Below are 55,067 nucleotides of genomic sequence, written 5' to 3'. Positions count from 1 at the left end.
AAAAGGACTGTGGATAACCTTGGGGAAGGCGTGAGCTCGACAGTCCTGTAAAAAGTTGGGTGCAGCGTATCGAGGGGGGCAAGATTAAGGAAATACGGTTTAACAATCCAGCTCATAGGTGGTCTCTATGCCGACACACTGACGAGATGGCCGTCTTTGTTACAGTGAATGTCGATCCCGCTGCCGCGCTTTCACAGCTTATGCAAAGCCGGTAAGGTCGGCGCGTTTTCCCTTGCTCGGAGCACCCTATGCCCGCCCCTGTTCTCTCCGGCCCGCAATACCTGCGCGAAGGCCTGAAACTGGTCCTGAGTCCTGGCCTGCGCCTGTTTGTGCTGCTGCCGCTGGCGATCAACCTGGTGCTGTTCGTCGGATTGATCTATTTCGCCGGTCACCAGTTCAGCCTGTGGGTCGATTCCCTGATGCCGTCGCTCCCCGACTGGCTGAGCTTCCTGAGCTACATCCTGTGGCCGCTGTTCGTGGTGCTGGTGGCGTTGATGGTGTTCTTCACTTTCACCATGCTCGCCAACGTGATCGCCGCGCCGTTCAACGGCTTTCTCGCGGAAAAAGTCGAAGTCGTGGTGCGCGGCACCGACGATTTCCCGGCCTTCAGCTGGGGCGAACTGATTGCAATGATCCCGCGCACCCTCGCCCGGGAAATGCGCAAACTGGGCTACTTTCTGCCCCGGGCCATCGGCCTGTTCATCCTGTCGTTCATCCCGATGGTGAATATTATCGCCGCGCCGCTGTGGCTGCTGTTCGGTGTATGGATGATGGCGATCCAGTACATCGACTACCCGGCGGACAACCACAAACTGGGCTGGAACGAGATGCTCGCCTGGCTGCGCCAGAAACGCTGGCAGAGCATGAGCTTCGGCGGGGTCGTTTACCTGGCGCTGCTGATCCCGGTGGTGAACATCCTGATGATGCCGGCGGCCGTGGCCGGGGCGACCTTGTTCTGGGTGCGCGAGCGCGGTGCCGAAAACCTCGTGACACAACGCTGAACGCACGTCACAAATCCATCATCCGAACGTCACAAGCGCGACATGGCCTCAGCCGACACTGAGGCCATGACGACAGCTCTACATATCACCCTGATCAGCGAAACCTTCCCACCGGAAATCAACGGCGTGGCCAATACCCTTGGCCGCTTGTGCGACGGCTTGCGCGCGCGCGGGCATCGGGTGGAACTGGTGCGGCCGCGTCAGGGTGACGATCCGCAGCGCAGTGAAGACGATGCGCTGCTGTTGTGCCGGGGCTGGCCGCTGCCGGGTTATCCGGGGTTGCAGTGGGGTCAGTCGTCGATGCACAAGTTGCTGCGCCGCTGGACACGCCAGCGCCCGGATGTGCTGTACATCGCCACCGAAGGCCCGCTCGGGTTGTCGGCACTGCGAGCCGCACGCCGCCTGGGCATCGCCGTAGTCAGCGGCTTCCACACCAACTTCCAGCAGTACACCAATCAGTACGGTCTCGGTCTGCTGACGCGTTTGCTGACGCATTATCTGCGCTGGTTCCACAATCGTTCGGCACTGACCCTGGTGCCGAGCGTCAGCCAGCGACTGGAACTGGAACGGCGGCATTTCGATCGTCTGGCGCTGCTGTCCCGAGGCGTCGACAGCCAGTTGTTCCACCCGACCAAACGCCTGAACGCCTTGCGCGAACTATGGGGATTGAGTGAGCAGGACATTGCGGTGATTCACGTAGGACGCCTGGCGCCCGAGAAGAACCTTGGCCTGCTCAAGCGCTGCTTCGAGAAACTCGCCAGCGCTTATCCACAGCGCAACCTGAAACTGATCATCGTCGGTGACGGACCGCAGCGGGTGGCGCTGGAAAAAGAATTGCCCGAGGCGATTTTCTGCGGCTCGCAACGCGGCGAAGCATTGGCGGCGCACTATGCGTCCGGCGATCTGTTCCTGTTTCCGAGCATGACCGAGACGTTCGGCAACGTCGTGCTGGAAGCTCTGGCGTCAGGCCTTGGCGTGGTGGCCTACGATCAGGCGGCGGCTGCGCAGCATATTCGCCACGGCTACAACGGCGTGCTGGCAATGCCGGGGGATGAAGAGGCGTTTTGCGATGCAGCGCAGTGGCTGCTGGAAGAGGATGAAACCTTGCGCTGCGTCAGATTGAACGCCCGCCAGCATGCCAGTCGTCAAGGCTGGGCGGCCATCATCGAGCAGTTTGAACACCATCTGCAGGGAGCCTGCCGCGACCTGCGCGACAAGCCCCCCACTTCGATCAAACCAGCGTCATCAACGCCTCACGGCTGAACGGCAGAATGTCCTGCTCGCGGCCTTCGCGCACTTTCTGCGCCCAGTCCGGATCCACCAGCAGCGCACGGCCCACGGCCACCAGATCAAACTCATCGTTGTTCAGACGCTCCAGCAGCTTTTCCAGGCTGGCCGGTTGCGCCACCTTGTCGGTGTTGACCATGAATTGCAGGAACTCGCCATCGAGGCCGACGCTGCCGACGGTGATGGTCGGTTTGCCGGTCAGCTTGCGAGTCCAGCCCGCCAGGTTCAGTTCGGAACCGTCGAATTCCGGCTCCCAGAAACGGCGCGTCGAGCAGTGGAAAATGTCCACTCCGGCGTCGGACAGCGGCTTGAGAAACTCGCCCAGCGCCTCCGGGGTTTGCACCAGACGTGCGGTGTAGTCCTGCTGCTTCCACTGCGAGAAGCGGAAGATGATCGGGAAACCTTCGCCTACGGCAGCGCGCACGGCCTGGATCAGCTCGATGGCGAAACGCGAACGGTTGGCCAGGCTGCCGCCGTATTCGTCGGTGCGCTGGTTGCTGCCTTCCCAGAAAAACTGGTCGATCAGGTAACCGTGGGCGCCGTGGATCTCCACGCCGTCCATGCCGATGCTCTGGGCATCTTTGGCAGCCTGGGCGAAGGCCGCGATCACGTCCTGGATGTCCTGTTTGGTCATGCCGTGCACCACGACCTGACCGTCCTTGAGTTTCTCGGTCGGGCCATAACCCGGCACGCTGGCATCCGGCTCGGTACCGATACGACGAACACTACCGACGTGCCACAGTTGCGGGACGATCTTGCCGCCCTCGGCGTGCACCGCGTCGACGACTTTCTTCCAGCCGGCCAGTGCCGCTTCGCCGAAGAACTGCGGCACATTCGGGTAGCCGTTGGAGGCTTGGTGGCCGACGGTGGTGCCCTCGGTGATGATCAGGCCGACACCGGCCGCCGCGCGACGACGGTAGTACTCGATCACTTTGGAATTGGGGACGCCACCCGGAGAGAACGAACGGGTCATCGGCGCCATGACTACGCGGGTCGGCAGTTCGAGGGCACCGAGCTGGAACGGTTTGAACAAGGCTTGAACAGGCATGGGAGGCTCCACGAAAAATTGATCGACGGGCATTGAACTCATATGACGGCGATAATATGCGGAGTTCCAACAGTGTCATAGCACTATTGATCTGAATGATTAAGGGTCAAAAGGCAGGCAAAAAAAATCGCAGCTCGATGGCTGCGATTTTCGCGTTTCAGCTCAGGGCTTTTTCAATTGCCGTGATCACCGAAGGATCATCCGGCGCAGTGCGCGGCGAGAAACGCGCCAGTACGCGACCGTCCTTGCCGAGCAGGAATTTCTCGAAATTCCAGGTGATGTCGCCGGGAAATTCGGCGCCCTCGCCCGCCAGCAGACGGTAGAGCTGATGGCGATCGTGGCCGTTGACTTCGAGCTTCTTCGACAACGGAAAACTCACGCCATAGTTAAGGCTGCAGAATTCCTGAATCTCCTGCTCGCTGCCCGGTTCCTGGCCGGCAAACTGGTTGCACGGCAGGCCCAGCACGCTGAAGCCTTTGCCCTTGTATTGCTGATAGAGGTTTTCCAGCGCCGCGTACTGTGGGGTCAAGCCGCATTTGGAGGCGACGTTGACCACCAGCACGACTTGGCCCTTGAAGGGTGCCAGCGGTAGCTCCTGACCATCCAGGGCTGTCAACTTAAGGTCGTGAAAAGCACTCATGACGAACTCCAGATTCCCGTGTTCTACTCGAAACAGCCACTTGGCGAGACTACCAAGGACAGCCGCGGACTAAAAAGGCGCCCTCGGGCGCCTCTCCAGTTCTCTGAGCTTAGCGCAGAAAATCAGTGGTGATGGCCACCTTCGCCATGGACGTGACCATGAGCGACTTCTTCCTGGCTGGCGTCACGGATAGCAACGACCTTCACTTTGAAGTTCAGGCGCTGACCGGCCAGCGGGTGGTTGCCGTCGACGGTCACGTCGTCGCCGTCCAGATCACGGATGGTGACGATCTGCATCTGGCCGTCCGGCGCCGAAGCGTGGAACTGCATGCCGACTTCCAGCTCGTCGACACCTTCGAACATGCTGCGGCTCAGGGTGCTGACCAGTTCGGCCGAGTACTCGCCGTAGGCATCTTCCGGCTCAACGGAAACTTCCAGCTCGTTGCCGACTTCCTTGCCTTCCAGGGCTTTTTCCAGGCCCGGGATGATGTTGCCTGCGCCATGCAGGTAAACCAGCGGAGCGCCGCCGGCGGAGCTGTCGATGACCTCACCAGCGTCGTTGGTCAGGGTATAGTCGATGGAGACAGCCTTATTGGCGGCGATCAGCATGGGGCGAGACCTTTTGCATAAGAATATAGAAAGGCCAAGTTTAGCGAAGCAATCGCTCGAAAGCGAACACAACCCTGACAAACGGGATTCGACGATCACAGGCTTCCATCAGGACGAAGACGGTCACTGGGTGGCCGAGCTTTCCTGCGGCCACACCCAGCACCTGCGTCACCAACCGCCGTGGCAGTCGCGGGCATGGGTGCTGGACGCAACGCAACGTATTGAAAAAATAGGCCAACCCTTTGCTTGCGGTTGGTGCGCTCAAGGCGCGGTTAGCGCTAACCTTGACGCCTGAAAAACCGGTGGAAGGCCAGCCATAGGCCCACGCCCTTGCCATGCACCCTTAGAGAATCCGCATGCAAACTTTTTTTATCGCGCCCACCGATTTTGGTGTGGGTCTGACCTCCATCAGCCTCGGGCTGGTGCGTACGCTGGAACGGGCCGGGCTGAAAGTCGGCTTCTTCAAACCGATTGCCCAGCCACATCCGGGCGACACCGGCCCAGAGCGTTCCACCGAACTGGTGGCCCGCACCCACGGCCTGAAACCGCCACAGCCGCTGGGCCTGGCCCATGTCGAGCGGATGCTTGGCGACGGTCAGCTCGACGAGTTGCTCGAAGAAATCATCGCGCTCTACCAGCATGCTGCCGTCGGCAAGGACGTGCTGGTCGTCGAAGGCATGGTGCCGACCCGCAGCGCCAGCTATGCCGCGCGGGTCAACCTGCACCTGGCCAAGAGCCTGGACGCCGAAGTGATTCTGGTCTCGGCGCCGGAAAACGAAGTGCTCACCGAACTGTCCGGCCGCGTCGAGTTGCAGGCGCAACTGTTCGGCGGGCCGAAAGACCCGAAAGTCCTCGGCGTGATCCTCAACAAGGTCAAGACCGACGAGAGCATGGATGCCTTCGCCGCGCGCCTGAAAGAACATTCGCCGTTGCTGCGCAGCGGTGATTTCCGCCTGCTGGGCTGCATTCCGTTCCAGCCGGAACTCAACGCCCCGCGCACCCGCGACGTCGCCGACCTGATGGGCGCCCAGGTGCTCAACGCCGGCGACTACGAAACCCGGCGCATGACCAGGACCATCATTTGTGCACGCACCATGCGCAACACCGTGGACCTGCTCAAACCCGGCGTGCTGGTGGTAACTCCGGGCGATCGCGACGACATCATCCTCGCCGTCAGCCTCGCCGCCATCAATGGCGTACCGCTGGCCGGCCTGTTGCTGACCAGCGACACCCTGCCGGATCCGCGCATCATGGACCTGTGCCGTGGCGCGCTGCAGGCTGGTTTGCCGGTGTTGTCGGTGAGCACCGGCTCCTACGACACCGCCAACCTGCTCAACGGCCTGAACAAGGAAATCCCCGTCGATGACCGCGAACGCGCGGAGATCATCACCGATTTCGTCGCCAGTCATCTGGATGCCAAGTGGCTGCATCAGCGCTGCGGTACGCCGCGAGAAATGCGCCTGTCTCCAGCGGTGTTCCGCTATCAATTGATACAACGCGCCCAGGCTGCGAACAAACGCATCGTGCTGCCCGAAGGCAGCGAGCCGTTCACCGTGCAAGCGGCGGCGATCTGTCAGGAGCGTGGCATTGCCCGTTGCGTGTTGCTGGCCAAACCGGCGGACGTCGAAGCCGTCGCCCGGGCGCAGGGCATCGTGTTGCCGCCGGGGCTGGAAATCCTCGATCCGGATCTGATCCGCGAGCGCTACGTCGAACCGATGGTCGCCCTGCGCAAGAGCAAAAGCCTCAACGCGCCGATGGCCGAGCAGCAGCTGGAAGACACCGTTGTGATCGGTACCATGATGCTGGCGCTGGATGAGGTCGACGGACTGGTTTCCGGCGTCATCAACACCACCGCCAACACCATCCGCCCGGCACTGCAACTGATCAAGACGGCGCCGGGCTGCACGCTGGTGTCGTCGGTGTTCTTCATGCTGTTCCCCGAAGAAGTGCTGGTCTACGGTGACTGCGTGATGAACCCTCACCCGAGCGCCAGCGAACTGGCGGAGATTGCCCTGCAAAGCGCCGACTCGGCCGCCGCGTTCGGCATCACTCCGCGCGTGGCGATGATCAGCTACTCCAGTGGCGAATCCGCCACCGGCGAGGAAGTCGAGAAAGTCCGCGAAGCCACCCTGCTCGCCCACGAACAACAGCACTCGCTGCTGATCGATGGACCGCTGCAATACGACGCCGCCGCCAACGAAACCGTGGCCCGGCAACTGGCGCCGAACAGCCAGGTGGCCGGTCGCGCCACGGTGTTCGTGTTCCCCGACCTGAACACCGGAAACACCACCCACAAAGCCGTGCAGCGCAGCGCCGACTGCGTGAGCCTCGGCCCGATGTTGCAAGGCCTGCGCAAACCGGTGAACGATCTGCCGCGCGGCGCGCAGGTCGACGACATCGTCTACACCATCGCCCTGACTGCGATTCAGGCTGCCAACCGACCTCTGGATATCTGACCCGATGCTGGCTTTTCTCCCTGCCACCCTGCGCGGCGTGATCGCCGCGCTGCTGTTGGCGCTGAACACGATCCTGCTGTGCTCGTTCCTGTTTCTCGTGGCGCTGATCAAAGTGCTGCCGTTCGACCTCGCACGCCGCGCTTCGCGCTGGCTGATGAGCCACACCCACGAAGCCTGGATCAGCAACAACAAAGGCTGGATGAACCTGGTGCGCCGCACCCGCTGGCACCTCAGCGGCCTGCAAGGCCTGGACTATCAACACTCGTACCTGATCACCAGCAACCACCAAAGCTGGGTCGATATTTTGGTGCTGCAATACGTGCTCAACCGTCGTATCCAGCCGCTGAAATTCTTCCTCAAACAGGAACTGATCTGGGTGCCGATCATCGGCCTGGCGTGGTGGACGCTGGGCTTTCCGTTCATGAAACGCTACTCGAAAGCCTATCTGGAAAAACACCCGGAAAAGAAAGGCAAAGACCTGGAAACCACCCGCAAGACCTGCGCGAAATTCCGCGACAACCCGGTGGGCATCTTCAACTTCGTCGAAGGCACACGCTTCACCGAAGGCAAGCACGCGCAGCAGCAGTCACCGTTCAAATACCTGCTCAAACCCAAAGCCGGCGGCATTGCCTTCGTGCTGGATGCAATGGGCGAACAGCTGGAATCGATCGTCAACGTGACCATCCACTATCCGGGCGGACGTCCAGGCTTCTGGGACCTGCTGTGCGGCAACGTGCGGGACGTGGTGGTGCACTTTGAAGAACTGAAAATCCCGCCGCAGTTCATCGGCAAGAACTACGACCAGGACGGCGAATACCGCCTGCAATTCCAGGGCTGGATCAACCAGCTGTGGCAGGACAAGGATGCGCTGCTGGAGCAAATGCATCGCGAGTATCCGAACCAACGCTGATTACCCTGAGGGAGCCCCGACAGAACAGGCCGGCTGTCAGGCCGCCATCGCCAGCAGGCTGACTCCCACAGAAAAGCAGTTCGCTATTGGCTTTTCGCTTCCCACCACTCAACACGATGAGCGTTAGCTCGAGTACCGCTTTTGACGTGCCGGCCCCTTCGGCAGGCTGAGTGGAGGGATTCATCCGGGGGTGGGAGCGCAGCGACCGTGCGGCGAAGCCGCATGCATCGAGAGGAGGTGCAGCGAAGCAAACCGTAGGCGATGCCCCCGGATGAATCCAGGAACGAAGGAACCCCGAGCCCCAGCGAGGGGCCGAACGCCGGGGCCAAGCCTTTTGGTTCCTTTTTGGCGTTTGAAAAAGGGACTCGCCGTAAGGGCGAAACCGCCAGCCGCAACCCCCGAAGAAACGGATATACACCCAAAACCCCAAGAGCATGGCCGGCCCAAAGGCCGCCACCGCCAGCAGGCCAACCACAAAAAAAAAGCCCGCCGATGATCACTCATCGACGGGCTTTTTATTGGCAGCTAACGCTTAAATCGCACCACGCTTGCGCAGCAGATCCAGCACTTGCTTGACACCCTCTTCCAGCGACAGCGACTGGGTATCGATCACCAGATCAGCATCCAGCGGCACGTCATACGGGAACGACTCACCCGGAATGTTATCGCCACCCGCCGCGTACAAACCTTGCGGATCACGCTCGGCGCAAACAGTCGGCGAAGCCTGGACATAGACCGTCAGCAAACGCTCCTTGCCAATCAGATCCTTGGCCTGCTCACGACCTTCAGCACTCGGCGCCACAAACGCAGCAAGCGTCAGCAGACCCGCTTCGTTGAACTGACGCGCCACATGCGCGGCACGACGCCAGTTCTCGGTGCGACCGGCGCGATCCTGCGGCAGACCTTTGTTGAGGTCGTGACGCAGATTCTGACCATCGAGTACAAACACCGCACGCCCCATGTCGAACAGCTTGCGCTCGACCGCGTAGGCCAGCGTGCTCTTGCCCGCGCCCGACAGGCCGCTGAACAGCACGGTGGCCGGTTGCTGACCGAAACGCTGGGCGCGCTCGGTGGTCGCGACATGGGCCAGTTTGCCGTGATGGGTGGCCGTGCCATGAGCCAGCGGCTGGGCGACGATCATGCCGGCGCCGACGGTGCCGTTGGTCAAACGATCGATGACGATGAACGCGCCGGTGGTGCGGTTGCTGTCGTAACCGTCGAGGGCGATCGGCGCATCGAGCGCGATCTTCACCTTGCCGATTTCGTTGAGCTGCAACGCGCTCGCCGGGCCTTCTTCGAGGGTGTTGACGTCGACCTTGTTGACGATGCTGGCGATGGAGCCCGGCACGTAACTGGTGGCACGCTTGATGTCGTATTTCTTGCCCGGCAGCATCGGCTCTTCAGCCATCCACACCAGCATCGCTTCGAAGCTGTCGGTCACCGGCGGAACGTTGTCGGCGTGTACCAGCAGGTCGCCACGGGAGATGTCGATCTCGTCTTCCATGGTCAGCGTCACCGCCTGACCCGGGCCGGCATGTTCCAGCTCACCTTCGAAAGTGACGATGGATTTCACGCGGCTGCTCTTGCCCGACGGCAGGACCACGACTTCGTCGCCCTTCTTGACGATGCCGCTGGCCAGGGTGCCGGCGAAACCGCGGAAGTTCAGGTTCGGACGGTTGACGTACTGCACCGGGAAACGCAGATCGGTGAAGTTGCGATCGCCCGCCACTTCCACGGTCTCGAGGATTTCCATCAGCGACTGACCGGTGTACCACGGCGAACGCTCGGACTTGTTCACCACGTTGTCGCCCTTCAGGGCGGACATCGGCACGAAGTGCATGCTCGTCGGCTTCATCTTCAAGCCTTCGGCGAACTTCAGGTAGTCGGCCTTGATCGACTCGAACACGCCCTGATCGAAGCCCTTCAGGTCCATCTTGTTGATGGCGACAACGATGTGCTTGATGCCCAGCAGCGAGGCGATGAAACTGTGGCGACGGGTCTGGGTCTGCACGCCGTAACGGGCGTCGACCAGGATGATCGCCAAGTCACAGGTGGAGGCACCGGTGGCCATGTTGCGGGTGTACTGCTCATGGCCGGGGGTGTCGGCGATGATGAATTTGCGCTTGGCGGTGGAGAAATAGCGGTAGGCGACATCGATGGTGATGCCCTGCTCGCGCTCGGCCTGCAGGCCGTCGACCAGCAACGCCAGGTCAATGTCGTCACCGGTGGTGCCGACTTTCTTCGAATCGCGGGTAATGGCTTCGAGGTGATCTTCGTAGATCATCTTCGAGTCGTGCAGCAGGCGCCCGATCAGGGTGCTCTTGCCGTCATCGACGTTACCGCAGGTCAAAAAGCGCAGCAGCTCTTTACGTTCGTGCTGGCCCAGGTAGGCGAGGATGTCCTCGCTGATCAAATCAGATGCGTGCGACATGACAGCCCCTTAGAAATAGCCTTGACGTTTCTTGTCTTCCATCGAGCCTGCGCCATCGTGGTCGATGACACGGCCCTGGCGCTCGGAAGTTCGCGTCAGGAGCATTTCCTGAATGATGTCCGTCAGGCTTTCGGCCTCGGACTCCACCGCGCCCGTCAACGGGTAGCAGCCAAGGGTACGGAAACGCACTTTCTTTTTGACGATGCGCGCCTTGTCCTCGTCGGACAGGTGCTCGAGGATGCGCTCGTCGTCGATCATGATCAGCGTGCCGTTCTTCTCGATCACTTCGCGTTCGGCGGCGAAGTACAGCGGAACGATCGGGATGCCTTCGAGGTAGATGTATTGCCAGATGTCCAGCTCGGTCCAGTTCGACAACGGGAATACGCGGATGGATTCGCCCTTGTTGACCTTGCCGTTGTAGACGTTCCACAGCTCCGGACGCTGGTTCTTCGGATCCCAGCGGTGTTTGCTGTCACGGAACGAGTAGACGCGCTCCTTGGCGCGGGACTTCTCTTCATCGCGACGGGCACCGCCGAACGCGGCGTCGAAACCATGCTTGTCGAGTGCCTGCTTCAGGCCCTCGGTCTTCATGATGTCGGTGTGTTTGGCGCTGCCGTGGGTGAACGGGTTGATGCCCTGCGCAACGCCATCCGGGTTGACGTGGGTGATCAGGTCCAGGCCCAGCTCTTCGACCATCTTGTCGCGGAACTTGTACATCTCCTGGAATTTCCAGCGGGTGTCGACGTGCATCACCGGAAACGGCAGTTTGCCCGGGAAGAACGCCTTGCGTGCCAGATGCAGCATCACGGCGGAGTCTTTACCGATGGAGTACAGCATCACCGGGTTGTCGAACTCGGCGGCCACCTCGCGGATGATGTGGATGCTTTCCGCCTCCAGCTGTTTCAGATGCGTCAGTTTGTCGACCATGGCTACTCACGAAAGCTTTCTTATGAACGGCCAGCGGGCCGTGTTCGAGCGGGGAATCCTAGCACAGCGCCCTTCTTCTAATCAGGGCGCGGACTAGAACGAAAGAGCATATGAATATGCCCGCCCGTTCGGGCGATGAAAGCCAATGTGGGAGCGAGCTTGCTCGCGAAAGCGGCCTGCCATTCAACAATGATGGAGACTGATACGGCCTCTTCGCGAGCAAGCTCGCTCCCACAGGGTTGGTGAATTCAGATTGGATTCGGGCAGTCGATGAAGATGTGTTCCAGGGCGAACCGCTTCGCCAGATAATCGCCCAGCGCCTGCACACCGTAGCGTTCGGTGGCGTGGTGGCCGGCAGCGATGAAGCTGATGTCGTTTTCCCGGGCACTGTGGAACGTCTGTTCGGATGCCTCGCCACTGATGAACAGATCGACGCCGGCGGCAATGGCGTTGTCGATATAGCCCTGCCCCCCGCCGGTGCACCAGCCGACCCGGCGAATCATCGCGCTGCCCTCGATCAGCAGCGGCTCGCGGCCCATGCGTTCCTGCACGCGACGGGCGAAGTCGCGGGCGGTCACCGGTTCATCCAGCGAACCGACCAGCCCGACGATCTTCAGGTTATCCGGGTCCAGCGGCCCTTCGACAGTGATGTCGAGCTGCCGGGCCAGTTGCACGTTGTTGCCGACGTCCGGGTGCAGGTCCAGTGGCAGGTGATAGGCCAGCAGACTGATGTCGTGCTTGAGCAGCGTCTTCAAGCGGCGCTGCTTCATGCCGGTGATGCACGGATTCTCGCCCTTCCAGAAGTAACCGTGATGCACCAGCACCAGATCGGCCTCGGCTTCGACGGCGGCATTGAGCAATGCCTGGCTGGCGGTGACGCCGCTGACGATGCGCATCACCTGCGGACGGCCCTCGACCTGCAGGCCGTTGGGGCAATAATCGGCAATTTTCGCACTGCCGAGGTAGCGGTCGGCTTCTTCGACCAGGGTACTGAGGGCAACGGCCATGAAAGACTCCTGAAAATCCCGTTCAGAGGCACGCGCGGCCTCGTATAATGCGCGACATTATGGGCGGTCTGACCCCGCCTGCAACTTTTCCAGGACGTGCTTAATGCTCAAGGCGCTGCGTTTTTTCGGCTGGCCGCTGTTGGCCGGTGTGCTTATCGCTCTGTTGATTATTCAGCGTTACCCGCAGTGGGTCGGGCTTCCGAGCCTCGACGTCAACCTGCAACAGGCTCCGCAGACCACCAGCGTGCAACAGGGGCCGGTGTCCTACGCCGACGCGGTGGTGATTGCCGCGCCGTCGGTGGTCAACCTCTACACCACCAAAGTCATCAACAAACCGGCGCATCCGCTGTTCGAGGATCCGCAGTTCCGCCGCTTCTTCGGTGACAACTCGCCGAAACAGAAGCGCATGGAGTCGAGCCTCGGTTCCGGCGTGATCATGAGCCCGGAAGGCTACATCCTGACCAACAACCACGTCACCACCGGTGCCGACCAGATCGTCGTGGCGCTCAAGGATGGCCGTGAAACCCTGGCCCGGGTGATCGGCAGCGACCCGGAAACTGATCTGGCAGTCCTGAAGATCGACCTGAAGAACCTGCCGGCGATCACCGTCGGTCGCTCAGACAATATCCGCATCGGCGACGTTGCACTGGCCATCGGCAACCCGTTCGGGGTCGGCCAGACCGTGACCATGGGCATCATCAGCGCCACCGGCCGTAACCAGCTGGGCCTGAACAACTACGAAGACTTCATCCAGACCGACGCAGCGATCAACCCGGGCAACTCCGGCGGCGCACTGGTGGACGCCAACGGCAACCTGACCGGCATCAACACGGCGATCTTCTCCAAGTCCGGCGGCTCCCAGGGCATCGGCTTCGCGATCCCGGTGAAGCTGGCAATGGAAGTGATGAAATCGATCATCGAGCACGGTCAGGTGATTCGTGGCTGGCTGGGGATCGAGGTGCAACCGCTGACCCAGGAACTGGCGGAGTCGTTTGGCCTGTCGGGGCGTCCGGGGATCGTGGTAGCGGGGATTTTCCGCGACGGCCCGGCACAGAAGGCCGGCCTGCAACTGGGCGACGTGATCCTCAGCATCGACGGCGAACCGGCCGGCGATGGCCGCAAATCGATGAACCAGGTGGCGCGGATCAAGCCGACCGACAAGGTCACGATTCAGGTGATGCGCAATGGCAAGGAATTGAAGCTGACCGCCGAGATCGGTCTGCGTCCGCCACCGGCGCCAGTCAAAGAAGAAGAGTAAGTACAAAAAAAGACGGGAGCGAATTCGCTCCCGTCTTTTTATCGGCAAGTCAGAGTTCGCGGAGGCCGTCGATCAACGCCTGATTCTGCTCCGGCGTACCGATCGAAATCCGCAGGAACTGGGCAATCCACTCCTGCTTGAAATGTCGCCAGCTCACGGCACAACGCCTTCAAGACGCAGAAAAATCAAAAGTGCGTGGACTTATAAATAGCCGAACAACCTTATAGCCATCAAATATCAGGCTTATTACAAAGCCATCTTAACAACTGTCATTTATGACAGTAGCCATGAACCTTTATCCACTTTAACGTCCTGAACAACCGGAGCGGGTGCTCTGGCTATTAACTTAATTGCTCGGGGTTTTAATAATGCTAGTTCATGAACGCGACGAGCTGGATACGTCCAAAAGCAAAACTACCGGACTTATCCTTGCCGAAATTCCAGGTGAACGTCCCTTTTCCACCACCGACGTCTTCTTACATTTTGGAGGAGGCGGTGAACCAAATGGATTTATTATCGGAAAATTAGAAAACCGTGTAATTAACATTGGGTTCCCTAAAGGAATAGGCAACACCGAAAATTACGTCATCAAACAGTACCCAGAAGATTTTTCAACAGGAGATCTACGATGGGACTATCGGCCACAGGCGGGGGAAACAGTCATTGCAGACAAAGGGTCGATCAAATTAAAGGTGAGCCACACCAATAAAAGCACGGAAGGTACATTCGAGTTCTCTACCAAAGAAACCCCTCCTAGAAAAATCACGGGAGAATTTAACTTAAAAAATCCTTAAAAAGTTAGTTCATCTTAATAATCGACTGTAGTCACTACGCAGTGACTACAGCCACTTCCATTTTTAACTCAACAAACCTTCAATGTCGCCCAGGCCGTCGATCAACGCCTGATTCTGTTCCGGCGTACCGATCGAGATCCGCAGGAACTGGGCAATCCGTTCCTGCTTGAAGTGGCGCACGATCACACCCTGCTCACGCAGTTTGGCCGCCAGCCCCGCCGCATCGTGTTGCGGATGCCGGGCGAAGATGAAGTTGGCTGCTGACGGCAGCACTTCAAAACCCTTGGCCTGCAACTGGGCAACCACCCACTCACGACTCTCGATGACCAGTGCGCAGGTCTTGTCGAAGTATTCGCGATCCTCGAACGCTGCCGCTGCACCGACATTGGCCATGCGATCGATCGGATAGGAGTTGAAGCTGTTCTTGACCCGCTCCAGCGCCTCGATCAGGTCCGGATGGCCGACCGCCAGACCGACCCGCAGGCCCGCCAGCGAACGGGACTTGGACAGGGTCTGGGTCACCAGCAGGTTCGGATAACGGTCCACCAGACTGATCGCGGTTTCACCGCCGAAGTCGATGTAGGCCTCGTCGACCACCACCACCGAATCCGGGCTGGCCTTGAGGATTTGCTCGACCGCTTCCAGCGCCAGCAGGCAACCGGTCGGCGCGTTCGGGTTGGGGAAGATGATCCCGCCGTTCGGTTTGGCGTAGTCCGCCGGGTTGATACGGAACTGTGCATCCAGCGGCACCGCATCGAACTTGATGCCGTACAGGCCGCAGTAGACCGGATAGAAGCTGTAGCTGATATCCGGGAACAGCAGCGGCTGATCGTGTTGCAGCAGGCCGTGGAAGATGTGCGCCAGCACTTCGTCCGAACCGTTGCCGAGGAACACCTGACTACTCTGAACGCCGTAGTAGTTGGCGACGGTGTTTTTCAGCAGATCGCTGTTCGGATCCGGGTACAGACGCAGGTTGTCATTGAGTTCGGTCTGCATCGCCGCCAGGGCTTTTGGCGACGGGCCGTACGGGTTTTCGTTGGTGTTGAGTTTGACCAGACGGGTCAGCTTCGGCTGCTCGCCCGGCACGTAAGGCACCAGATCCTTGACGAACGGGCTCCAGAATTTACTCATGTTCAGTTCCCCTTCACTTCGTCTTTGATGCGGTATTCGGCGCTGCGCGCGTGGGCGCTCAGGGATTCGCCACGGGCCAGGATCGAGGCGGTCTTGCCAAGTTCCGAAGCACCGGCCTCGGAGCAGAAGATGATCGACGAACGTTTCTGGAAGTCGTACACACCCAGCGGCGACGAGAAACGCGCAGTGCCGGAAGTCGGCAGCACGTGGTTCGGGCCAGCGCAGTAGTCGCCCAGCGCTTCGGAAGTGTGACGGCCCATGAAGATCGCACCGGCGTGGCGAATCTGCGGCAGCCAGGCCTGCGGATCGGCGACCGACAGCTCAAGGTGTTCCGGCGCGATGCGGTTGGCGACTTCGATGGCCTGAGCCATGTCACGCACGTGAATCAGGGCGCCACGGCCATTGATCGAAGTTTCGATGATGGTCGCGCGATCCATGGTCGGCAGCAGTTTGTCGATGCTGGCGGCGACCTTGTCGAGGAACTCGGCGTCCGGGCTGACCAGAATCGCCTGGGCGTCTTCGTCGTGCTCGGCCTGGGAGAACAGGTCCATGGCGATCCAGTCCGGATCGGTCTGGCCGTCGCACACCACGAGGATTTCCGACGGGCCGGCGATCATGTCGATACCGACCTGGCCGAACACGTGGCGCTTGGCAGTCGCCACATAGATGTTGCCCGGGCCGACGACCTTGTCCACCTGCGGCACACTTTCAGTACCGTAGGCCAGCGCTGCAACCGCTTGCGCACCACCGATGGTGAACACCCGGTCGACACCGGCAATGCACGCCGCCGCCAGTACCAATTCGTTGACCTCGCCACGCGGGGTCGGCACCACCATCACCACTTCGGTGACGCCCGCGACCTTGGCCGGAATCGCGTTCATCAAGACCGACGACGGGTACGACGCCTTGCCGCCTGGCACGTACAGGCCGGCGCGATCCAGTGGCGTGACTTTCTGGCCCAGCACCGTGCCGTCGGCTTCGGTGTAGCTCCAGGAGTCCTGCTTCTGTTTTTCGTGGTAGCTGCGCACCCGGGCGGCGGCTTTTTCCAGCGCTTCGCGTTGCGCCACAGTGATGCGGGTCAGGGCCAGTTCCAGGCGCTCGCGCGGCAGGATCAGGTCCGCCATCGAAGCGACTTCGAGACCGTCGAACTTCTGGGTGAACTCGACCAGCGCCGCGTCACCGCGTTCGCGCACAGCCTTGATGATGTCCAGCACTCGCTGATTGACCGAGTCGTCAGACACACTTTCCCAGCTCAGCAGATGATCCAGATGATGCGCGAAATCCGGGTCAGCAGCGTTGAGTCGGCGAATTGCAGTCGGTGCGGTCATAGCGAGAGCCTCATAGGAATGGCAAAAACTCAGGCGCCCTAACTTAGCAGTCGTTTCCGCTTGGGCACCTGAGATTCTGGCTATGAGGCGGATAGACGGGCGCGACTTAACGTCGCGCAGGTACATCAGCCGCGGTGTCGAGACTCCACTGCCTTGCGCAGTGTGTCGATCAACGCCTGGATTCGGGCGTGTTGCATTTTCATCGAAGCTTTATTGACCACCAGACGCGAGCTGATCGTGGCGATCAGTTCCTGGGGTTCGAGACCGTTGGCACGCAGGGTGTTGCCGGTGTCGACCACGTCGATGATCTTGTCGGCCAGACCGATCAGTGGCGCCAGTTCCATCGAGCCGTACAGCTTGATGATGTCGACCTGACGGCCCTGTTCGGCGTAGTAACGCTTGGCAACGTTGACGAATTTGGTGGCGACGCGCAGACGACCCTTGGGCTCGACGGCACCGACCTTGCCGGCGGTCATCAGCTTGCACTGGGCAATCTGCAGGTCCAGCGGTTCGTACAGGCCTTGACCCGTGTATTCCATCAGCACGTCTTTACCGGCAACGCCGAGGTCGGCCGCACCATGCTCGACATAGGTCGGCACGTCGGTGGCGCGCACGATCAACAGGCGAACGTCTTCCTGGGTCGTGGGAATGATCAGCTTGCGGCTTTTGTCCGGATTCTCGGTCGGCACGATGCCCGCTTCGGCGAGAAGCGGCAGGGTGTCGTCAAGGATGCGGCCCTTGGACAGTGCGATGGTCAACATGGGAAACGTCAGTCCTTATCAAGGTACTCATGTCCGGTCGCAATCGGCGCCGGACATACATCGAGGGCGTTACCACCCCCGATCAAAACGAATTCAACGGACACTTCCCTGTGTCCCGATGCAGCGACTAGCCCGGAACGCGACGGATTTTGGCGCCCAGCATCTGCAGTTTTTCCTCGATGCACTCGTAACCACGGTCGATGTGGTAGATGCGGTCGATCAGGGTATCGCCTTCGGCCATCAGGGCCGAGATCACCAGGCTGGCAGAAGCCCGCAGGTCGGTTGCCATCACTGGCGCACCCTTGAGGATTTCAGTGCCGGTGACGATGGCGGTGTTGCCTTCGACCTGGATCTTGGCGCCCATGCGGTGCAGTTCGTAGACGTGCATGAACCGGTTTTCGAAGATCGTCTCGATCACGGCACCAGTGCCTTCGGCAATGGCGTTGAGCGAGATGAACTGCGCCTGCATGTCGGTCGGGAACGCCGGGTACGGCGCGGTGCGCACGTTGACAGCCTTCGGACGCTTGCCGTGCATGTCCAGCTCGATCCAGTCTTCGCCGCTGGTGATTTCGGCACCGGCTTCACGGAGCTTTTCCAGAACGGCTTCGAGGATGGTCGGATCAGTGTCCTTGACCTTCACGCGACCGCCGGTGACCGCAGCGGCCACCAGGTAGGTGCCGGTTTCGATACGGTCAGGCATGACCTTGTAGAAGGCCGAACCCAGACGCTCGACGCCATCGATGGTGATGGTGTCGGTACCGGCGCCGGAAACCTTGGCACCCATGGCGTTCAGGAAGTTCGCCAGGTCGACCACTTCAGGTTCGCGGGCGGCGTTCTGCAACACGCTGCGGCCCTTGGCCAGAGCAGCGGCCATCATGATGTTCTCGGTACCGGTCACGCTGACGGTATCGAAGAAGAAGTGCGCACCGCGCAGGCCGCCTTCAGGCGCCTTGGCCTTGATGTAGCCGCCTTCGACGTCGATGATCGCACCCATGGCTTCGAGGCCGCGGATGTGCAGGTCAACCGGACGCGAACCGATGGCGCAACCGCCAGGCAGGGCGACTTCGGCTTCACCGAAACGGGCAACCATCGGGCCGAGCACCAGGATCGACGCACGCATGGTTTTCACCAGCTCGTACGGGGCGACCAGGGTCTTGATGGTGCGCGGGTCGATTTCGACGCTGAGCTTCTCGTCGATCACAGGCTCGATGCCCATGCGACCGAACAGCTCGATCATGGTGGTGATGTCGTGCAGGTGCGGCAGGTTGCCGACGGTGACCGGACCATCGCACAGCAGAGTGGCGGCCAGGATCGGCAGGGCGGAGTTCTTCGCCCCGGAAATGCGGATCTCGCCATCAAGACGAGCGCCACCGGTAATAATCAATTTATCCATAACAATCTCGACGCCCTAGGGCTCAGGTGCGCTCGGCCCAGGCCGCGCTGCTGAAAAATTTCATAGTGACCGCGTGGATGCTGCCATCGGCGATCCAAGGGTTCAAATGGGCATAGATGCTTTGCTGACGCTTGACCGGGCTCAACGCCGCCAGTTCATCGCTAATCACGTTCAGCTGAAAGTTGCAGCCTTCGCCTTCGACTTCCACCTGCGTTCCTGGCAGCTTTCCTTCAAGGAAGCTCTTCACTTCTACGGCCTGCATGCTCAACCTCAATCGGCGCCCTGTGCGCACGGGTCGGACATCATACAAAAAAGCCCCGCGCCTGCGAACCCCGCTGCGCAGGACTCTGACGGGGGGCTTCTTTATAGATGCGGGTTCAGGGTTGCGCCAACAGCTCGGTCAGCTCGCTGACCTGAGCAATTTCACGCATGTCTTCCGGCATCCCGCGGATGCTGACCGCCTTACCGGCGGCTTTCGCATCGCGAATGAAGCACAGCAGCAACGACAGGCCGACGCTGCTGGACTTTTCCACCGCCGAACAATCGATCACCAATGCCGGGGCATTGCACGACTTGATCAGCGCCCGGCCCTGTTCCCGAAGGCCAGGACCGGTGCGGTAATCCAGCACACCGGTGAGCTGAAGCTGACTGGCTTCGTCCAGACGAATGGCCGACTCGGTCATTGGGCAGGCTTCTCTTGTTTCTCGGCGGTCTGCTTGGCCTTGGCCACTTCGCCGGCCCAGCCGTTGATGGTCTTGTCCAGGTCGTTGCCGTTGCGCTGCATCGCGTCGGCGAACTGGTCACGGAACAGCTTGCCGATGTTGATGCCGTTGATGATCACGTTGCGCAGCTTCCACTCGCCGTTGATCTTCTCCAGCGTGTACTGAACCGGATAGATCGCGCCGTTGTTGCCCTTGACGGTCATGCCGACGCTGGTGCGGTCGCCCGACTCATCCTTCGGCGCATCAACGGTGATGCCCTGGTTGTTGTATTCCAGCAAGGCGTTGCCATAGAACTGGAACAGGCCACGCTTGAAGTTTTCCTGGAAGGTCTGCATCTGCGCCGGGGTGGCCTTGCGCGAGTACTTGACCGTCATGATGCTTTTGGAAATGCCTTCGGCATCCACCACCGGACCCACGATGGTATTCAGCGCGGTGTAGAAGTCTTGCGGGTCCTGCTTGTACTTCTCTTTATTGGCCGCCAGATCGGCGAGCATCCGGTTGGTGGTGTCCTGGACCAGATCGTGCGCCGACTGCCCGGGCGCAGCGTTTGCCAGCAGTGGCAGTGTCGCAAGCAACACCAACAGGCCACGTCGCAAGGTAGAGATCATTCAAAAGCTCCTCATTTGGCGTCTTTGCTAACGGTATTGAGCAGGAATTTACCGATCAGGTCTTCCAGCACCAGAGACGACTGGGTGTCGTGAATGGTTCCACCATCCTTGAGCCGGGTTTCTTCCCCGCCCACGCTGATGCCGATGTACTTCTCGCCCAACAGGCCAGCGGTCAGGATAGACGCTGTGGAGTCGGTCGGCAGGTTGTCGACCTTTTTATCCACCAGCAGGGTCACCCGGCCGGTAAAGCTGTCGCGGTCCAGATCGATCGCCGTGACCTTGCCGATGGTCACACCGGCCATGGTCACTTTGGCTCTGACCGTCAGACCGGCGATATTGTCGAAGTAGGCATACAGCTTGTAGGTATCAGTAGTCGAAGTCGGAGACAGGCCACTGACCCGCAGGGCAAGCAGCAACAAGGCCAGGATCCCTGCCAGCAGGAACAGGCCGACACCGATTTCCAGGGTGCGGTTTTGCATCAGAAATCTCCAAACATCAAAGCGGTCAGAATAAAGTCCAGGCCGAGCACTGCCAGCGAGGCGAATACTACGGTCTTGGTGGTGGCACGACTGATTCCCTCGGAAGTGGGTTCACAGTCATAGCCTTGGAATACGGCGATCCAGGTCACGACAAAGGCGAAAACGATACTTTTGATCACGCCGTTGAGCACGTCGCTGGAGAAGTTGACGCTGTTCTGCATGTTCGCCCAGTAGGAGCCTTCATAGACGCCCAGCCAGTCGACCGCGACCCAGGAACCGCCCCAGATGCCGACCACGCTGAAAATCATCGCCAGCACCGGCAGGGAAATGAAACCGGCCCACAGACGCGGAGCGATGATGTACTTGAGCGGATCGACACCGATCATTTCCAGGCTGGACAACTGTTCGGTGGACTTCATGTTGCCGATTTCCGCCGTCAGCGCCGAACCGGCGCGACCGGCGAACAGCAGCGCCGTCACCACCGGGCCCAGCTCACGCAGCAAGGTCAAGGCAACCATCTGCCCCACCGCCTGCTCCGAGCCATAGCTCGACAGGATGTTGAACCCCTGCAGCGCCAGCACCATGCCGATGAAAATCCCGGAAACGACGATAATCACCAGCGACATCACGCCGACCGAATGCAGCTGTTTGACCAGCAGGCCGAAACCGCCGCCTATGCCACCACGCCCCAGCAAGGCATGAAACAGGAACAGCGTCGCCCGTCCGAATACCCCGACGGCATCGATAGCCGATTCGCCGAACCGACGTACGCGTTCTATTAATGAGATTCTGCGCATCAACGTTTCCCCAGAAGATCTGCGCGGTAATCCGTCGCTGGAAAGTGATACGGAACCGGACCATCGGGATCGCCGGTCATGAACTGACGGATACGCGGTTCATCCGAGTTCATCAACTCGTCCGGCGTACCCTGCCCCAGCACCTGACCATCGCCCACCACATAGATGTAATCGGCAATGCTCGCGGTTTCGGCGAGATCGTGGGATACCACGATACTGGTGATTCCCAACGCGTCGTTGAGCAGGCGGATCAGGCGCACCAGAACGCCCATGGCGATCGGGTCCTGGCCGACGAACGGTTCGTCATACATGAGAATCTGCGGATCAAGCGCAATCGCCCGGGCCAGAGCCACGCGGCGTTTCATGCCACCGGACAGCTCATCGGGCATCAACTCGATGGCGCCCCGCAGACCGACCGCCTGCAATTTGAGCAGCACGATGTCGCGGATCATCTCTTCCGGCAACTGGGTATGAACGCGCAGGGGAAAGGCGACGTTCTCGAACACATCGAGATCGGTGAACAGCGCGCCGCTCTGAAACAGCACGCCCATGTGCTTGCGCGCATCAAACAGATCGCTGCGCGACAGCTTCGGCAGGTTCTGGCCGTTGACCCAGACCTCGCCCTGCGATGGCCGCAACTGGGCACCCATCAGGCGCAGCAGCGTGGTCTTGCCACACCCGGAAGGCCCCATGATGCCGGTGACCTTGCCGCGCGGGATGCGGATATCGACGTTATTGAAAATGCTCCGCGCACCGCGCTTGAAGGAGACTCCCTTCAGCTCGACCGCGTAGGCGTTATCGGCACTCATCTAAACTCCTTGCGATGCAGCCTCTCACTCGGACGCCTGGCTTTCTGGAGAAAGCCCTTACATCCCGGGCAGGCCGAACTGGCGGCGAACTATATCACTGCAAAGGGCAAGCGCCCAAGGCCTCTCCCCGGCCACGTTCAGCGATATGACAGGCCCGAGGCTTCTATAAAAGGGATTTAGTAACCGGGAATGACAAAGCACGACGAACTTGCGTGAGGCTTTTCAACATAACCGCTATAATCGCCGCCTTTTCATCGGGCTATACGATTTCTGACATGAGCCAAACCAGCGACCTGATTCAATCGGCACAACGCACCATCCGCCTCGAAGTGGAAGCCGTACAAGGCTTGTTGCCCCATATCGACGCCGATTTCGTACGCGCTTGCGAGATGATTCTGGCCAGCAAGGGCCGTGTAGTGGTGGTCGGCATGGGCAAGTCCGGGCACATCGGCAACAAGATTGCCGCGACCCTGGCCAGCACCGGCACCCCGGCGTTCTTCGTACATCCGGCCGAAGCCAGTCATGGCGACATGGGCATGATCACCCGTGACGACGTGATCCTGGCCCTGTCGAATTCCGGTTCCACCAACGAAATCGTCACCCTGCTGCCGTTGATCAAGCGCCTGGGCATCCAGTTGATCAGCGTGACCGGCAACCCGCAATCACCGCTGGCAAAGGCGGCGGAGGTCAATCTCAACGTTCACGTCGAGCACGAAGCCTGCCCGCTGAACCTGGCGCCGACTTCCTCGACCACTGCGGCACTGGTCATGGGCGACGCCCTGGCCGTGGCGCTGCTGGAAGCCCGCGGTTTCACCGCCGAAGATTTCGCCTTTTCCCACCCGGGTGGCGCACTCGGCCGACGCTTGCTGCTGAAAGTGGAAAACGTCATGCACGCAGGTCAGGAGCTGCCGCAGGTACAACGCGGCACCCTGCTCAAGGACGCACTGATGGAAATGACCCGCAAGGGTCTGGGAATGACCGTCATTCTCGAGGCCGATGGCAAGCTTGCCGGGATCTTCACCGACGGCGACCTGCGCCGCACACTGGATCGCAGCATCGATATCCACAGCGCGACCATCGATCAGGTGATGACCGTGCATGGCAAGACCGCACGCGCCGAGATGCTGGCCGCCGAGGCCCTGAAAATCATGGAAGACCATCGAATCAACGCGCTTGTCGTCGTGGATGAGGACGATCGCCCGATCGGCGCCTTCAACCTCTCCGACCTGCTGCGCGCAGGAGTGATGTAAATGAGCACCGATCTGCTGCAACGCGGCAAAGCCATCAAACTGGCGGTTTTCGACGTCGACGGCGTCCTTACCGACGGACGCCTGTACTTCCTTGAAGACGGTAGCGAGTTCAAGACTTTCAATACACTCGACGGCCAGGGCATCAAGATGCTGATGAACGCGGGCGTACAGACTGCCATCATCAGCGGTCGCAAGACCCCGGTGGTCGAGCGTCGGGCAAAAAACCTCGGTATTCCGCACCTGTTTCAGGGCCGCGAAGACAAACTCGTCGTCCTCGACGGCCTTCTCGAGCAACTGGGCCTAAGCTATGAACAGGTCGCCTATCTCGGTGACGACCTGCCCGACCTGCCGGTGATCCGCCGGGTGGGACTTGGCATGGCGGTGGCCAACGCGGCGACCTTTGTGCGCGAGCATGCCCATGGCGTTACCCAGGCCCGTGGTGGCGAGGGTGCCGCCCGTGAATTCTGCGAACTGATCCTGCGCGCCCAGGGCAGCCTCGATGCCGCCAACAACGCGTACCTGTGAGTCAAACCATGTTTAGCAAAAAGTTTCGCAACATCCTGCTGTTCGGTTGCATCGCCGCCATTTTCGGCGCGGTCGGCTACTGGAACATCAGCCCGGAACGTTTCCTCGACAAGCCTCCTGTCTCGGCAGAAGAGAGCCCGATCGACTGGTACGCGACCAACACCCACACCTTGCAATACCTGGAAGACGGCAAGGTGCAGTACGAAATGACCTCCGACAAGGCCGAGCACGTCAAGGCGACCGACATTACACTGGTCACCAAACCCGACCTGAACATGTATCGCGGCACAGACTTCCCGTGGCACGTGACCAGCGAGCGCGGTGAAGTGAATTCCGGCGGCACCGAAGTCGAGCTGATCGACTCGGTTCGCGTCAAGCGCACCGATGAAAAGAACCGCGACACCCTGATCACCAGCACCCGAATGACGGTGTTCCCTCAGCAGCAATATGCGCAGACCCAGCAACCCGTTAGAATCGACGGCGCTGGCGGTGTATCGACCGGCGTGGGAATGAAAGCGTATTTGAAGGAAAGCAGGATACACCTGCTATCGAACGTAAGAGGACAGTATGAGGCTCGTTAAAACCCTCCCTATTTTGCTCAGTCTGGGCGCAGCACTGGGAAGCGTGAGCGCCTGGGCTCTGCCGAACGATCAGGAGCAGCCAATCCGCATTCAGGCCGACGATGCCCAGCTGGACGACAAGAATGGCGTTGCCACTTACAAAGGCGCGGTGATCATCACCCAGGGTTCGATGATCGTCAAAGGCGACACCGTAACGCTGACACGCAACCCGGCCGGCGAGATCGACGTGGTGACTTCGGTAGGCAACCTGGCCTATTTCGAACAACTGCAGACCGCTGGCGACAAGAAGCCCGTCCAGGGCTGGGGCGTGACCATTCAGTACCACGCGCAGCAAAACCGCGTCGTGCTGATCGACAAGGCCAAGGTCGTCGACAAGGACAACAACACCACTCAGGGCGAGAAGATCGTCTATGACACGGTGAAGAAACTCGCCAGCGCCGGTCGCGCTACCGGCAACAAGGTCACCGAAGCGCGTCCGCGCATCGACATGGTGATCCAGCCGAAGAAGAAAACCGACGAGAAAACCCAGTAATGGCAACCCTGAAAGCTCAGCACCTGGCCAAGGCCTATAAAAGCCGCCAGGTCGTGCGTGACGTCAGCCTGTCGATCGACAGCGGTCAGATCGTCGGTCTGCTCGGCCCCAACGGCGCCGGCAAGACCACCTGCTTCTACATGATTGTCGGCCTGGTGCAGGCCGATCAGGGCCGCGTCCTGATCGACGACCTGGACGTCAGCCACCAGCCGATGCACGGCCGCGCCAAGGCCGGTATCGGCTATCTGCCGCAGGAAGCCTCGATCTTCCGCAAGCTGTCGGTGGCCGACAACATCATGGCCATCCTCGAGACCCGGCAGGAGCTCGACAAGGCCGGCCGTCGCAAGGAGCTGGAAAGCCTGCTGCAGGAATTCCACATCAGCCATATCCGCGACAACCTCGGCATGAGCCTGTCCGGTGGCGAGCGTCGCCGGGTGGAAATCGCCCGCGCACTGGCCACCGCACCGAAATTCATCCTGCTCGACGAACCGTTCGCCGGTGTCGACCCGATCTCCGTGGGCGACATCAAGCAGATCATCCACCACCTCAAGGCCAAGGGCATCGGTGTACTGATCACCGACCACAACGTCCGCGAGACGCTGGATATCTGCGAAACGGCCTACATCGTCAATGACGGCCAGCTGATCGCCGAAGGCGACTCCGCGACCATCCTCGCCAACGATCTGGTGAAGGAAGTGTATCTGGGTCACGAGTTCCGCCTGTAAGCGCGACAGCATTCGACCAGCCGTCCGGGTGCTGTAACGTTGAAGCGCATTTTTATACGCTTTTATTGTTACAGCGCTCTAGGCAAACACGACAGTTTCAGGCATATAATTTGCTTAAGTTTGGCGCCTCGGCGCCCTGTAGTGGATGGCGCATAGCGCCGGCGAATAAGGTGTTAAGCCCCTGCCATGAAACCATCGCTAGTCTTGAGAATGGGCCAGCAGCTGACGATGACACCGCAGCTGCAACAGGCCATCCGCCTGCTCCAATTGTCGACCCTGGATCTGCAACAGGAAATTCAGGAGGCTCTGGAATCCAACCCGATGCTCGAACGCCAGGAAGACGGCGACGACTTCGACAATTCCGACCCGCTGGCCGACAACGCCGAACAGAAGCCCAATACCGAGATCCAGGAACCTTCCTACCAGGAAACCGCGCCGACGGTCGACAATCTCGAGGACGGCGAATGGAACGAGCGAATCCCCAACGAACTGCCTGTCGACACCGCCTGGGAAGACGTCTACCAGACCAGCGCCAGCAGCCTGCCGAGCAGCGATGACGACGAGTGGGACTTCACCACCCGCACCTCCGCCGGCGAAAGCCTGCAAAGCCACCTGCTGTGGCAGTTGAACCTGGCGCCGATGTCCGACACCGATCGCCTGATCGCCGTGACCCTGATCGATTGCATCAACAATCAGGGCTACCTCGACGAAACCCTCGAAGAAATCCTCGACGCCTTCGATCCGGAGCTCGATATCGAGCTGGACGAGATCGAAGCCGTCCTGCACCGCATCCAGCAATTCGAACCCGCCGGCATTGGCGCACGCAACCTGGGCGAATGTCTGTTGCTGCAATTGCGCCAGCTGTCGGCCAAGACCCCTTGGCTGGCCGAAGCCAAGCGACTGGTCACCGATTACATCGACCTGCTCGGCAGCCGCGACTACAGCCAGCTGATGCGCCGCATGAAGCTCAAGGAAGATGAACTGCGCCAGGTCATCGAACTGGTCCAGAGCCTCAACCCGCGCCCCGGCTCGCAGATCGAATCCACCGAAGCCGAATACGTGGTCCCTGACGTGATCGTGCGCAAGGACAACGAGCGCTGGCTGGTCGAGCTGAACCAGGAGTCGGTGCCGCGCCTGCGGGTCAACGCTCAATACGCCGGTTTCGTCCGTCGCGCCGACACCAGCGCCGACAACACCTTCATGCGCAATCAGTTGCAGGAGGCCCGCTGGTTCATCAAGAGCCTGCAGAGCCGCAACGAAACCCTGATGAAGGTTGCCACCCAGATCGTCGAGCATCAGCGCGGCTTCCTGGAATACGGCGACGAAGCGATGAAGCCACTCGTGCTGCATGACATCGCCGAGGCAGTCGGCATGCATGAGTCGACGATTTCCCGGGTGACCACGCAGAAATTCATGCATACCCCCCGGGGCATATATGAACTGAAATACTTTTTCTCCAGCCACGTCAGCACCTCCGAAGGCGGCGAATGCTCGTCCACGGCGATCCGCGCGATCATCAAGAAACTGGTCGCCGCGGAAAATCAGAAAAAGCCGTTGAGTGACAGCAAGATCGCTGGTTTACTGGAGGCACAAGGCATTCAGGTGGCTCGCCGCACCGTCGCCAAGTACCGCGAATCCCTCGGGATCGCGCCTTCGAGCGAACGCAAGCGGTTGATGTAAGCCACGTTACAGCGTTCCAGTGGCAGGCTTTTCGGCCTGCCGCTTTATGCACTGGCAACGAAGGAGAAGCTGTATGCAAGTCAACATCAGTGGACACCAACTGGAAGTTACCCAACCTCTCCGTGAATACGTTGAGCAAAAGCTCAAGAGGCTTGAGGGACATTTCGACAAGATCACCAACGTGCAAGTCACGATGTGCGTCGAAAAGCTGAAGCAGAAAATCGAAGCCACGCTGCATATTCCCGGCAACGAGGTCGTCGCAAACGCGGAACATACCGACATGTACGCAGCGATCGACGCGCTGACCGACAAGCTTGATAAACAACTCAAAAAGCATAAGGAAAAGACCCAGAGCCTGCTTCAGGGCGCTACCGGTCGATAACCCCCACCCCCATGATCCGACTTGAAAGCATCCTGACCCCCGGCCGTTCCCTGGTGAACGTGCCGGGCGGCAGTAAAAAGAAAGCCCTCGAACAAATTGCCAACCTGATCGCCCGGGAAAAACCGGATCTGGAGATGCAAGATGTCTTCGAGGCGCTGATTGCCCGTGAAAAACTCGGTTCGACCGGTTTTGGCAACGGCATTGCCATTCCCCATTGCCGCCTCAAGGGTTGTGAGTCGCCCATCAGCGCCTTGATGCACCTGGAAGCCCCTATCGATTTCGATGCCATCGATGGCGCACCGGTCGACCTGCTGTTCGTGCTGCTGGTCCCGGAAGCCGCCACCGATGCACACCTGGAATTGCTGCGCCAGATCGCCAGCATGCTCGATCGCAAGGAAGTACGCGAAAAGCTGCGTCGCGCCACCACCAACGAAGCCTTGTATCAGGTTGTCCTGGACGAGCAAAACGGGCACTAAACATGCGCTTGATCATCGTCAGTGGCCGCTCCGGCTCGGGCAAAAGCACGGCCCTGGATGTCCTTGAGGACAACGGCTACTACTGCATCGACAATCTGCCGGCGGGCCTGCTGCCGGAACTGGCAGAACGCGCCCTGATTCATACGGAACTGTCTCAGCCACTGGTCGCGGTATCGATCGATGCGCGCAACCTGCCAAGCCACCTTTCGCGTTTTCCGGAGTTGCTCGAGGAAGTCCGCAACCGGCACATCCAGTGCGACGTTCTGTATCTGGATGCCGATGAAGAAACCCTTCTCAAGCGTTTCTCGGAAACCCGACGCCGTCACCCGCTGAGCAGTGCCAACCGCTCGCTGGCTGAAGCCATCAACGATGAAACCGCCCTGCTGGGCCCGATCGCCGATCTGGCCGACCTGAAGGTCAATACCACCAATCTGAACCTGTATCAGTTGCGCGACACCATCAAGCTGCGGCTGCTGAACCAGCCGGAGCCCGGTACGGCGTTTCTGGTGGAGTCGTTCGGTTTCAAACGCGGCATGCCGGTGGATGCGGATCTGGTGTTCGATGTACGCTGCCTGCCCAACCCGTACTGGAAACCGGAACTACGTGCGCAATCCGGACTCGATGAGCCGGTAGCCGAATATCTGGCGGCACAGCCGGAAGTCGAAGAGATGTTCCAGGACATCTATGCGTATCTGTTCAAATGGTTGCCGCGCTTCGCTGCGAGCAACCGTGCCTACGTGACCATTGCCATTGGCTGCACCGGCGGACATCACCGTTCCGTCTACCTGACCGAACGCCTGGGTCAGGCCCTGCAGAAAACCCTGAAGAACGTCCAGGTTCGCCACCGCGACCTCAGCTAAAGGATTCACACCGCGATGCCTGCTCTGGAAATCGAAATCATCAACAAGCTGGGCCTGCATGCCCGGGCGTCGGCAAAGTTCGTGGGCGTGGCGGGTCAGTATCCCGACTGCACGATCAGAGTGGGTCGCACCCCGGAAACCACGGTAGATGGCAAAAGCATCATGGCGATGATGATGCTTGCTGCCGGCAAGGGCACAAAGATCCACCTGAGCACCGAAGGCCATCAGGAACAGGAAGCCATGGATGCTCTGGTGGCACTGATCAACAACTACTTCGACGAAGGCGGTTGAAAGTCCTTTGTGGCGAGAGATGCGCCTCTCGCCACGCTTATCCCAGCGCGGTATCCATCACCATCATCAGGCAGAAGCCGATCAATAATCCCAGGCTCGCCAGCTTGTCGTGACCATTGCGTCGCGATTCCGGGATCACTTCGTGTGTCACCACCAGCAACATCGCCCCGGCCGCCAGCGCCAATCCGAGGGGCAACAACAATTCCGCCAGACTGACCAGCCACGCACACAGCAGCGCGAACACCGGCTCGACCAGACCTGACGCCGCCCCGATCAGAAACGCCTTGACCCGCGACATCCCCGCCCCGGCCAACACCAGCGCAATCACCAACCCTTCCGGCACGTCCTGCAAGGCGATGCCCATCGCCAGGCTGTCCGCGTCCGGCATGCCGCCGCCAGCGGAGACGCCAACGGCCATGCCTTCCGGGATGTTATGGGCAATGATGGCAAACACGAACAGCCAGATTCGCGGCGGAATAACCGGATGCTCGACGGTGCCGATGAGCATTTCCGGTGAAGCGCCGGACAACCTGCGGTCGACCAGATACAGCGCGAAAGCACCGAGCATGATGCCGAAACAGATCAGGCCACTGGCGCCCCAAGGACTCAGCCCAAGGCTTTCGGCGGCGGCAATCCCCGGCACGATCAACGAAAACGCGGTCGCCGCCAGCATCACGCCGGCACCAAAACCCAGCAGCGTGTCGCCCAATGCCTGAGGCATGTTGCGGATCACCAGCACCGGAACCGCTCCCAGTGCCGTGCCGAGCGCGCAGATCGCACCGCCCTGCAATGCCCGGGACAGTTTCGGCTCCAGGTTCAGCCATTCCAGTCCGTGAGCCACCAGCAAGGTCATGCCCGCCAACAGCAGCAGCGACCCGAATGCGTAACGAAACATTCGTCCGCTTCCGATCGCCAGTGTTTCAGTGCCCATAGTCAGCCCTGGATTGTTTTTATAGGAGACTTAAACCAGTGCAGCCTGATAACGCGCAGCGACTTCAGGCCAGTTGATCACGTTGTAGAACGCGCTGATGTATTCCGGGCGGCGGTTCTGATAACGCAGGTAGTAGGCGTGTTCCCACACGTCGAGTCCGAGAATCGGCGTATTGCCGTTCATCAGCGGGCTGTCCTGGTTGCCGCTGCTTTCCACCACCAGTTTCTTGTCGGGGGTGACACTGAGCCACGCCCAGCCGCTGCCGAAGCGGGTCAGCGCAGCCTTGGTGAAGGCTTCCTTGAAGCTGTCGAGGCCGCCGAGCTGCTCATCGATCGCCCTGGCCAGCGCGCCGTCCGGCTTGCCGCCACCACCTGGCACCATCACTTCCCAGAACAGCGAATGGTTGGCATGACCGCCGCCCTGATTGATCACCGCCGCACGCAGTTTTTCCGGCAGTTGCTGGACGCTGGCGACGAGTTTTTCCACCGGCCACTCGGCGTATTCCGTGCCCTCGACCGCGGCGTTCAGGTTGTTGATGTAGGTCTGGTGATGCTTGGTGTAGTGAATCTCCATGGTCTGCGCATCGATGTGCGGCTCCAGTGCGTCGTAGGCGTAAGGCAGGGCTGGCAGGGTAAAAGCCATTTCAGTGGACTCCATGGTGATGTTGGGCAGGCACGCGGCGCGCATTGCCGGTATCCGGGTGCAGCAAGCGCTGGGTGCGCGGGTATTCGCCGTGTTCGCTGATGAAATTGAGCAGCTCGACATAGGTCTTGCTGCTCTGACGCAGCGCCGCTTCGCGCAGGGCCGGGCGCAGGCGCTCGTCCTGCATGGTCTGCAACAGGCGTTGATGGATCGCGCAGAGGTACTCGGCGCTCTCCTCCGGCTGGTTCAGACGCAGATGCAGATCGGCCAGGTTGTGATGGGAGATGACGCAGGCCGCCACCGCTTCGTCGGCATCGGCCCAGCGCTCGAACAGCACTTGCGCCAAAGCGAGGGCCTGCAGATAGGCCTCGCGGGCGTCGATCAACTCGCCCAGCATGAAGCAGCGATTGGCCCGTTCGATCGTACGTTTCCAGTGCTCCATGATGAGCCTCCAAAGCGGTTGCGGTGTTTACACGCCGCCGGCGGTGAGTTTCTCGGGATTGAGCAACTCTTCCAGCTGGCTGCGCGACAGATCGGTGTGTTCCAGCGCGACGTCGATCACCGGACGGCCCTGTTTGTAGGCCTGCTTGGCGATTTCGGCGGCCTTCTGGTAACCGATGATCGGGTTGAGCGCGGTGACCAGAATCGGGTTGCGCGACAGCGCTTCCTTGAGCCGCGACTCGTTGACCTTGAAGCTGGCAATCGCCTTGTCACCCAGCAGACGACTGGAGTTGGCCAGCAACTCGATGCTGCTCAACAGGTTCTGGGCGATGATCGGCAGCATCACGTTCAGTTCGAAATTGCCCGACTGACCGGCGATGGTGATCACCGAGTCGTTACCGATGACTTGCGCCGCCACCATCGCAGTGGCTTCCGGAATCACCGGATTGACCTTGCCCGGCATGATCGACGAGCCCGGTTGCAGGCCTTCCAGTTCGATTTCACCGAGGCCGGCGAGCGGACCGGAGTTCATCCAGCGCAGGTCGTTGGCGATTTTCATCAACGACACGGCGGTAGCCTTGAGCTGGCCCGACACGGCCACGGCGGTGTCCTGCGAACCGATCAGTGCGAACAGGTCCTTGCCCGGGGTGAATTGCACGTTGGTCAGTTGGCTCAACTGACGGCTGAAACGCGCAGCGAATTCCGGATGCGCATTGATCCCGGTGCCGACCGCCGTACCGCCCTGGGCCAGGGATTGCAGGCTTGGCAGCAAGTCCTGCAGATGACCGATATTGGCCTTGAGCTGTTGCGCCCAACCGTTGAGTACCTGGCTCATGCGCACCGGCATGGCGTCCATCAAGTGAGTACGGCCGGTCTTGACGTGGTGATGCACCTGCTTGGCTTTGCCCTCGATCACTTGCACCAGATGCAGCAGCGCCGGCAGCAACTGTTCGTGCAGGGCCAGCGCGGCGCTGACGTGGATGGTGGTCGGGATGATGTCGTTGCTGCTCTGCCCGCAGTTGACGTGATCGTTGGCATTCACCGGCTCGTCGAGCAGGCGGCTGGCCAGGGTGGCGATCACTTCGTTGGCGTTCATGTTGGAGCTGGTGCCGGAACCGGTCTGGAAGATATCCACCGGGAAATGCTGCATGAAATCGCCTTCAAGCAGCCCCTGGGCCGCGTCGCTGATGGCCTTGCCTTGCGCGGCGCTGAGCTGATTGAGTTCGACGTTGGCCCGGGCGGCGGCAGCTTTTGCCAGGATCAGCGCGCGGATGAACTGGGTCGGCATCGGCTTGCCGCTGATCGGGAAGTTATCCACTGCACGCTGGGTCTGCGCGCCGTAGAGAGCGTCCACCGGCACCTGCAGTTCGCCCATGCTGTCGCGCTCAATACGTGTCTTGGTCATCTGAAAATCCTTGCACCAGTTCAATAAGAGGAATGGAGGGTTGCAACTCGCAGGTGGCGAGCTGCCAGGTGTAGCTCTGCCAGCGTTTGAGCCGACATTTGCACAGCGACAGGCGTTCCATCTCACGCAGCGGGCGCCAGGCCTGATCGAGGCAGAGGCTGCGCCAGTGCCACGGCAATGCGATATCGGTGGCCGTGTCGAGCAGCAGACGGAAAGAGGTTTCAGCGACAGTCCAGGGCGAGGTCGCCGTGCAACAGGCGAGGTACCGGCCTTCGGCCAGGTAGTGTTCGATCAGACGCGGTTCGTCGGGATCCATGGCGCAACGGATCTGGCGACTCATCCAGCGCCAGCTTTCGAGGTACGGCTGCTCGTGCAAGGCAGAACTCATGATCCTGGGCTCATCCGATAATGAGATTTATTATTAGATGATAATGAGAACCAAAACAAGAGTGGCTTTTTTAGCTGCCCCGACCCGCTCAAACAATTTTCGGACACAAAAAAAGGCGCGCCACCCAATCGGGTGGCGCGCCTTTTTGTATTGGCCCGGGCTTAGCTGCCCGCGACAGTCATCCGCTCGATCAACACCGAACCGGTGCGAATGTTGCTGCGCAGCTCCAGATCGTTACCCACTGCGACGATCTGCTTGAACATGTCACGCATGTTGCCGGCAATGGTCACTTCCTGCACCGCGAACTGGATTTCACCGTTCTCGACCCAGAAACCCGCCGCACCGCGTGAGTAATCACCGGTGACCATGTTCAGACCATGGCCCATCAACTCGGTGACCAGCAGGCCACGCCCCATGCGCCGCAGCAAAGCCGCCTGATCTTCATCACCATGGGTGACGAACAGGTTGTGCACGCCGCCAGCGTTGGCGGTGCTCGGCATGCCGAGTTTGCGACCGGAGTAGGTGCCGAGGATGTATGACACCAACTCGCCCTTCTCGACGAACGGTTTGGCATAAGTCGCCAGACCGTCACCGTCATACGACGCACTGCCCATGGCACGCATCAGGTGCGGGCGCTCGTCAATGGTCAGCCACTCCGGAAACAGCTTCTGCCCCAACGTGCCTTCAAGGAACGACGACTTGCGATACAGACTGCCACCGGAAATCGCCGACAGGAAGCTGCCAAACAACCCACCCGCCAGTTCGGCGGAAAACAGCACCGGCACTTCGCAGGTCGGCACCGGGCGAGCGCCCAGACGGCTCGCGGCACGCTGTGCGGCACGCTGACCGATGCTCACCGGGTCGGCGAGCAAGCTGCCCTGACGGTTCACGTCGTACCAGTAATCACGCTGCATCTGGCCATCGGCCTCGGCGATCATCACGCAGCTCAAGCTGTGCCGGGTCGACGCGTAACCACCGATGAAACCGTGGCTGTTGCCGTACACGCGGCAGCCCTGATGAGTGCTCAACGTGGTGCCATCGGCGTTCTTGATGCGTGCATCGGCGTCGAACGCGGCGGCTTCGCAGAGCAATGCTTTCTCGATGGCCTGCTCCGGGGAGATGTCCCATTGGTGGAACAGGTCGAAATCCTGAATATCCCTGGCCATCAGCGCGGCATCGGCCAGTCCCGAGGCTTCGTCTTCGGAGGTGTGTTTGGCAATCGCCAGCGCCGCAGCGACGGTTTCGCGAATCGCATCCGGCCCGGTCGCGGAGGTGCTGGCCGAGCCCTTGCGCTGGCCGACATACAAGGTGATGCCAAAACCCTGATCGCGGTTGAACTCGACCGTTTCGACTTCACGCTGACGCACGGAGGTCGACAGGCCCTGCTCCAGCGACACCGCCACTTCGCAGGCACTGGCGCCCTGACGCTTGGCTTCGGCGATGATCTGCTCGACCTGTTCCTGCAGTGCCGGCAATGCCTGTGGGCCGACGCTTTCAACTGCACTCATGCTCATCTCCACTCAAATTCTGCTTTCGGCTGGGGCCTTCGAGCGACCGGGCCGGACAAGCGGCCCCCGACTGGTTATCATGGCGGCGTTTCTTTGCGGACTGCCACCATGGTTGATTCTTACGACGACTCCCTCGATACGGGAGAAAAAAGCAAATCCCAGGTCAAACGCGAGCTGCATGCTCTGGTTGACCTTGGCGAGCGCCTTACAACGCTCAAGCCCGACTTGCAGGCGAAACTGCCATTGACCGACGCTTTGCGCCGGGCCCTGGCCGATGCGCCCAAGCACACCGCGAACATCGCGCGTAAACGGCACTTGCAGTTCATCGGCAAACTGATGCGCGATCAGGACACTGACGCGATTCTCACCTTGCTCGATCAACTCGATGCCTCTACCCGTCAGTACAACGAGCGTTTCCACAACCTCGAACGCTGGCGCGACCGCTTGATCAGCGGTGACGATGCCGTACTGGAGAAATTCGTCGTCGAGTACCCGGACGCCGATCGCCAGCAACTGCGTTCCCTGATCCGTCAGGCCCAGCACGAGGTTGCGCATAACAAGCCTCCTGCCTCGAGCCGTAAAATCTTCAAGTACATCCGTGAGCTGGACGAGACTCAACGCGGTCTGCGTTGATATTCGCCACCGGGTGGCCGCACTGCGCGCCACCCGAAGCTCCATCCCTTCTTACGCGCCCGTGCCACCCACGGTGATCGCATCGATTTTCAGCGTCGGCTGACCCACGCCCACCGGCACCGATTGCCCGTCCTTGCCGCATGTGCCCACACCGCTGTCCAGCGCCAGATCGTTACCGACCATCGACACCCGGCTCATCGCTTCCGGGCCGTTGCCGATCAACGTCGCGCCTTTGACCGGCGCGGTGATCTTTCCGTCCTCGATCAGGTAAGCCTCGCTGGTGGAGAACACGAACTTGCCGCTGGTGATGTCGACCTGACCGCCACCGAGGTTGGCGCAGTAGATGCCTTTCTTCACCGACGCGATGATTTCCGCCGGATCGCTCTGGCCGCCAAGCATGTAGGTGTTGGTCATCCGTGGCATCGGCAGGTGTGCGTAGGATTCGCGACGACCGTTGCCGGTGCGGGCCACGCCCATCAGACGCGCATTGAGCTTGTCCTGCATATAGCCCTTGAGGACGCCATTTTCGATCAGCGTGGTGCACTCGGTCGGCGTGCCTTCGTCGTCGACGCTCAGGGAGCCGCGACGACCGGCCAACGTGCCGTCATCGACGATGGTGCAGAGTTTCGAGGCAACCATCTCGCCCATGCGCCCGCTGTAGGCCGAACTGCCCTTGCGGTTGAAGTCACCTTCCAGACCGTGGCCGACCGCTTCGTGCAGCAGCACGCCGGACCAGCCCGAGCCCAGAACGACCGGCAAGGTGCCAGCCGGTGCCGGAATCGCTTCCAGGTTCACCAGTGCCTGACGCAGCGCCTCGCGGGCGTAACCCATGGCACGGTCTTCGGCGAGGAAATAACGGTAGTCGGTACGCCCGCCGCCGCCGTGACCGCCGCGCTCGCGACGGCCGTTCTGTTCGACGATCACGCTGACGTTGAAGCGCACAAGCGGACGCACGTCGGCCGCCAGGCCGCCGTCGGTCGAAGCTACCAGAATCCGCTCCCAGACCCCGGCCATGCTCACACTGACCTGCTGGATACGCGGGTCGAGGGCGCGGGTCGCGACGTCGATGCGTTTGAGCAGTTCGACTTTTTCAGCGCGGCTCAGCACTTCCAGCGGGTTGTCCGGCGCATACAACTGAGCGACGTCCTGGGTGCTGAACGCCTGCACCGTACCGTTCTGCCCGGCGCGGGAAATCGAACGGGCTGCACGGGCCGCCGCGCCGAGGGCTTCAAGGGTGATCGCGTTGCTGTAGGCAAAACCGGTTTTTTCCCCGGACTGTGCACGCACGCCGACACCCTGGTCGAGGTTGAAACTGCCTTCCTTGACGATGCCGTCTTCCAGCGACCAGGACTCGGAAATCTGCCCCTGGAAATACAGGTCGGCCGCATCGATGCCTGGACCCGCCAGATCACCGAGCACGCCTTGCAGGCTCTCGATCGTCACGCCGCCGGGCGCCAACAGGTGATCACTGACTGAGGACAACAACTCGCTCATAGGTTTTACGCCTTAAATTCGTGTTCTGAAGCAGGTCGCTGTGCGCCCTGCGAAAAAAACCGCCGATGACCTGTCACCGGCATTCGCGCCCGGATGGACGCCTGTTCGTTGCTGTCGCGCTCGGCCAGCAACACGGCTTCGCCTTGCTCCTGCTGCGCCAGCACGCGTCCCCACGGATCGATAATCGCCCCGTGGCCAAAGGTTTCCCGTGGACCCGGATGCGTCCCGCCCTGGGCTGCCGCCAGCACGTAGCACTGGGTTTCAATCGCCCGTGCCCGGATCAACACGTCCCAGTGCGCCGCCCCCGTCACCGCGGTGAAGGCCGACGGTGCGGTAATCAATTCAGCCCCGGCCGCGCGCAATTCGCTGTACAGCTCCGGGAAGCGCAGGTCATAACACACCGTCAGGCCGAGCCGGCCGACCGGTGTGTCCGCCACGACCACGTTACTGCCATAAGCATAGTCATCGGATTCGCGGTAACGCCCACGATTGTCCGCCACGTCCACATCGAACAGATGCAACTTGTCATAGCGGGCAACGATTTCACCTTGATCGTCCACCAGCAACGAGCAGGCATTTGATTTCGCTTCGGGTTGCCCCGCCGGCGGCAACGGCAAGGTGCCGGCCACTATCCATAACTTGAGGTCGCGGGCGGTCTGTTTCAACCACGGCAGGATCGGGCCCTCACCGAGTGCTTCGGCGCGGCCGATATCGGCGATGTCGCGACGCCCCATGGCGGCGAAGTTTTCCGGCAGCACCGCCAGCTTCGCGCCAGCGCTGGCCGCTTGTTCGAGCAAACGCCGGGCATCGCGCAGATTGGCCAGCACGTCGCTCTGGCTGACCATTTGAATCACCGCAAAAGACATGGCGAACTCCGCAAGAGGTAGGCAGCCATGCTACTCCATCGGTTTGCGGCCTGGCTGATCAAAAAGGCTTGTCGAAGGTGATTTTCGGCTCTTTCCACGGGCCTTTTACGGTGTATTTGACGCTGGCGAACCGCGCCACGCGGTCACCGATCAGTTTGTCGATCAGGAACAGTGCGCCTCCGACCGCCGGTGCACCGACGATCAACGCGGCGATCGGCAAATTGTTGGTCACCGGCAGGGTCACCAGCAATTTGGCGTCGACCTGATCGCCGACCAGATCCAGCGTGCCGTTCAGTTCAATATTGCTCGACGGCCCGGTCAGTTTGATCGGCTCCTGCGTCACATACACGCCGTTGTTCGCCACCAGCAATCCCTTGACCCGGTCATAGCTCAAGCCTTTGCCGAACAGGTCGGAGAAGTCGAGGCGCAGGCGGCGGCCGATGGAGTTGAAGTTGAGCAGACCGAACACCCGCAGCGCCTGGGCGCCGCCCTCGACCTCGACGAACTGGCCCTTGTTCAGCGACGCATCGAGCGTGCCGGAGAAGCGCTTGGTCGCCAGCCATGCCGGCGAGCCCGGCCAGCGGCCATCGACATCCATATGGAATTCTTCGCTGGTCACGCTCGGCGCAAAGCCCCAGCCCTTGAGCACATCGGCGAGATTCTTGCCGCCGATCCGGCCCTTGTACCAACTGCTGGTGGCACCGGGCGTCCCCTCCCAGCCACCGCTGCCCTGCAACAGAATGCCTTTGAGGCCCATGTCCAGATTGTTCAGGGCGATACCTTTGGCCGTCGGCCGGACTTTCAGCGACCAGCCACCGACCAGATCCTGGCCCTGGAACAGCTGATTGATCGTGATATCGAGCGCCGGGATTTTGGTCGGATCGACCGAGGCCAGTGGGTCAGGTGCGTTCTCGTCGGCCTGCACCGTCGGGTCCGGCGCCGGCAGACGCACATATTGCAGGTTCACCACAATCGGCGCGGCCTTGGCGTCTGGAATGGCTGCGGTGCCTTTGGCCTGCTGACTGTCGAGGGCCAGGGCCCAGGCGCCGGGCTTGCGATCCAGTTGCACCGCTGCCTGATCCAGCGTAGTGCCGAAGGCCGTCAGTTTGCCGACCTTGAAGTCCGCGCTGCTGAGCAATTGCTTGGCGCTGCCGCCCGGATCCTGACCGGCGTACTTGTCCACCAGATCCTGCCAGGGTTTGACATCCAGCTCCGACAACACACCGCGTATGCGCAAGCCTTTGTTGCCCGGCAATACCGCTTCGCCAGCGCCGAGGAACAACTCGCCACGACCATCGGCGAAATTGCTCGGCGGCGCGGCGAACGTAAAGTTGGCCAGTTGATCGTAATTGACCCAGTAACGCCGCTCCTGCCCTTGCAGGGTCATGCGGAACACCGTGTCACGCCCGACATCGGCGGCCATGCCGAACGGCGCAGGCAGATCCACCGCCACGCCCTTCATACTGGAGCTGACCATCAATTGACTGTCGGCACCGTCCAGATTCACTTGCAACTGGTAAGGAATCGTCCCGGACACTGGCAATGGCTGAGTCACGCCGAGCCAGTCAGTGAGTTTCTTGACTTCGACCTGCCCCGACGCCGCCACCCGAGTCTTGAGCTTGCCGGGGCCGCCGTCTGCAAATATCTGCGCAGTGACCGGTTTGTCGAAGGCCCGGGCGCTGATGTTCTGCCCGCTCAAACCCTTGGCGCTGTCAAAACGGAAATCCCCCTTGAGCTGGCTCAATTCCAGCTTGGGCTCGGCCAGCTTCAATCGCGCATTGGCGGTCTTGAAGTCCACGAGGATCTTCGGTTGATCGCCCTTGGCCAACGGCACATCCAGTTTGAGTTTGCCTTGCAGATCCCCCTCACCTTCCCAGCCGGCGAAGGTGTCGGCGGTGCCGATCGGCGCTTCCTGGAGAATTTTCAAGCCGTCGCCCAGGCCGCCGGCAAATGCGCCGTCGAGGAACATATGGCTGTGCTCGCCACTCGGCACATGGGGAATATTGACGAAGACGTCGCTGACCTGGGTGTCGAGCAACTGCCCCTTGCTGGCGACAATCCGTACACCGCTGTCCTCGATGAACACATCGCCGCTGACCTTGCTCACATGCGGCCAGCCTGGCTGGAACGCCAGTTCGGCGTCGTGCACCTTGAAGAACAGGCTGATGCTGCGATCCGCATCTGCGGCGCCTTTGTTCAGTGAGCCCTGGTACTGGAAGAACCCTTGATCCACTGCGCCTTTGAGAATCGCCGTGCGCAGCCATTCGTCGAGGGCCGGGCTCAGGACTTCCGGCAGGTATTTGGCGGTGTAGCGACCGTCGCCATCCACCAGGCCGACCCGCAGGTCCATGTAGTCTTCCTGGTTGTGGTCGAAATGCAGGCGGATCAGGAAGTCGCCGGCAATCTTGCCCTCTTCGCCGAGCACCTTCAGGTACGGCGCGATCAGAGTGAAGCCTTCTTTATCGAGCTTCCAGGTCAACCGGGCGTTGGCCTGAATGTATTGCCAGGGTTTGGCGAAGATCGGATCGAGGTGCAGGACGAAGTCCTTGCTGTCCATGCGCAGCTCACCGCCGCCGAGGTTGCCGGTCAGGCTGCCGCTGACATTTCGTGCAGCCGGCGCGCCGTGATAGGCGTCGAAACCGACCTGATCGAGGTTGGCGGCGAAACTGAATTTGCTGTCGTCGGTGGCGTTCGGGCGGAAATCCAGCAGTACGTTGCGCAAGCCACCGGTCACTTTCAAATGCTCGACCACGGTGGCAAAGCCTTGTGGCAGCGGGCCCAGTGCATTGAGTAACGGCGTGATCGGCGTCAGATCGAGGCGATCGGCCTGCAGGTGCCAGAGCTCGTCGACCTTGTCGGTGGCGGCGGTCTGCTTGACCTGGACATGTGACTCCCAACGGGTTTCGCCAAAATTCATCGCCAGCGAATCGAGGGTGACGGTCGCGCCCTCGGCACTGCGCTGGAAGTAACCGTTGAGAGCCAGGTTGTTGATCCGGATCGGCTTGCGCTCGCCGTAGGCACCGTTGAGTTGCGGAGCGTTGAGGCGGATGGCGGCGCTTTGCAGCGCGCCCTCGCTCCAGTTGACCCACAGCTCGCCGCCGGCCTTGATCTCGGAGAAATTCCATTGCTGGGTCAGGCGCTCGGGCAACCATTTCGCCCAGTCGCTTTGCGGCAGGCTGACATAGCCTTCGACCGCGCTGTCCTGCAACTGGCTCGCACGAATCCGCGTGCGCAGGCTCAGTGCAACGGGTTGTCCGTCGGGCAAGGTCAACCGCGCGTCGAGGCGCTGGCGATTGAGGCCGGTCTTGAGGTTGAGCCCGACATAGGTAAGGGTCAGCGGCGCCTGTTCCAGCGGCTGCAACGTCACCTGACTGTCGAGCACCGACAATTGCTGGACCATTTGCATGCGGCTGAACAGTTGCTCGGGATCCATGGGCTGATCCTTCTGCACCGGCAAGCCTTCGAGTGCCCATTGGCCGTCTTCACCCTCCTTGAGGCTGATCTTCAGACCATTGAGTTCAAGATGCGCGATACGCACTTCACGAGCCAGTAGACTGGCCCAAAGATCCGGCACGGCACGCACCCGATCCAGACGCAAGGCATTGGCGCCGTCGCCGACCATCACGTCGTGAGCCAGCAGGATCGGCGCGAAGCCGCTCCAGTTGCCTTCCAGCTCACCGATCTGCAACGGCATGCCCAAGGCCGCGCTGGCCTTGTCTTCAATGTCGGCGCGATATTCGGCCACCAGTGGCGTGAGTTCCCGGCCGAGGCTGACGTACAACGCCATCAACACCAGAACCAACGCGCACAGGCCCAGACCCCAGCGAGTCAGTGCAGCCAAAATGCGTGTCAGACGTTCCATGTCAGTTGGCTCCCATGGCAAAAATACTGCAAAAAGCTGAGGCCAGCCGTTTCAGGAAAAAGGTGACGCAGGGGATCAGAGCAGCACCACGTCATATTGTTCCTGGGAATACATGGTTTCCACCTGGAAGCGTATGGTGCGCCCGATAAACCCTTCAAGCTCGGCAACGTTACCGGACTCTTCATCGAGCAGCCGGTCGACGACTTTCTGGTTCGCCAATACGCGATAACCCTCGGCCTGATAGGCCCGGGCTTCACGCAGGATCTCGCGGAAAATCTCGTAGCAAATGGTTTCCGGCGTCTTCAGCTTGCCGCGCCCCTGACAACTGCTGCAAGGCTCGCACAGCACCTGCTCCAGGCTTTCGCGAGTCCGTTTGCGGGTCATCTGCACCAGACCCAGCTCGGTGATGCCGATGATGTTGGTCTTGGCGTGATCGCGCTCCAGCTGTTTTTCCAGGGTTCGCAGAACCTGACGCTGGTGCTCTTCATCTTCCATGTCGATGAAGTCGATGATGATGATCCCGCCCAGATTGCGCAGGCGCATCTGCCGGGCAATCGCGGTGGCGGCTTCGAGGTTGGTCTTGAAGATGGTTTCTTCGAGGTTGCGATGCCCGACGAACGCCCCGGTGTTGACGTCGATGGTAGTCATGGCTTCTGCCGGATCCACCACCAGATAACCGCCGGACTTCAGCGGCACCTTGCGTTCGAGGGCTTTCTGGATTTCGTCTTCGACGCCGTACAGGTCGAAAATCGGCCGTTCACCCGGGTAGTGTTCCAGACGATCGGCGATTTCGGGCATCAGTTCGGCGACGAACTGCGTGGTTTTCTGGAAGGTTTCCCGGGAGTCGATGCGGATCTTCTCGATTTTCGGGCTGACCAGATCACGCAATGTACGCAGGGCCAGACCGAGGTCTTCGTAGATCACACTGGGCGCGCCGATGGTCTTGATCTGTTCGTTGATCTGATCCCACAGGCGTCGCAGGTAGCGGATGTCCATCAGGATTTCATCGGCCCCGGCGCCTTCGGCGGCGGTGCGCAGAATGAAGCCGCCGGCCTCCTTGATGCCTTCTTTGGCCACGCAATCGCTGACCACCTGCTTGAGGCGTTCGCGCTCGGCTTCGTCTTCGATCTTCAGGGAAATGCCGACGTGGGCGGTGCGCGGCATGTACACCAGATAACGCGAAGGGATCGACAGCTGAGTGGTCAGCCGCGCCCCTTTGGAGCCGATCGGGTCCTTGGTGACTTGCACCACCAGGCTCTGGCCTTCATGCACCAGCGCGCTGATGCTTTCCACGGCCGGGCCTTCGCGCAGGGAAATTTCCGAAGCGTGGATGAATGCCGCACGGTCCAGGCCGATGTCGACGAAGGCCGCCTGCATGCCCGGCAGTACCCGCACGACCTTGCCTTTATAGATGTTGCCGACGATCCCGCGTTTTTGCGTGCGCTCGACGTGCACTTCTTGCAGCACACCGTTTTCGACCACCGCCACGCGCGATTCCATCGGCGTGATGTTGATCAGAATCTCTTCACTCATGGCAGGGTCTCGTTCAGGCATGTTCACGATAATGGCCGCATCTTGTTCCGTTCGACGCTTACTGCGCACTCAGGTTTTGCCAACAGGGTATGCCGAAATGGCCGAGCAGTTCTGCGCTTTCGCACACCGGCAAACCGACCACAGCTGAATAGCTGCCGTTGAGACCGGCGACAAACACCGCGCCCAGTCCCTGAATGCCGTAACCGCCGGCCTTGTCCCGAGGCTCGCCGCTGGCCCAGTAGGCGGCAGCTTCTTCGCGGCTGATCGCCCGGAACCGTACCAGACTGCGCACCACTTGCGACTCGCAGCGCTCACCGTCAAGCACGGCGATCGCAGTCAGCACTTCGTGCTCCTTGCCGGACAACATCATCAGCATGGCGCATGCGTCGGCTTCGTCCACCGGTTTGCCGAGAATTTTGCCGTCCAGCACCACAGCGGTATCGGCGCCCAACACGCAAAACGGTTTATCGCTGACGACAGAGCGCTGCCCGGCCTCGGCCTTGCCGCGCGCCAGGCGCTCGACATAGGCCGATGGGGATTCATTGGCGAAAGGGGTTTCATCGATATCCGCACTGATGGCGGTGAACGGAACGCCGATCTGCGTGAGCAATTCACGCCGACGCGGCGATCCGGAGGCGAGGTAAAGCGGCTTCATCCAAACATCTCCCTGTTGAGTGCCCTGCCTCATGGCACCGGTGGGGGCCCATGCCTGACCGAATCAGTTGATTTTGTAGCGCCGGCGCAATCCACGCAAAGCGAAGCTGACCCACGGCCAGAGCAAGGCGCTGACCAGTGCCGGCAAAACCAGCGCCAGGGTCGGCTGACGGTTGCCGGTCAGGGCGCTGAGCCACAATTGCACAAGCTGCGCGAGGCCGAAGATCACCAGGATCACCAGGCACTGCTGCCACATCGGGAACATCCGCAGGCGTTGCTGCAACGACAGCACCAGGAAGGTGATCAACGTCAGGATCAACGCGTTCTGTCCCAGCAGCGTGCCGTACAGCACGTCTTCAGCGAGCCCGAGGCAAAACGCGGTGACCATGCCGACCTTTTGCGGCAGGGCCAATGCCCAGAATGCCAGGAGCAGGGCCAGCCACAGCGGGCGCAGGATTTCCATGAATTGCGGCAATGGCGACACGCTGAGCAGCATGCCGATCAGAAACGTCAGCCAGACGATCCAGCCGTTTCGGGAGGCTTTGACACCGACCATTATTCTCGTCCCCCAGTGGTGGCCGGCGCAGTGACAGGCGGTTTGGCGGCCGGCCGTGCACTGGCTGGCTGAGTGGCCGGCGGCTTGCTGGCGGCCGGCGTCGCTGCGGGTGGTTTCGCTGGCGGTTTGCTCGCGGCGGGTTTGGCCGGCGTAGCTGCAGCAGGTGCAGCGGCGGGCGTGCCCGACGCAGCAGGAGCCTGAGCCGGCGTATTCACCGTTTTCGGCACCGTGGCCGGAATGATCGGGCCACCACCAAACGCATCAAGATTTTCCTGAGCCTGCGCGGCATCGTTCGCACGTTCTTCAGCCGTACGGTTGTCGCTGAACACCAGCAACAGGTAGCGGCTGCGGTTCAGCGCGGCGGTCGGCACGGCGCGGACAATGGCGAATGGCTGGCCGGAATCGTGGATCACTTCCTTGACCGTCGCCACCGGGTAACCAGCCGGGAAGCGCTGACCCAGGCCGGAGCTGACCAGCAGATCACCTTCCTTGACGTCGGCGGTGTCGGCCACATGGCGCAGCTCCAGACGCTCAGGGTTACCGGTGCCGCTGGCAATCGCCCGCAGACCGTTACGGTTCACCTGCACAGGAATACTGTGGGTCGAGTCGGTCAGCAGCAGGACACGGGAGGTATACGGCATCAATTCGACCACCTGCCCCATCAGGCCGCGCGCATCGAGCACCGGCTGACCGAGCACCACGCCGTCGCGCTCACCCTTATTGATGATGATGCGATGGGTGAAGGGATTGGGGTCCATGCCGATCAACTCGGCCACTTCGACCTTTTCATTGACCAGCGCAGAGGAATTGAGCAACTCGCGCAGACGGACGTTCTGCTCGGTGAGGGCGGCAAGTTTCTGCATGCGGCCCTGCAACAGCAGGTTCTCGGTCTTGAGTTTTTCGTTTTCGGCGACAAGCTCGGTGCGGCTGCCGAACTGACTGGCGACACCTTCCCACAGCCTGCCGGGCAGGTCAGTGATCCAGTAAGCGTCCATCAGCACCAGCGACATCTGGCTGCGGGCAGGCTTGAGCAGGCTGAAACGGGCATCGACCACCATCAGCGCGACCGACAGCACGGCCAGCACCAACAAGCGCACGCCCAGTGAGGGGCCCTTGGCGAAAAGCGGTTTAATAGGCCGCTCCTCCCAGGCAAATGTTCTGTTTATTCATACGGCATCAAACCGGCCTGGATGAAGACTGACAGAAGATAAACGCCAACAGGCAGCACTGCAAAGTGCTGCCTGCGCGCTCACCCACGTATTGCACCCGGCGACTTATTCGCTGGAGAGCAGGTCCATGGTGTGCTTGTCCATCATTTCCAGTGCACGGCCACCGCCGCGAGCCACGCAGGTCAGCGGATCTTCGGCAACGATCACCGGCAGACCGGTTTCCTGGGCCAGCAACTTGTCGAGGTCACGCAGCAGCGCGCCACCACCGGTCAGCACCAGGCCACGCTCGGCGATGTCGGAAGCCAGTTCCGGCGGCGATTGCTCCAGGGCGCTTTTCACGGCCTGAACGATGGTGGCCAGGGACTCTTGCAGAGCTTCCAGCACTTCGTTGGAGTTCAGGGTGAATGCGCGTGGAACGCCTTCGGCCAGGTTGCGACCGCGAACGTCGACTTCGCGAACTTCGCCGCCCGGATAGGCCGTGCCGATTTCCTGCTTGATGCGCTCTGCAGTCGACTCGCCGATCAGGCTGCCGTAGTTGCGGCGCACGTAGGTGATGATCGCTTCGTCGAAGCGGTCGCCGCCAACACGTACGGATTCGGCATAGACCACACCGTTCAGGGAGATCAGCGCGATTTCGGTGGTACCACCACCGATATCCACGACCATCGAGCCGCGAGCTTCTTCTACCGGCAGGCCGGCACCGATCGCAGCAGCCATCGGCTCTTCGATCAGGAACACTTCACGGGCACCGGCGCCAAGGGCCGATTCACGGATGGCGCGACGCTCAACCTGGGTGGACTTGCATGGAACGCAGATCAGCACACGTGGGCTGGGCTGCAGGAAGCTGTTTTCGTGAACCTTGTTGATAAAGTATTGCAGCATCTTTTCGCAGACGCTGAAGTCGGCGATCACGCCGTCCTTCATCGGACGAATGGCAGCAATGTTGCCCGGCGTACGGCCAAGCATGCGCTTCGCTTCGGTGCCGACAGCAACGACACTTTTCTGGTTACCGTGTGTCCGAATGGCCACAACCGATGGCTCATTCAGGACGATACCGCGCTCGCGCACGTAAATAAGGGTGTTGGCAGTGCCCAGGTCAATGGAAAGATCGCTGGAAAACATGCCACGCAGTTTCTTGAACATGGGAAAGGGACCCTAGGCAACGCGTGGGTAAAAAAGTGCGGCAAACTCTAACAACGACAGGGATTTTGGGCAAGGCGCCAATATGTTAAATTGGCCGCTTTTCTGTGCACCAAGCCCCACAATCGCGGCCTTATGACCGTAGAAGTGCGGTAGTGTTCCGACAATCTAACACACGGACGCCGTCCGTCCTGTTTTCCACTGGAGAAACCCGATGGCGCTAGAACGCTCCGACGTGGAAAAAATCGCTCATCTGGCCAGCCTTGGCCTGAATGACGCCGATCTTCCACACATCACTTCGGCCCTCAACAGCATTCTCGGGCTGGTCGACGAAATGCAGGCGGTCAATACCGACGGTATCGAGCCGCTGGCCCACCCGCTGGAAGCCAGTCAGCGCCTGCGCGCCGACGTCGTGACCGAAAGCAATAACCGCGAGGCTTATCAGTCCATCGCACCAGCGGTCGAAAACGGCCTGTATCTGGTTCCGAAAGTCATCGACTAAAGGGAAAGAGCCTGCAATGCATCAAATGACTCTGGCCGAGATCGCCCGCGGTCTCGCCGATAAAAAGTTTTCCTCCGAAGAGCTGACCAAGGTCCTGCTGGCGCGCATTTCCCAGCTCGATCCGCAGCTCAACAGCTTCATCAGCCTCACCGAAGAGCTGGCCCTCGAGCAGGCGAAAGCCGCCGACGTGCGCCGGGCCAACGGTGAGAGCGGCGCCCTGCTCGGCGCGCCGATCGCCCACAAAGACCTGTTCTGCACCCAGGGCATCCGCACCAGCTGCGGCTCGAAGATGCTCGACAACTTCAAGGCCCCGTACGACGCCACCGTGGTTTCGAAGCTGGCTGCCGCCGGCACCGTGACCCTGGGCAAGACCAACATGGACGAATTCGCCATGGGTTCGGCCAACGAGTCGAGCTGGTACGGCGCGGTGAAAAACCCGTGGAACCTGGAACACGTACCGGGCGGTTCGTCCGGTGGTTCGGCGGCGGCGGTTGCCGCTCGTCTGTTGCCGGCCGCTACGGCCACCGACACCGGCGGTTCGATCCGCCAGCCGGCCGCGTTCACCAACCTCACCGGCCTGAAACCGACCTACGGTCGTGTTTCGCGCTGGGGCATGATCGCTTACGCCTCCAGCCTCGATCAGGGCGGCCCATTGGCTCGCACAGCCGAAGACTGCGCGATTTTGTTGCAAGGTATGGCTGGCTTCGACCCGAACGACTCCACCAGCATCGATGAACCGGTGCCGGACTACGCCGCCGGTCTGAATGGCTCGCTGCAAGGCCTGCGCATCGGCGTGCCGAAGGAATACTTCGGTGCCGGTCTCGACCCGCGCATCGCCGACCTGATCCAGAACAGCATTAAAGAGCTGCAGAAGCTCGGTGCCGTGATCAAGGAAATCAGCCTGCCGAACATGCAGCACGCGATTCCTGCGTACTACGTGATCGCCCCGGCAGAAGCCTCTTCCAACCTGTCGCGTTTCGACGGCGTGCGCTTCGGCCATCGCTGCGAAGATCCGAAGAACCTGGAAGACCTGTACAAGCGCTCCCGTGGCGAAGGCTTCGGGCCTGAAGTGCAGCGCCGGATCATGGTCGGTGCCTACGCGCTGTCTGCCGGTTACTACGACGCCTACTACCTGAAAGCGCAGAAGATCCGTCGCCTGGTGAAGAACGACTTCATGGCTGCCTTTAATGAAGTCGACATCATCCTCGGCCCGACCACGCCGAACCCGGCCTGGAAACTCGGCGCCAAGAACAGCGACCCGGTCGCTGCCTACCTGGAAGACGTCTACACCATCACCGCCAACCTCGCGGGCCTGCCGGGCCTGTCGATGCCGGCCGGTTTCGTCGACGGTCTGCCGGTCGGCGTGCAACTGCTCGCTCCGTATTTCCAGGAAGGCCGTTTGCTCAATGTTGCGCACCAGTATCAGTTGAACACTGACTGGCACACTCGCACCCCAACCGGCTTCTGAGGAGACACACATGCAATGGGAAGTCGTGATCGGGCTGGAGATTCACACCCAGCTCACCACCCGGTCGAAAATCTTTTCCGGTAGTTCCACCCAGTTCGGTTCCGAGCCGAACACCCAGGCCAGCCTGATCGACCTGGGCATGCCCGGCGTGCTGCCGGTGCTCAACCAGGAAGCGGTGCGGATGGCGGTGATGTTCGGTCTGGCGATTGACGCCGAGATCGGTCAGCACAACGTGTTCGCCCGTAAAAACTATTTCTACCCTGACCTGCCGAAGGGCTACCAGATCAGCCAGATGGAATTGCCGATCGTCGGCAAGGGCCACCTGGACATCGCCCTGGAAGACGGCACGGTCAAACGCGTCGGCATCACCCGCGCGCACCTGGAAGAAGACGCCGGCAAGAGCCTGCACGAAGAATTCAGCGGCGCCACCGGCATCGACCTGAACCGTGCCGGCACGCCGCTGCTGGAAATCGTTTCCGAGCCTGACATGCGCAGCGCCAAGGAAGCCGTGGCCTACGTCAAGGCGATCCACGCGCTGGTGCGTTACCTGGGCATCTGCGACGGCAACATGGCCGAAGGCTCGCTGCGTTGCGACTGCAACGTGTCGGTGCGTCCGAAAGGCCAGGTCGAGTTCGGCACCCGCTGCGAGATCAAGAACGTCAACTCGTTCCGCTTCATCGAGAAGGCGATCAACTCCGAGATCCAGCGTCAGATCGACCTGATCGAAGACGGCGGCAAAGTGATCCAGCAGACGCGTCTGTACGATCCGAACAAGGACGAAACCCGTCCGATGCGCAGCAAGGAAGAAGCCAACGACTACCGTTACTTCCCCGATCCGGACCTGCTGCCGGTGGTCATCGAGGACTCGTTCCTCAATGACGTGCGCGCCACCCTGCCGGAACTGCCACCGCAGAAGCGCGAGCGCTTCCAGAGTGCCTTCGGTCTGTCGGCCTACGACGCCAACGTGCTGGCCACCAGCCGTGAGCAGGCGGACTACTTCGAGAAAGTCGCAAGCATTGGCGGCGACGCCAAACTGGCGGCGAACTGGGTGATGGTCGAGTTGGGCAGCCTGCTCAACAAACAGAACCTGGACATCGAGGATTCGCCGGTTTCCGCCGAGCAACTGGGCGGCATGCTGCAGCGCATCAAGGACAACACCATCTCCGGCAAGATCGCCAAGGTGGTGTTCGAAGCGATGGCCAACGGCGAAGGCAGCGCAGACGAGATCATCGAAAAGCGCGGCCTGAAGCAAGTCACCGACACCGGCGCGATTTCGGCGGTGCTGGACGAAATGCTCGCGGCCAACGCCGAGCAGGTCGAGCAATACCGTGCGGCAGACGAAGCCAAGCGCGGCAAGATGTTCGGCTTCTTCGTCGGTCAGGCCATGAAAGCCTCCAAGGGCAAGGCCAACCCGCAGCAAGTGAACGAACTGCTGAAAAGCAAGCTCGAAGGCTGACCACAATGGAGCCAGATTTCAAACCTGGCTCTGATCCCTGTGGGAGCGAGCTTGCTCGCGATAGCGCAATTTCAGACACAGCAAGAGTGACTGTCAGATCGCCATCGCGAGCAAGCTCGCTCCCACAATGGTTTCTGGAAACCTTTGAATGAAGCGTCTATTCATCAGCTGCGCCCTGCTTTCCCTGCTGGCCGGTTGCGCCAGCACCGATGTCATCGACCCGCACGGTTACGACCAGACCGGCGTCGCCTCCTATTACGGAGCCAAACACCACGGTAAACGCACCGCCAGCGGCGAAGCGTTCAACCAGAATTCCCTGACCGCCGCCCATCGCCAGTTGCCGTTCGGCACGCGGGTGAAGGTCACCAACCTGAAAAACGACAAATCCTGCGTGGTGCGTATCAACGACCGCGGGCCGCACACCCGTGGGCGCATCATCGATGTGTCACGGGAAGCCGCCGAACGCCTCGGCATGATTGGCAGTGGCACGGCGCGGGTTCGCGTGCAGGCCCTCGACGACTGATGGAGCGCCCGCCATTTTCGGATTGACCGATTTACCGCTGATCAACGTGATCGAACTGCTCTGCGGATTGTTCCTGCTGATCGCCGGTGCCGAACTGATGGTGCGCGCCGCCGTGCGCCTGGCCGCGCGCCTGCATGTACGGCCGCTGATCATCGGTCTGACCATCGTCGCCCTCGGCAGCAGCGCCCCGCAAATGGCGGTCAGCCTGCAAGCGACCCTGACGCACAACTCCGACATCGCGGTCGGCAGCGTGATCGGCAGCAGCATTTTCAACATCCTCGTGACCCTCGGCCTGTCGGCGCTGATCATCCCATTGCGCGTCTCACGGCAACTGGTGCGCCTGGACATCCCGCTGATGATCGGCGCCAGCCTGCTGGTGTTCGTGCTGGCCTGGAACGAAGAGATCGGCCGTTTCGACGGCATCCTGCTGCTGGCCGCACTGGGGCTGTATCTCGGTTTGCTGTTGCGCCAGTCACGCCACTCGGCCCGGCCACATTCCGATCATCCTCAGACTCAACCCGCCCCCTGGTTCACCAGCCTGCTGATGATCGTCGCCGGTCTCGCCATGCTGGTGTTCGCCGGACATTTGTTGCTGGGTGCCGCTGTCGCAGTAGCCACCGATCTCGGATTCTCCGAACGGGTGATCGGCCTGACCGTGGTCGCGGTCGGTACTTCGCTGCCGGAACTCGCCACTTCGTTGATCGCCGCATTGCGCGGTCAGCGGGACATTGCCGTGGGCAACGTGATCGGCGCCAACCTGTTCAACCTGCTCGGGGTCCTGGGCATCACGGCACTGATTGCACCGACGCCACTGTCGGTGTCGCCCAACGCGCTGGATTTCGACCTGCCGGTGATGCTCGGCGTCGCCACGCTATGCCTGCCGGTATTCTATTCCGGCTATCGCGTGACCCGGGCCGAAGGCTTGCTGCTGCTCGGCTTGTACCTGGCATACGGGCTGCACGTGGTTTCGTTCACCACCGGCATGCCGCTGGCCGGCAAGCTCGAACGGTTGATGCTGTTTTATGTCCTGCCGACGCTGCTGACGTTTCTGTTTTTCACGTCGGTGCGCGCCTGGCGCCGCCAACACCACAAGAGGGATGTGCCATGACCGAATCGAAGAAATCCGGGGTCGAAATCCGCCGCCAGGTAATGGGCGATGCATTCGTCGACCGCGCCCTGGGCAATGCCACCGAATTCACTCAACCGCTGCAGGACTTCGTCAACGAACATGCCTGGGGCGGTGTGTGGAATCGCGAAGGCCTGCCGCTGAAAACCCGCAGCCTGATCACCCTCGCCGCGCTGACCGCGTTGAAGTGCCCGCAGGAATTGAAGGGCCACGTGCGCGGCGCGTTGAACAATGGCTGCACGGTCGACGAGATCCGCGAGGCGCTGCTGCATTGCGCGGTGTATGCCGGAGTGCCGGCGGCGATCGATGCGTTTCGGGCAGCGCAGGAAGTGATCGACAGTTACCAGAAACCTGAGTAACAGCCAGCCTCAGATCCACCCGCCCCACTGCAACAGAAAGATCCCGACGTTGGTGGTCACCGCCGCCATCAACGTGGTCAACACGATGATCGCCGCCGCCAGTTCATGATTGCCCTGGGCCGCCCGGGCCATGACAAAACTGGCGGCCGCCGTCGGGCTGCCGAAGTACAGAAACAGAATCCCCAGCTCCGCCCCGCGAAAGCCCCATAGCCAGGCACCCAGCGTGGCGAACACCGGCAGGCCGATCATCTTCACCAGACTGGAACTGAGCGCCATGCTGCCGCTCTTGCGCAGCGCCGCCAGCGACAAAGTCCCACCAATGCAGATCAGCGCCAGTGGCAGTGTGGTTTGCGCCAGGTACTGGCCGGACGTCTCCAGCCAGCCCGGCAGACCGATCTTGAACCAGGCAAACGGCGCCGCCGCAATCACGCTGATGATCAGCGGATTGCTGAACACGCTTTTGCAGATGCTCCACGGATCGGACTTGATCACCGGACTGTAGACCGCCAGCACAATGGTCGACAGGGTGTTGTAGAAGAGGATCACCAGCGCCGCGAGAATCGCTCCGAGGGAAATCCCGTAGTCACCATACATGCTTGCCGCCAGCGCCAGACCGATCACCCCGTTGTTGCCGCGAAACGCGCCTTGCGTGTAGATGCCGCGATCCTCGCGCGGGCAGCGGAGAATCGCCCAGCCCCAGGCCAGGGCGAAACTGGCCAGGGTGGCGACGGCGAAGTAGATCAGCAGCGCCGGTTGCAGCGCGGCGTGCAGGTCGGCATGCAGGATGCCGAGAAACAGCAGCGCCGGCATGCTGACGTTGAACACCAGCGACGAGGCTGTGTGGATGAAGTTGTCGTTGATCCAGTCGATGCGCTTGAGCAACACCCCGAGAAACAGCATGGCAAACACCGGCGCGGTGATGTTCAGGGTTTCGAGGAAGATAGCCAGCATGCCGGAGAGCCTTGAAGGTGAGCGTCGTTAGGGGGCTAATGATAAGCCACAAGTTCTCCCGCGTCTGGTAGGCCGCTATCGCGAGCAAGCGCGCTCCCACACTGATCCTCAGTGCTTACACAATTTGTGTATCAATGGAGACTCCTGTGGGAGCGAGCTTGCTCGCGATGCAGGCGACTCAGTCTCAGGTGATAGGCGCCGGATTGAACAACGTAATGTCGTTATGCAGCTTGTGCTTCTCGGCCCACGTCTGCTGCTTGCCGCTCGCCACATCCAGATAGTAGTGGAATAACTCCCAACCCAATTCCTCGATGCTCGCACGACCGGTAGCAATCCGCCCGGCATCGATGTCGATCAGATCCGGCCAGCGCTGCGCCAGTTCGGTCCGGGTCGACACCTTCACCACCGGCGCCATGGCCAGGCCATAAGGCGTGCCGCGTCCGGTGGTGAACACATGCAGGTTCATCCCCGCCGCCAGTTGCAACGTACCGCAGACAAAATCACTCGCCGGCGTCGCACAGAAAATCAAACCTTTCTGCTTGAAGCGCTCCCCCGGACCCAGCACGCCGCTGATCGCGCTGCTGCCGGATTTGACGATCGAGCCCAAGGACTTCTCGACAATGTTCGACAACCCGCCCTTCTTGTTGCCCGGCGTGGTGTTGGCGCTGCGATCCGCCTCGCCCTTGGCCAGGTAACGGTCGTACCAGTCCATCTCGCGCACCAGTTCCTCGGCAACGGTTTTGCTCTGGGCCCGAGAGGTCAGCAGGTAAATCGCGTCGCGCACTTCGGTGACTTCGGAAAACATCACCGTCGCCCCTGCTCGCAGCAGCAAGTCCGAGGCATAACCCAGCGCCGGGTTGGCAGTGATCCCGGAAAACGCATCGCTGCCGCCGCACTGCATGCCGAGGATCAACTCGGACGCCGGCACGGTTTCCCGGCGGCGCTGGTCGAGTTTCTTCAGGCGAACTTCGGCCAGTTCCATGATCTGCTCGATCATCTCGGTGAAACCGTGACTGGAATCCTGCAAGCGATACAGCCACGGCTCGCTCAGATCCACCGACGCATCGTCCTCGTGCATCACCTGCCCGGCCTGCAACTTCTCGCAACCCAGACTGATCACCAGCGCCTCGCCACCGAGGTTCGGGTTGCGCGCCAGATTGCGCACGGTGCGGATCGGGATGTAGGCGTCGGTCGCCGTGATGGCCACGCCGCAACCGTAACTGTGGGTCAGCGCCACCACGTCATCGACGTGGGGGTACTTCGGCAACAGTTCATCCTTGATGCGTTTGACCGCGTGATCCAGCACCCCGGTGACGCACTGCACGGTGGTGGTGATCCCGAGGATGTTGCGCGTGCCGACGGTGCCGTCGGCATTGCGATAACCCTCGAATGTGAAGCCCTCCAGCGGCGCCTGGGCATCCGGCACTTCGGTGGACAGCGGCAGGCTGTCCAGCGGTGGCGCGGTCGGCATGCGCAGTTGATCTTCCTTGACCCAACTGCCACGGGGAATCGGCTGCAATGCATAGCCGATGATCTGGCCGTAGCGAATCACCGTGCCGCCCTCGGGGATGTCCACGAGGCTGACCTTGTGGCTTTGCGGCACAAAATCCACCGTCACCAGGCCATCGGCAAAGGCGGTGCCGGCCGGAACGCCTTGGTCATTGACCACGACCACTACGTTGTCCCGCTCGTGCAGGCGGATGTAGCGCGGCGAGTCGGAATGTTCAATCAACTGCATGGCGCCGCTCCTCAGGAATGCGCTT

The 55,067-nt window shown here is 60.9% G+C and carries 57 protein-coding genes and 1 pseudogene (1 of these 58 cut by a window edge); 24 read left to right on the top strand and 34 right to left on the bottom strand.

Translation table 11 applies throughout. From position 1 onward, the window contains the following. Positions 1-248 precede the first annotated feature (248 nt). On the top strand, positions 249-1,001 hold the full coding sequence (gene cysZ, locus CAG02_RS20715; RefSeq protein WP_085711763.1) for a sulfate transporter CysZ: 753 nt from the start codon (positions 249-251) through the stop codon (positions 999-1,001). A gap of 42 nt (positions 1,002-1,043) precedes the next feature. Further along, positions 1,044-2,264 carry a glycosyltransferase family 1 protein gene (locus CAG02_RS20710; RefSeq protein WP_085711764.1) on the top strand — a complete coding sequence of 407 codons (1,221 nt, stop codon included), beginning with the start codon at positions 1,044-1,046 and terminating at the stop codon, positions 2,262-2,264. Here the strand turns inward: CAG02_RS20710 and CAG02_RS20705 are convergent. The 3 genes from CAG02_RS20705 to CAG02_RS20695 form a co-directional block, all read right to left on the bottom strand. Next, positions 2,233-3,336, bottom strand: a complete 1,104-nt coding sequence (locus CAG02_RS20705) for an NADH:flavin oxidoreductase (protein ID WP_085711765.1) — start codon at positions 3,334-3,336, stop codon at positions 2,233-2,235. The two genes, CAG02_RS20710 and CAG02_RS20705, sit on opposite strands and share 32 nt — an antisense overlap. A 157-nt stretch (positions 3,337-3,493) precedes the next feature. Then, positions 3,494-3,976, bottom strand: coding sequence for a glutathione peroxidase (locus CAG02_RS20700; RefSeq protein WP_007959082.1), 483 nt, complete (start codon positions 3,974-3,976; stop codon positions 3,494-3,496). Between the two features lie 122 nt (positions 3,977-4,098). Beyond that, a complete protein-coding gene (locus CAG02_RS20695; RefSeq protein ID WP_085711766.1) occupies positions 4,099-4,584 on the bottom strand; it encodes a peptidylprolyl isomerase in 486 nt (161 codons plus the stop codon). On the opposite strand from CAG02_RS20695, the gene CAG02_RS20690 reads away from it, so the two are divergent. From CAG02_RS20690 to CAG02_RS20680, 3 genes are all read left to right on the top strand, one after another. Beyond that, positions 4,553-4,879 carry a DUF3565 domain-containing protein gene (locus tag CAG02_RS20690; RefSeq protein ID WP_085711877.1) on the top strand — a complete coding sequence of 109 codons (327 nt, stop codon included), beginning with the start codon at positions 4,553-4,555 and terminating at the stop codon, positions 4,877-4,879. The two genes, CAG02_RS20695 and CAG02_RS20690, sit on opposite strands and share 32 nt — an antisense overlap. A gap of 61 nt (positions 4,880-4,940) precedes the next feature. Then, positions 4,941-7,040 (top strand): phosphate acetyltransferase, encoded by a 2,100-nt coding sequence (pta, locus tag CAG02_RS20685; protein ID WP_085711767.1) that lies wholly within the window; start codon positions 4,941-4,943, stop codon positions 7,038-7,040. 4 nt (positions 7,041-7,044) lie between these two features. Further along, positions 7,045-7,950: an acyltransferase gene (locus CAG02_RS20680; protein ID WP_085711768.1), complete on the top strand. Its 906-nt coding sequence runs from the start codon at positions 7,045-7,047 to the stop codon at positions 7,948-7,950. A 532-nt stretch (positions 7,951-8,482) separates the two neighbouring features. On the opposite strand, the gene cysN is transcribed toward CAG02_RS20680, so the two are convergent. The 3 genes from cysN to CAG02_RS20665 all read right to left on the bottom strand — a co-directional run bounded on the left by cysN (position 8,483) and on the right by CAG02_RS20665 (position 12,315). Further along, positions 8,483-10,381: a sulfate adenylyltransferase subunit CysN gene (gene cysN / locus CAG02_RS20675; protein ID WP_085711769.1), complete on the bottom strand. Its 1,899-nt coding sequence runs from the start codon at positions 10,379-10,381 to the stop codon at positions 8,483-8,485. Positions 10,382-10,390: 9 nt separating this feature from the next. Then, positions 10,391-11,308 (bottom strand): sulfate adenylyltransferase subunit CysD, encoded by a 918-nt coding sequence (gene cysD, locus CAG02_RS20670; RefSeq protein WP_007953546.1) that lies wholly within the window; start codon positions 11,306-11,308, stop codon positions 10,391-10,393. Between the two features lie 248 nt (positions 11,309-11,556). Beyond that, the gene (locus CAG02_RS20665) at positions 11,557-12,315 is read right to left on the bottom strand and encodes a Nif3-like dinuclear metal center hexameric protein (protein WP_085711770.1); all 759 of its coding nucleotides are present in this window, start codon (positions 12,313-12,315) and stop codon (positions 11,557-11,559) included. Between the two features lie 103 nt (positions 12,316-12,418). Here CAG02_RS20665 and algW point away from each other — a divergent pair, with 103 nt between their 5' ends. After that, entirely contained in the window at positions 12,419-13,573 is a 1,155-nt protein-coding gene (gene algW / locus CAG02_RS20660) for a Do family serine endopeptidase AlgW (protein ID WP_085711771.1), read from the top strand. A gap of 49 nt (positions 13,574-13,622) precedes the next feature. Here algW and CAG02_RS30300 read toward each other — a convergent pair. Continuing rightward, positions 13,623-13,730 (bottom strand): annotated as a pseudogene (locus CAG02_RS30300) (hypothetical protein); the annotation flags it as partial. 211 nt (positions 13,731-13,941) lie between these two features. Here CAG02_RS30300 and CAG02_RS29610 point away from each other — a divergent pair. Then, positions 13,942-14,367 carry a hypothetical protein gene (locus CAG02_RS29610; protein WP_139831901.1) on the top strand — a complete coding sequence of 142 codons (426 nt, stop codon included), beginning with the start codon at positions 13,942-13,944 and terminating at the stop codon, positions 14,365-14,367. Between the two features lie 63 nt (positions 14,368-14,430). On the opposite strand, the gene hisC is transcribed toward CAG02_RS29610, so the two are convergent. The 10 genes from hisC to CAG02_RS20610 form a co-directional block, all read right to left on the bottom strand. Then, positions 14,431-15,498, bottom strand: coding sequence for a histidinol-phosphate transaminase (gene hisC / locus CAG02_RS20655; protein WP_085711772.1), 1,068 nt, complete (start codon positions 15,496-15,498; stop codon positions 14,431-14,433). 2 nt (positions 15,499-15,500) lie between these two features. Then, entirely contained in the window at positions 15,501-16,826 is a 1,326-nt protein-coding gene (hisD, locus tag CAG02_RS20650; protein ID WP_085711773.1) for a histidinol dehydrogenase, read from the bottom strand. 125 nt (positions 16,827-16,951) lie between these two features. Further along, on the bottom strand, positions 16,952-17,587 hold the full coding sequence (hisG, locus tag CAG02_RS20645; RefSeq protein WP_007953554.1) for an ATP phosphoribosyltransferase: 636 nt from the start codon (positions 17,585-17,587) through the stop codon (positions 16,952-16,954). Positions 17,588-17,714: 127 nt separating this feature from the next. Beyond that, complete coding sequence (gene murA / locus CAG02_RS20640; RefSeq protein WP_085711774.1) at positions 17,715-18,980, bottom strand: UDP-N-acetylglucosamine 1-carboxyvinyltransferase; 1,266 nt, start codon at positions 18,978-18,980, stop codon at positions 17,715-17,717. A gap of 22 nt (positions 18,981-19,002) precedes the next feature. After that, positions 19,003-19,242 carry a BolA family protein gene (locus tag CAG02_RS20635; RefSeq protein ID WP_007953556.1) on the bottom strand — a complete coding sequence of 80 codons (240 nt, stop codon included), beginning with the start codon at positions 19,240-19,242 and terminating at the stop codon, positions 19,003-19,005. A gap of 115 nt (positions 19,243-19,357) precedes the next feature. Then, positions 19,358-19,663, bottom strand: coding sequence for a lipid asymmetry maintenance protein MlaB (locus CAG02_RS20630; protein ID WP_085711775.1), 306 nt, complete (start codon positions 19,661-19,663; stop codon positions 19,358-19,360). Next, entirely contained in the window at positions 19,660-20,310 is a 651-nt protein-coding gene (locus tag CAG02_RS20625; protein WP_085711776.1) for a phospholipid-binding protein MlaC, read from the bottom strand. The genes CAG02_RS20630 and CAG02_RS20625 overlap by 4 nt, the downstream gene beginning before the upstream one ends. Before the next feature lie 11 nt (positions 20,311-20,321). Beyond that, entirely contained in the window at positions 20,322-20,789 is a 468-nt protein-coding gene (gene mlaD / locus CAG02_RS20620) for an outer membrane lipid asymmetry maintenance protein MlaD (protein WP_085711777.1), read from the bottom strand. Then, positions 20,789-21,586, bottom strand: a complete 798-nt coding sequence (gene mlaE, locus CAG02_RS20615; protein ID WP_085711778.1) for a lipid asymmetry maintenance ABC transporter permease subunit MlaE — start codon at positions 21,584-21,586, stop codon at positions 20,789-20,791. Before mlaE ends, mlaD begins: the two co-directional genes overlap by 1 nt. Beyond that, a complete protein-coding gene (locus tag CAG02_RS20610; RefSeq protein WP_085711779.1) occupies positions 21,586-22,395 on the bottom strand; it encodes an ATP-binding cassette domain-containing protein in 810 nt (269 codons plus the stop codon). Before CAG02_RS20610 ends, mlaE begins: the two co-directional genes overlap by 1 nt. Before the next feature lie 275 nt (positions 22,396-22,670). Here CAG02_RS20610 and CAG02_RS20605 point away from each other — a divergent pair, with 275 nt between their 5' ends. From CAG02_RS20605 to CAG02_RS20560, 10 genes are all read left to right on the top strand, one after another. Beyond that, positions 22,671-23,645 carry a KpsF/GutQ family sugar-phosphate isomerase gene (locus CAG02_RS20605; protein WP_085711780.1) on the top strand — a complete coding sequence of 325 codons (975 nt, stop codon included), beginning with the start codon at positions 22,671-22,673 and terminating at the stop codon, positions 23,643-23,645. Then, positions 23,646-24,170 (top strand): HAD family hydrolase, encoded by a 525-nt coding sequence (locus CAG02_RS20600; RefSeq protein ID WP_085711781.1) that lies wholly within the window; start codon positions 23,646-23,648, stop codon positions 24,168-24,170. Positions 24,171-24,178: 8 nt separating this feature from the next. Then, complete coding sequence (gene lptC / locus CAG02_RS20595) at positions 24,179-24,751, top strand: LPS export ABC transporter periplasmic protein LptC (protein ID WP_085711782.1); 573 nt, start codon at positions 24,179-24,181, stop codon at positions 24,749-24,751. Continuing rightward, positions 24,738-25,283, top strand: coding sequence for a lipopolysaccharide transport periplasmic protein LptA (gene lptA / locus CAG02_RS20590; protein WP_065260850.1), 546 nt, complete (start codon positions 24,738-24,740; stop codon positions 25,281-25,283). Before lptC ends, lptA begins: the two co-directional genes overlap by 14 nt. Then, on the top strand, positions 25,283-26,008 hold the full coding sequence (lptB, locus tag CAG02_RS20585; protein ID WP_007953572.1) for an LPS export ABC transporter ATP-binding protein: 726 nt from the start codon (positions 25,283-25,285) through the stop codon (positions 26,006-26,008). The genes lptA and lptB overlap by 1 nt, the downstream gene beginning before the upstream one ends. Before the next feature lie 186 nt (positions 26,009-26,194). Beyond that, positions 26,195-27,688: an RNA polymerase factor sigma-54 gene (locus CAG02_RS20580; RefSeq protein WP_085711783.1), complete on the top strand. Its 1,494-nt coding sequence runs from the start codon at positions 26,195-26,197 to the stop codon at positions 27,686-27,688. 73 nt (positions 27,689-27,761) lie between these two features. After that, on the top strand, positions 27,762-28,070 hold the full coding sequence (gene hpf, locus CAG02_RS20575) for a ribosome hibernation-promoting factor, HPF/YfiA family (protein ID WP_007953578.1): 309 nt from the start codon (positions 27,762-27,764) through the stop codon (positions 28,068-28,070). An 11-nt stretch (positions 28,071-28,081) separates the two neighbouring features. Beyond that, complete coding sequence (ptsN, locus tag CAG02_RS20570) at positions 28,082-28,546, top strand: PTS IIA-like nitrogen regulatory protein PtsN (protein WP_085711784.1); 465 nt, start codon at positions 28,082-28,084, stop codon at positions 28,544-28,546. Between the two features lie 2 nt (positions 28,547-28,548). Beyond that, entirely contained in the window at positions 28,549-29,406 is an 858-nt protein-coding gene (gene rapZ, locus CAG02_RS20565) for an RNase adapter RapZ (RefSeq protein ID WP_085711785.1), read from the top strand. 15 nt (positions 29,407-29,421) lie between these two features. After that, positions 29,422-29,697, top strand: a complete 276-nt coding sequence (locus CAG02_RS20560; RefSeq protein ID WP_085711786.1) for an HPr family phosphocarrier protein — start codon at positions 29,422-29,424, stop codon at positions 29,695-29,697. Positions 29,698-29,734: 37 nt separating this feature from the next. Here the strand turns inward: CAG02_RS20560 and CAG02_RS20555 are convergent, their stop codons facing one another. The 6 genes from CAG02_RS20555 to pmbA form a co-directional block, all read right to left on the bottom strand. Continuing rightward, on the bottom strand, positions 29,735-30,628 hold the full coding sequence (locus tag CAG02_RS20555) for a ZIP family metal transporter (RefSeq protein ID WP_085711787.1): 894 nt from the start codon (positions 30,626-30,628) through the stop codon (positions 29,735-29,737). Positions 30,629-30,658: 30 nt separating this feature from the next. Then, a complete protein-coding gene (locus CAG02_RS20550) occupies positions 30,659-31,270 on the bottom strand; it encodes a superoxide dismutase (protein WP_085711788.1) in 612 nt (203 codons plus the stop codon). 1 nt (position 31,271) lies between these two features. After that, the gene (locus CAG02_RS20545; RefSeq protein WP_085711789.1) at positions 31,272-31,712 is read right to left on the bottom strand and encodes a hypothetical protein; all 441 of its coding nucleotides are present in this window, start codon (positions 31,710-31,712) and stop codon (positions 31,272-31,274) included. 27 nt (positions 31,713-31,739) lie between these two features. Further along, the gene (locus CAG02_RS20540) at positions 31,740-33,116 is read right to left on the bottom strand and encodes a lyase family protein (protein WP_085711790.1); all 1,377 of its coding nucleotides are present in this window, start codon (positions 33,114-33,116) and stop codon (positions 31,740-31,742) included. Beyond that, complete coding sequence (locus CAG02_RS20535) at positions 33,097-33,504, bottom strand: FagA protein (RefSeq protein WP_085711791.1); 408 nt, start codon at positions 33,502-33,504, stop codon at positions 33,097-33,099. The genes CAG02_RS20540 and CAG02_RS20535 overlap by 20 nt, the downstream gene beginning before the upstream one ends. 161 nt (positions 33,505-33,665) lie before the next feature. Beyond that, complete coding sequence (gene pmbA, locus CAG02_RS20530) at positions 33,666-35,012, bottom strand: metalloprotease PmbA (protein WP_085711792.1); 1,347 nt, start codon at positions 35,010-35,012, stop codon at positions 33,666-33,668. 108 nt (positions 35,013-35,120) lie between these two features. On the opposite strand from pmbA, the gene yjgA reads away from it, so the two are divergent. Beyond that, positions 35,121-35,645, top strand: a complete 525-nt coding sequence (gene yjgA / locus CAG02_RS20525) for a ribosome biogenesis factor YjgA (RefSeq protein ID WP_085711793.1) — start codon at positions 35,121-35,123, stop codon at positions 35,643-35,645. Between the two features lie 51 nt (positions 35,646-35,696). Here yjgA and tldD read toward each other — a convergent pair whose 3' ends face one another. The 8 genes from tldD to mreB form a co-directional block, all read right to left on the bottom strand. Further along, positions 35,697-37,139: a metalloprotease TldD gene (tldD, locus tag CAG02_RS20520; protein ID WP_085711794.1), complete on the bottom strand. Its 1,443-nt coding sequence runs from the start codon at positions 37,137-37,139 to the stop codon at positions 35,697-35,699. A gap of 5 nt (positions 37,140-37,144) precedes the next feature. Continuing rightward, entirely contained in the window at positions 37,145-38,005 is an 861-nt protein-coding gene (locus CAG02_RS20515; protein ID WP_085711795.1) for a carbon-nitrogen hydrolase family protein, read from the bottom strand. A gap of 58 nt (positions 38,006-38,063) precedes the next feature. Then, positions 38,064-41,867, bottom strand: coding sequence for a YhdP family protein (locus CAG02_RS20510; protein ID WP_085711796.1), 3,804 nt, complete (start codon positions 41,865-41,867; stop codon positions 38,064-38,066). Between the two features lie 75 nt (positions 41,868-41,942). Then, the gene (gene rng / locus CAG02_RS20505) at positions 41,943-43,400 is read right to left on the bottom strand and encodes a ribonuclease G (RefSeq protein ID WP_065260839.1); all 1,458 of its coding nucleotides are present in this window, start codon (positions 43,398-43,400) and stop codon (positions 41,943-41,945) included. Between the two features lie 58 nt (positions 43,401-43,458). Next, positions 43,459-44,055, bottom strand: a complete 597-nt coding sequence (locus CAG02_RS20500; RefSeq protein ID WP_085711797.1) for a nucleoside triphosphate pyrophosphatase — start codon at positions 44,053-44,055, stop codon at positions 43,459-43,461. A gap of 63 nt (positions 44,056-44,118) precedes the next feature. Further along, positions 44,119-44,610: a rod shape-determining protein MreD gene (mreD, locus tag CAG02_RS20495; RefSeq protein WP_085711798.1), complete on the bottom strand. Its 492-nt coding sequence runs from the start codon at positions 44,608-44,610 to the stop codon at positions 44,119-44,121. Next, positions 44,610-45,743 (bottom strand): rod shape-determining protein MreC, encoded by a 1,134-nt coding sequence (gene mreC, locus CAG02_RS20490; protein ID WP_085711799.1) that lies wholly within the window; start codon positions 45,741-45,743, stop codon positions 44,610-44,612. The genes mreD and mreC overlap by 1 nt, the downstream gene beginning before the upstream one ends. A gap of 141 nt (positions 45,744-45,884) precedes the next feature. Then, positions 45,885-46,922, bottom strand: coding sequence for a rod shape-determining protein MreB (gene mreB, locus CAG02_RS20485; protein WP_002555108.1), 1,038 nt, complete (start codon positions 46,920-46,922; stop codon positions 45,885-45,887). Positions 46,923-47,133: 211 nt separating this feature from the next. On the opposite strand from mreB, the gene gatC reads away from it, so the two are divergent. From gatC to CAG02_RS20455, 6 genes are all read left to right on the top strand, one after another. Beyond that, the gene (gene gatC / locus CAG02_RS20480) at positions 47,134-47,421 is read left to right on the top strand and encodes an Asp-tRNA(Asn)/Glu-tRNA(Gln) amidotransferase subunit GatC (protein ID WP_007953612.1); all 288 of its coding nucleotides are present in this window, start codon (positions 47,134-47,136) and stop codon (positions 47,419-47,421) included. 16 nt (positions 47,422-47,437) lie between these two features. Continuing rightward, a complete protein-coding gene (gatA, locus tag CAG02_RS20475) occupies positions 47,438-48,889 on the top strand; it encodes an Asp-tRNA(Asn)/Glu-tRNA(Gln) amidotransferase subunit GatA (protein WP_085711800.1) in 1,452 nt (483 codons plus the stop codon). A gap of 10 nt (positions 48,890-48,899) precedes the next feature. After that, positions 48,900-50,345 (top strand): Asp-tRNA(Asn)/Glu-tRNA(Gln) amidotransferase subunit GatB, encoded by a 1,446-nt coding sequence (gene gatB, locus CAG02_RS20470; RefSeq protein WP_039769265.1) that lies wholly within the window; start codon positions 48,900-48,902, stop codon positions 50,343-50,345. A 148-nt stretch (positions 50,346-50,493) separates the two neighbouring features. Then, on the top strand, positions 50,494-50,868 hold the full coding sequence (locus CAG02_RS20465; RefSeq protein ID WP_085711801.1) for a septal ring lytic transglycosylase RlpA family protein: 375 nt from the start codon (positions 50,494-50,496) through the stop codon (positions 50,866-50,868). A 46-nt stretch (positions 50,869-50,914) separates the two neighbouring features. Continuing rightward, the gene (locus CAG02_RS20460; protein ID WP_085711878.1) at positions 50,915-51,976 is read left to right on the top strand and encodes a calcium/sodium antiporter; all 1,062 of its coding nucleotides are present in this window, start codon (positions 50,915-50,917) and stop codon (positions 51,974-51,976) included. Continuing rightward, complete coding sequence (locus CAG02_RS20455) at positions 51,973-52,353, top strand: carboxymuconolactone decarboxylase family protein (protein WP_085685699.1); 381 nt, start codon at positions 51,973-51,975, stop codon at positions 52,351-52,353. The genes CAG02_RS20460 and CAG02_RS20455 overlap by 4 nt, the downstream gene beginning before the upstream one ends. Positions 52,354-52,362: 9 nt before the next feature. On the opposite strand, the gene CAG02_RS20450 is transcribed toward CAG02_RS20455, so the two are convergent. From CAG02_RS20450 to CAG02_RS20440, 3 genes are all read right to left on the bottom strand, one after another. Continuing rightward, the gene (locus CAG02_RS20450; RefSeq protein WP_085711802.1) at positions 52,363-53,304 is read right to left on the bottom strand and encodes an AEC family transporter; all 942 of its coding nucleotides are present in this window, start codon (positions 53,302-53,304) and stop codon (positions 52,363-52,365) included. Between the two features lie 184 nt (positions 53,305-53,488). Then, complete coding sequence (garD, locus tag CAG02_RS20445) at positions 53,489-55,042, bottom strand: galactarate dehydratase (RefSeq protein ID WP_085711803.1); 1,554 nt, start codon at positions 55,040-55,042, stop codon at positions 53,489-53,491. Between the two features lie 11 nt (positions 55,043-55,053). Beyond that, a protein-coding gene (locus tag CAG02_RS20440) for an MFS transporter (RefSeq protein WP_085711879.1) crosses the window boundary here: on the bottom strand, positions 55,054-55,067 show its 3' portion. The gene runs 1,351 nt beyond the window's last position; only the last 14 of its 1,365 coding nucleotides appear in the window; its start codon lies beyond the right edge, outside the window — the gene reads right to left on this strand; the stop codon is at positions 55,054-55,056.

This window comes from Pseudomonas sp. R43(2017), assembly GCF_002112345.1.
Classification (GTDB): Bacteria; Pseudomonadota; Gammaproteobacteria; order Pseudomonadales; family Pseudomonadaceae; genus Aquipseudomonas; species Aquipseudomonas kribbensis.
The sequence above is the reverse complement of the archived record's forward strand: the minus strand, read 5'-3'. Positions and strand labels throughout refer to the sequence as shown.

Bases quoted from the DNA above. Each gene is read 5' to 3' on its own strand.
- cysZ (WP_085711763.1), top strand. From the start codon at position 249: ATGCCCGCCCCTGTTCTCTCCGGCCCGCAATACCTGCGCGAAGGCCTG.
- CAG02_RS20540 (WP_085711790.1), bottom strand. From the start codon at position 33,116: ATGACCAAGACACGTATTGAGCGCGACAGCATGGGCGAACTGCAGGTG.
- cysN (WP_085711769.1), bottom strand. From the start codon at position 10,381: ATGTCGCACGCATCTGATTTGATCAGCGAGGACATCCTCGCCTACCTG.
- CAG02_RS20450 (WP_085711802.1), bottom strand. From the start codon at position 53,304: ATGCTGGCTATCTTCCTCGAAACCCTGAACATCACCGCGCCGGTGTTT.
- CAG02_RS20680 (WP_085711768.1), top strand. From the start codon at position 7,045: ATGCTGGCTTTTCTCCCTGCCACCCTGCGCGGCGTGATCGCCGCGCTG.
- hpf (WP_007953578.1), top strand. From the start codon at position 27,762: ATGCAAGTCAACATCAGTGGACACCAACTGGAAGTTACCCAACCTCTC.
- hisC (WP_085711772.1), bottom strand. From the start codon at position 15,498: ATGAGTAAATTCTGGAGCCCGTTCGTCAAGGATCTGGTGCCTTACGTG.
- CAG02_RS20630 (WP_085711775.1), bottom strand. From the start codon at position 19,663: ATGACCGAGTCGGCCATTCGTCTGGACGAAGCCAGTCAGCTTCAGCTC.
- tldD (WP_085711794.1), bottom strand. From the start codon at position 37,139: ATGAGCGAGTTGTTGTCCTCAGTCAGTGATCACCTGTTGGCGCCCGGC.
- CAG02_RS20610 (WP_085711779.1), bottom strand. From the start codon at position 22,395: ATGAGTGCCGATAACGCCTACGCGGTCGAGCTGAAGGGAGTCTCCTTC.
- lptB (WP_007953572.1), top strand. From the start codon at position 25,283: ATGGCAACCCTGAAAGCTCAGCACCTGGCCAAGGCCTATAAAAGCCGC.
- CAG02_RS20700 (WP_007959082.1), bottom strand. From the start codon at position 3,976: ATGAGTGCTTTTCACGACCTTAAGTTGACAGCCCTGGATGGTCAGGAG.
- CAG02_RS20710 (WP_085711764.1), top strand. From the start codon at position 1,044: ATGGCCTCAGCCGACACTGAGGCCATGACGACAGCTCTACATATCACC.
- CAG02_RS20560 (WP_085711786.1), top strand. From the start codon at position 29,422: ATGCCTGCTCTGGAAATCGAAATCATCAACAAGCTGGGCCTGCATGCC.
- CAG02_RS20555 (WP_085711787.1), bottom strand. From the start codon at position 30,628: ATGGGCACTGAAACACTGGCGATCGGAAGCGGACGAATGTTTCGTTAC.
- rng (WP_065260839.1), bottom strand. From the start codon at position 43,400: ATGAGTGAAGAGATTCTGATCAACATCACGCCGATGGAATCGCGCGTG.
- lptC (WP_085711782.1), top strand. From the start codon at position 24,179: ATGTTTAGCAAAAAGTTTCGCAACATCCTGCTGTTCGGTTGCATCGCC.
- CAG02_RS20625 (WP_085711776.1), bottom strand. From the start codon at position 20,310: ATGATCTCTACCTTGCGACGTGGCCTGTTGGTGTTGCTTGCGACACTG.
- gatA (WP_085711800.1), top strand. From the start codon at position 47,438: ATGCATCAAATGACTCTGGCCGAGATCGCCCGCGGTCTCGCCGATAAA.
- murA (WP_085711774.1), bottom strand. From the start codon at position 18,980: ATGGATAAATTGATTATTACCGGTGGCGCTCGTCTTGATGGCGAGATC.
- CAG02_RS20600 (WP_085711781.1), top strand. From the start codon at position 23,646: ATGAGCACCGATCTGCTGCAACGCGGCAAAGCCATCAAACTGGCGGTT.
- CAG02_RS20635 (WP_007953556.1), bottom strand. From the start codon at position 19,242: ATGCAGGCCGTAGAAGTGAAGAGCTTCCTTGAAGGAAAGCTGCCAGGA.
- mreB (WP_002555108.1), bottom strand. From the start codon at position 46,922: ATGTTCAAGAAACTGCGTGGCATGTTTTCCAGCGATCTTTCCATTGAC.
- CAG02_RS29610 (WP_139831901.1), top strand. From the start codon at position 13,942: ATGCTAGTTCATGAACGCGACGAGCTGGATACGTCCAAAAGCAAAACT.
- CAG02_RS20605 (WP_085711780.1), top strand. From the start codon at position 22,671: ATGAGCCAAACCAGCGACCTGATTCAATCGGCACAACGCACCATCCGC.
- CAG02_RS20580 (WP_085711783.1), top strand. From the start codon at position 26,195: ATGAAACCATCGCTAGTCTTGAGAATGGGCCAGCAGCTGACGATGACA.
- CAG02_RS20515 (WP_085711795.1), bottom strand. From the start codon at position 38,005: ATGTCTTTTGCGGTGATTCAAATGGTCAGCCAGAGCGACGTGCTGGCC.
- CAG02_RS20465 (WP_085711801.1), top strand. From the start codon at position 50,494: ATGAAGCGTCTATTCATCAGCTGCGCCCTGCTTTCCCTGCTGGCCGGT.
- CAG02_RS20665 (WP_085711770.1), bottom strand. From the start codon at position 12,315: ATGGCCGTTGCCCTCAGTACCCTGGTCGAAGAAGCCGACCGCTACCTC.
- CAG02_RS20690 (WP_085711877.1), top strand. From the start codon at position 4,553: ATGGAGACAGCCTTATTGGCGGCGATCAGCATGGGGCGAGACCTTTTG.
- CAG02_RS20510 (WP_085711796.1), bottom strand. From the start codon at position 41,867: ATGGAACGTCTGACACGCATTTTGGCTGCACTGACTCGCTGGGGTCTG.
- CAG02_RS20695 (WP_085711766.1), bottom strand. From the start codon at position 4,584: ATGCTGATCGCCGCCAATAAGGCTGTCTCCATCGACTATACCCTGACC.
- pta (WP_085711767.1), top strand. From the start codon at position 4,941: ATGCAAACTTTTTTTATCGCGCCCACCGATTTTGGTGTGGGTCTGACC.
- cysD (WP_007953546.1), bottom strand. From the start codon at position 11,308: ATGGTCGACAAACTGACGCATCTGAAACAGCTGGAGGCGGAAAGCATC.
- mreD (WP_085711798.1), bottom strand. From the start codon at position 44,610: ATGGTCGGTGTCAAAGCCTCCCGAAACGGCTGGATCGTCTGGCTGACG.
- pmbA (WP_085711792.1), bottom strand. From the start codon at position 35,012: ATGAGTGCAGTTGAAAGCGTCGGCCCACAGGCATTGCCGGCACTGCAG.
- CAG02_RS20705 (WP_085711765.1), bottom strand. From the start codon at position 3,336: ATGCCTGTTCAAGCCTTGTTCAAACCGTTCCAGCTCGGTGCCCTCGAA.
- algW (WP_085711771.1), top strand. From the start codon at position 12,419: ATGCTCAAGGCGCTGCGTTTTTTCGGCTGGCCGCTGTTGGCCGGTGTG.
- mlaE (WP_085711778.1), bottom strand. From the start codon at position 21,586: ATGCGCAGAATCTCATTAATAGAACGCGTACGTCGGTTCGGCGAATCG.
- lptA (WP_065260850.1), top strand. From the start codon at position 24,738: ATGAGGCTCGTTAAAACCCTCCCTATTTTGCTCAGTCTGGGCGCAGCA.
- CAG02_RS20500 (WP_085711797.1), bottom strand. From the start codon at position 44,055: ATGAAGCCGCTTTACCTCGCCTCCGGATCGCCGCGTCGGCGTGAATTG.
- mlaD (WP_085711777.1), bottom strand. From the start codon at position 20,789: ATGCAAAACCGCACCCTGGAAATCGGTGTCGGCCTGTTCCTGCTGGCA.
- yjgA (WP_085711793.1), top strand. From the start codon at position 35,121: ATGGTTGATTCTTACGACGACTCCCTCGATACGGGAGAAAAAAGCAAA.
- rapZ (WP_085711785.1), top strand. From the start codon at position 28,549: ATGCGCTTGATCATCGTCAGTGGCCGCTCCGGCTCGGGCAAAAGCACG.
- gatC (WP_007953612.1), top strand. From the start codon at position 47,134: ATGGCGCTAGAACGCTCCGACGTGGAAAAAATCGCTCATCTGGCCAGC.
- hisD (WP_085711773.1), bottom strand. From the start codon at position 16,826: ATGACCGCACCGACTGCAATTCGCCGACTCAACGCTGCTGACCCGGAT.
- CAG02_RS20535 (WP_085711791.1), bottom strand. From the start codon at position 33,504: ATGAGTTCTGCCTTGCACGAGCAGCCGTACCTCGAAAGCTGGCGCTGG.
- CAG02_RS20550 (WP_085711788.1), bottom strand. From the start codon at position 31,270: ATGGCTTTTACCCTGCCAGCCCTGCCTTACGCCTACGACGCACTGGAG.
- gatB (WP_039769265.1), top strand. From the start codon at position 48,900: ATGCAATGGGAAGTCGTGATCGGGCTGGAGATTCACACCCAGCTCACC.
- CAG02_RS20455 (WP_085685699.1), top strand. From the start codon at position 51,973: ATGACCGAATCGAAGAAATCCGGGGTCGAAATCCGCCGCCAGGTAATG.
- ptsN (WP_085711784.1), top strand. From the start codon at position 28,082: ATGATCCGACTTGAAAGCATCCTGACCCCCGGCCGTTCCCTGGTGAAC.
- hisG (WP_007953554.1), bottom strand. From the start codon at position 17,587: ATGTTGACCATCGCACTGTCCAAGGGCCGCATCCTTGACGACACCCTG.
- CAG02_RS20545 (WP_085711789.1), bottom strand. From the start codon at position 31,712: ATGGAGCACTGGAAACGTACGATCGAACGGGCCAATCGCTGCTTCATG.
- garD (WP_085711803.1), bottom strand. From the start codon at position 55,042: ATGCAGTTGATTGAACATTCCGACTCGCCGCGCTACATCCGCCTGCAC.